Below are 57,671 nucleotides of genomic sequence, written 5' to 3' on the forward strand. Positions count from 1 at the left end.
CATTTTAACTAGATAGTTTAAGTAATTTATTGCCCCTTGTGTTGATGCCATAACATCACGGCGGCCGTCGTACCACCAGGTTTGCTGCATACCAAATCTTGTACCTGTTGACGGGATAAATTGCCACATACCAGCTGCACGGCCATGAGAATAGGCAAATGGGTCAAAGGCGCTTTCAACAATGGGAAGCAATGCCAACTCTAGTGGCATGTTTTGTTGCTCTAGCTGTTCAACTATTAAGTATAGAAAAGGTTTGGCTCGTTTAGCGACCCGCTTCATGTAACTTGGGTGTTTTAAATACCAATTACGTTGTGCTTTTATTCGGCTATTATCTTCATATTCAAAACTTAATTGGTTACGTACTCGTTTCCATACATCCTTAACCTCAACCTCTGTGGCGGCTTCTAATATTTCTTCTGGCACTACAACGGGTACTTCGACTGTCTCAATGGGATGAGTTATAGGGATGGTGCCAGCTTTGGCTGACTCACAATCAAAATGGCCTTCTACATTGTCGTGATCTTGCTCACAAGACTCCACTATTCTTTCGGCAATCTGATGTTCTTCTTCAAGCTGACTATCTTGTGTATTGTTTGTGGTTGTTTGGCAGGCTGTGAGGCCGGTAAACACTATGACAGGAATAATTTTGTATAGACGCAATGTTTTCTCTTTATATTTTTAGTTTGTTGTTTGTCACTTCTAGCCAACTAGTTTGCTATACGTAAACAGACAGCTGGTTATGTTACTAATTAAAAATTGTCTTTCCAATGCCTTAATGAGGCAAATACTGTTTCTTCTGATGTTAATAGTGCCTCTTTATGTTTGCTGACACTTGTTATTACTGTATTCATATCGCAGCGTAAAAATGGGTTTATATTTTGCTCCTTTTCTATGGTTGAGGGTAAGGTTGGCAAATTATTGATACGCTGTTGTACTGCCCAATTTTCATATTCGACAAGTGCTTGGTTATCTGGTTCCACTGCTTTTGCAAACTTAATATTGGCTAACGTGTATTCATGGGTACAAAATACTTTAGTTTCTCTGGGAAGGGCGGTGAATTTTGCTAACGATTGAAACATTTGTAACGGAGTTCCTTCAAAGAGCCTGCCACAACCGGCAGAAAATAGTGTGTCACCACAAAATAAGCTGCCTTCGCCATAGTAAGTTATATGGTCTAATGTGTGTCCGGGCACTTCCATAACAGACAAGTTATGCTTTAAATGAGGAAGTTCGATGTGGTCGCCGTCTTTTAGTCGTTGGGTTATTTGTTGTATTTTAGGATTTTGAGGCCCGTATACAGGGATATCGGGATAGCTTTGTAATAATGTGTCAATCCCTCCAGTGTGGTCGCTGTGGTGGTGTGTGATGAGTATCGCTACTAAGGTTAATTGTTCATCTTTACAATATTCAATGACTGGAGTTGCATCACCAGGATCAACAACTACACAATATTGTTGATTGTGTATGCTCCATATGTAATTGTCTTCAAAGGCTGAAATGGGATGAACATCTAAACTCACGGTGTAACTCCTAAACAAATTAATATTTTTAGAGTACCATAAATTGTATGAAATCGGCGTTAATCACAACTAGCCCTAGTCGCCCAGAATCATGGCGAGACTTGCCAGTGGGTGACGATATAAAAATTTTGATTGAATCTGAGATTGAAGAGATTAGCCGAACATTTTTTGGTTATCACTTGGTGCGGCTTGGTAATTTAAGTAGTGAAATTGAGCTTAAATCTTGCCCTATTAAGCATCAGGTTAATATCACACCAAACAGTCTTAGCCATTCCAGCATTATTGCTAAAGCCTCTTCGTTACCTATTACTGAAAACAGTGTTGATGTTTTTATATTAGCTAACGAGTTGGACTTTTCTCGCGATCCTCATCAAGTATTACGAGAGGTAGACAGGGCTATTATACCTAATGGTTATGTGGTGATAACAGGTTTTAATCCTTTTAGTATAAGCGGCTTATGTAAGTATTTACCCATTAACAAGGGTAATGTTTTGCATGAAGCTCGCTATTTTAGTTGCGCGAGAGTTAAGGATTGGTTGCAACTTTTGGGGTTTGAAATTATTGATGTTAAACATTTATTATTTAATGAATTGTTTTTTAATCGTAACCTCAAGCCTGCATCTAAGTTAAGTTTATGGTGTCAGCAGTATTTATCGGCATTAACTACCATGTATATAATAGTGGCCAGAAAGCGAGAAATCCCGCTATCTATGATTAAGCCAAAATGGAAAACATCTAAATTTCCTTCTGTAAGGGTCAGTGTCAGTCGTGGGGCTATGCAAATCGAGTCACCCTTAAAAAAAGAAAAATAAGAGACGCTTTATAATCCCAAATCACTCAGGCTTGGGTGTTCGTCTGGTCTGCGTCCTAGTGGCCATAAAAATTTTCGTTCAGATTTCTTTATAGCTAAATCATTAATACTGGCATAACGCTTTTGCATTAAACCTTGTGCATCAAATTCCCAGTTTTCATTACCAAATGAGCGATAGTATTGGCCTGAATCATTATGCCATTCGTAAGCGAACCTGACCGCAATGCGATTTGCAGTGTACCCCCATAATTCCTTGATTAGTCTGTAGTCGTGCTCAGTTGCCCACTTTTTAACTAAAAATGCATGGGCTTGCTCTCTTCCTTTTGGAAACTCATTACGGTTGCGCCATACGGTATCCTCACTATAGGCTAGAACTACTTTATCTGGGTTACGGCCATTCCAGCCATCTTCTGCCATGCGAACTTTTTGCTTAGCAGTTTCTTCTGTGAAAGGTGGCAAAGGTGGACGGGCTATTTCAGTCATGATGATTCCAAGTAGTATAAATACATAGTAGACAGGTCTGTCTTGCTGATGTTGATGCTACATATTTGAATTGAGCTTGTCTACTGCCCAGTAAGTAAAATATTAACAAGTCGATAGTTGAGTATGTTACCTAAAATAGTAACTTTTATAAAAGTTCCCAAATAGAGTAACATTGTAAAATGTTACCTTATATAGTAACTTTGTGGCGGGTTTAAATAGATATAGCGTGGCGAAATTGGTATGAGTAACAACTCAATCGGAGTGGTAACAGGTGATATTGTTGGCTCTCAAAAGATTAAATCAGAAAATTATGACAGCATGTTACATACATTAGAGAGTACTTTAGCTATGTTAAAGGCCCATTACAATATGAGCTTTGAAACATATCGTGGTGATGCTTTCCAATGCATATTTGATAACCCTATAGAGGCAATAAAATCAGCCATTATTATTCGGTTAGCCCTTAAAGCTGTCAGCCCTTCTTTTGATGTGAGGCAAAGTATTGGTATTGGCGAGGTGACCTCTAGACGTTTAGATATAAAAACTTCAACTGGTGAAGCTTTTACCTTGTCAGGTAAAGGCTTAGATACAATAAAAGGTAACTTAATTACAGTCGCCACGAATAACTCAAGCTTTCAGGTAAAAGTGGGGTTGTTAACTAAGTTCTTAGATAATCTTTTAAGTGACTTAACTATTATTCAATCCGAAACATTATTACGTTATGTCACTTCTGAAGATAAGTCTCATGCGGCTTTAGCGGCCTCTCTGGGTAAAACTCGTAGTAACATTACTAAACTGCTATTAGCTAGTCGTTATCAGCTTGTAGATGAATATTTAAGCCATATTGCTGCGTGTTATGAAGAGGAGTTTGCCCATGTCTGAGATAAGTATATTAGTGACTTTGATATTAGTTCATATATTGAGTGACTTTTACTTACAGCCCAATACTTGGGTGGCTGAACGTAACCTTACACACCATAAATCTCATGCTTTGTATAAGCATGTTGCCGTTCACGGTTTGCTTTCTTTTGGTGTTTTAGCCTTGTTAGGTAGCTCAGGTTGGTTATTAAATCTTGTATATTGTAGTGTGATTGTTGTTAGTCACTTTATCATTGATCTGACGAAATCATATGCTAGAAAAACCACTATGAACTTTGTTTTAGACCAGCTAGCGCATATGTTCGTCTTAGTTTTATTGTGGACTTGGGCAAGTGGTAAACTCACAGAGTTTTGCGCGTTGTATCAAACGATAAGCTACAAGCATTTAACCCTAGTTGTTGCGTATCTTATTATTTTAAAACCAACATCTATTGTGATGACCATGATTTTAGCCCCGTGGACAAAAGAGTTAAAACGAATAGAGGAGGTAGAAAAAGCTGCGCAACAAGATACAAATAATAGTTCACTAGAATCTGCGGGCATGATGATTGGCTACTTAGAAAGGTTACTTATTTTAACCTTCATTGTGTTAAACCAATTTTCGGCCATTGGCTTTTTGTTAGCGACTAAGTCTGTTTTTAGATTTGGAGATTTAACTAACGCACAAGGCAAAAAGTTAACAGAATATGTGATGTTAGGAACGCTGACTAGTTTTGCTATTACTATTTTTGTGGGATTAATAGCAAGTGCAATTGTAAGCAGTCTACCGATTGGAAAATAGTAGACGCCACAACGTTAACATTACCACAGCCCTTATAGGCTGTGGTAATTAGGCCAAAAGTAAAACTACTTATTTAACTTTCATACCCGGTTGTGCGCCATCTTCTGGATTAAGTATCCATAAGTCTTCACCACCAGGGCCAGCAGCTAACACCATGCCTTCTGACAATCCAAAGCGCATTTTACGAGGGGCTAAATTAGCCACCATAACCGTCAATTTACCTTCTAACTCTTCCGGTTGATAAGCTGATTTGATTCCAGCAAATACTTGTCGCGTTTCGCCGCCTAAATCTAACTCTAAACGTAACAGTTTATCGGCTTTTTCTACATGTTCAGCTTTAGTAATGCGGGCAATACGTAAATCGATTTTAGCGAAATCTTCAAAGCTTATGGTGTCGCCAATAGGATCTTTGGCTAAAGGACTATTTGGGTCAAGGGTTACCGTTGGCGCTAGGTTTTCTTTTGAATCATCAATCATGGCGTTAACCTTATCCATATCTACTCGTTGCATTAAGGCTTTAAATTTATTGATGCTGTGGTCGGTTAACACCGTTTGAGTACTTTCCCAAGCCAATTCATCATTTAAAAATATTTCTGACTGCTGCGCCAATGTAGGGACAACAGGCTTTAAATATGTCACTAGAATACGAAACAAGTTGATGCCCAATGAGCATACATCGTGGGTAAATTGCTGTTTAGTTTCATCTTTAATTGTTACCCAAGGAGCATTGGCATCAATAAATTGATTGGCTTTATCTGCTAAGGCCATTATTTCGCGAATAGCTTTATGATATTGACGTTTCTCAAATGCAGTGGCAATGCTGGCTTCTGCCTGATGAAACTCAGCGACTAGTTCAGGCTCAAGTACATTAGTGGATAACTTGCCATCAAAACGTTTTGTGATAAAGCTAGCACAGCGACTAGCGATATTCACGACTTTACCCACTAAGTCTGAGTTTACCTTTTGTGCAAAATCTTCAAAGTTGAGGTCAATATCGGTGACTGCATCACTTAGTTTTGACGCAAAGTAGTAACGTAAATACTCAGGATTTAGGTGATCTAAATACGTGCGCCCTTTAATAAAGGTGCCTTTAGATTTGGACATTTTAGCACCATTTACAGTGACAAAACCATGAACGTTAACACCTGTTGGTTTTCTAAAGCCTGCACCCTCTAACATGGCAGGCCAAAATAAACAGTGAAAGTAAGTAATGTCTTTTCCAATAAAGTGATAAAGCTCCGCATCCGAGTCTTTACCCCAGTACTCATCAAAATCAAGGCCGTTTTTATCACATAGGTTTTTGAAACTCGCCATGTAACCCACAGGGGCATCTACCCATACATAAAAGAATTTGCCTGGAGCATTTGGTATTTCAAAACCAAAGTAAGGTGCATCACGGCTGATATCCCACTGCTGCATCCCTTCTTCAAACCATTCTTTTAGTTTGTTGGCGATCTCTGGTTGGATGGCATCACTCTGTAACCATTCTTGTAACATGTTTTCAAATTGAGGTAAGTCAAAAAAGTAATGTTCTGAATCACGTAAAATAGGCTCAGCACCTGATACCACTGACTTTGGGTTAATAAGCTCAGTAGGATCGTAGGTTGCACTACATACGTCACAACTGTCGCCATTTTGATCTTCTGCGCCACACTTAGGGCATGTACCTTGCACAAACCGATCAGGTAAAAACATTTCTTTTTCAGGGTCAAACAGCTGACTAATAGTACGTTTACTAATAAAACCCGCATCATTTAAGCGGTTGTATACTAATTCACATAACTCTTTGTTTTCATCCGAATGGGTCACATGGTAGTTATCGTATTTAACACCAAAATCGACTAAGTCTGCATGATGTTCATCACGGGTTTGCGCCACCATTTGTTCTGGTGTAATCCCTAACTGTTGGGCTTTGAGCATAACAGGTGTGCCGTGGGCATCGTCCGCACAAACGCTATAACAGTTGTGACCACGCATTCGTTGAAATCTAGTCCAGATATCGGTTTGAATATGCTCTAAAAGATGACCTAAATGAATAGAGCCGTTAGCATAGGGAAGGGCGCTGGTAACTAGAATTTTGCGAGTTTGTTCAGACATGGTCACTTATGTTTATTGAGTTTTAAAAAAGGTCGCAAATAGTAGCGAAAATACCTGATCATTGCATTACGAAATTGCATTGGTGATGAATAATTTTAATCATTATCTAAAAAGTGGCACAAAATATTACTTAGTGATAAAAATGTCATAAAAATTATTACCTTAAAGCTGGGTAAATGGCGTAAGCTCTCTGCAAAGAGTAAAACGGCATACAGCCTAATTTAACACCACACAATAAAGAATCAGACGCTATGCGCTTATGTGATAAAGATATTTACAAACATTTATTAGATGGAAAAATTAAAGTATCTCCTCAACCCGCTTATGAAGAAATAAGTGGCGTAACAGTTGATATGAGATTGGGGAATAAATTTAGAGTGTTTGAAGACCATCAAGCACCGTATATTGATTTAAGCGGCCCTAAAGCTGAAGTTCAAGCGGCACTAAATAATGTCATGAGTGATGAAATTGAGATTGCTGACGATAAAGCCTTCTTTTTACATCCTGGTGAGTTGGCATTAGCTGTAACCTTTGAGTCTGTTACCTTACCTGCCAATATTGTTGGCTGGCTAGATGGGCGCTCTTCATTAGCGAGGTTAGGGTTAATGGTCCATGTTACTGCCCATAGAATTGACCCAGGCTGGGCTGGTAATATAGTGTTAGAAATATTCAATAGCGGTAAATTACCTCTAGCTTTGAAACCGGGAATGAAAATCGGTGCAATAAGCTTTGAGGTATTATCTGACTTTGCAGAAAAACCTTACAACGCTAGATCTGATGCAAAATATAAAGATCAATCAGGTGCAACCGCCAGTCGTATAAGTGCTGACGACAAGTCTTAGCATTCAAAATCACTCTATGGAGTGAAACATTTGTTTCTTATTGTATATTTAAAAGACTGTAATGCCGAATAATTCACATTTCTACCAACCTAAAGATGGTCATCAATTACTTCATGATCCTTTTAGTGCCATTATTGCTCCAAGGCCAATTGGTTGGATCTCAACAAAGAGCAAAGCGGGGGCTGTAAACCTTGCGCCCTATAGCTTTTTTAATGCTTTTAATTACTCCCCTCACATTATTGGCTTTTCAAGTTTAGGGTTTAAAGACAGTGTCAAAAATGCAGAGGAAAGCGGAGAGTTTTGTTGGAACTTAGTCACAAAACCTTTGGCTGTAGCTATGAATAAAACGAGCATGTCTGTCGCCCCAGACGTTGACGAATTTAAGCTTGCGAAGCTAACGAAAGGTGCCTCAAAGGTTATTGACGTGCCATATGTGGCAGAAAGCCCTGTGGTAATGGAATGCAAAACCTCACAGGTTGTGCAGTTACGATCTGCCAAAGGTGAAAATAGCCAAACATGGTTAGTGCTGGGTGAAGTGGTTGGAGTACATATTGCTCAAACCGCATTAAAAGATGGTGTTTACGATACTGCGGTCATGGAGCCCGTGATGAGAGCTGGTGGTATGGGTGATTACTACACGGTAAGTGAAGAACAAAAGTTTGAACTATTAAGACCTAAATCAAATTAAGTACATTCTTGGCTAAGGATTGTGCAAACAAAACTGATTACAGTGATTTAGCATTGCAAATCTAGCTAATTTGAGTAAACTGCGCAGCTTCGGTCGGTGTGTAGCGCAGCTTGGTAGCGCACTTCGCTGGGGGCGAAGGGGTCGTAGGTTCGAATCCTATCACACCGACCATTTAATAAGTTTTCCCATTTTCATATATCACTTCAAAGCTCAGGCTGAAGGGTAGCGGCAATCATCGACTGGGGTCGAGGGTTCGAATTCTATCCAGCTGATCGATTCTACTTTTTCCAATTTCTTAATTAGTACACTGTAATTAAGAATAAAAAATAAGCTGTTTTTTGTGTCTATTAACTTTTATAGCAGCTGCTTCAATTGATTATTTCCGGCTTTTTTCGAACTTACTCCAGCTTTTTTTATGTGTAACTCATCGCAGATCGGCCATTGTGCGGTGTAATCTAATCTTAGCTGTCATATTCTTACAGATTATAATGAGATTTACTTTTAGTTAATTAGATAATCAGGAGTGTTTAAGCATGTTTGCTGTTCAAAATTTGTCAATTAATGTCCGAGTATTTGGATTTTTCATGTTGTCACTCTATAGTGCTGAGACTTTGGCTGAAACCACTCAAATAAAGGTGAATGAGCAATCTAGCTTAACTTCAGTTGAGAGTTACCCTATAGAGAACGTGAGTCATACGGTACCACAATTTAAGGTTGATGCAGGATGGCCAGACATGCCAGCAACCTTGTTGATGGGGCAAGTGCCCGGGTTAGCATTAGATAAGCATGATAATGTATGGGTGTTACACCGCCCAAACTCTTTGAGCAGAATTGATTTAGGTCTAACGAATAAATCAGGCCTTTGCTGCGAGGCAGCTCCGCACGTGTTGCAGTTTTCACCTGATGGGCAACTATTAAATTCTTGGGGCGGACCAGATAAAGCTCCTGTCATTGATGGTCAAAACCAATGGCCAGCCACTGTCCATGGTTTATATGTGGATGATGAAGATACTGTATGGTTGGGTGGTAATGGTAAAGGCGATCATGTGGTGCTCAATTATACCCAAAAGGGGGAGTTCATACGTCAGTTTGGACGTCGTGGTGAGACTGACGGTAATTTAAGTGAAAGTACTTTAGGCAACCCTGCAGATATTTTTCATGATACTGAATCTAATCGAGTGCTTATTGCAGATGGTTACATAAATAAGCGAGTGACCGCTTTTGACTCTAAAGATGATACTTTTGAGCAACTTTGGGGAGGGTATGCTAGTTTGCCTGGTGGTGGTACCCGCGATGGCGCATTTGATGTATCTCAAGCTGTTTCAAGTGCTGATAAAAATAGTGTCACAGCAGAAAATTTTGGCGACATTGTACACTGTGTGGTGCAGTCAGATGATGGCAGAATTTATGTATGCGATAGAAAAAACAATCGTCTACAAGTATTTAAAATGAATGAGTCAGGCAAAGTGGAATTTTTACAAGAAGTGATTATAGCCGAAGATACCGGCGGAGTTGGCAGTGCTACCGATGTTGATTTTTCGCCGGATAACAAATACATGTATGTGGCTGATATGATGAATGGGCGCATATGGGTACTATGGCATGATACTTACGAAATTTTAGGGAGTTTTGGTAGACCTGGTCGATATCCTGGCCAATTCACTTGGTTACATAGTGTGGTGGTTGACAGTGAAGGTAACTTGTATACATCTGAAGTTAATACGGGTAGAAGAGTGCAAAAGTTTGTACTAACAGGGTTTACTAAATAACCAAAGTACTACATGAACATTAGCTGCAAGACCCATATTTTTCTACTTTGCGGGCAACACTGCGTAGGATTAGAATATCCAGCAACCTTTAATGCACCTAATTAATTGAGTTTACAATTCAAAATGAATTCTTTTATGAGTGATTTCCAGAACTAAGATTAAACAATAATAATAAAAAGGTATCTATGAAAATGAATAAATTTTGTGGCGTTTTGTTAGCGGGATTTAGTCTCAGTATTGTGTTTTTAAGTTGTAGTGCTGCGTCTAAGGTCGTCATGAGTTCAACTTTAAAACCGTCATCAGTTTTCACTAAAGATCTTGTTTTAAGTACTGGCGCCACTGCAACCTTAGAGAAACCAAATTGTAAGGTTAAGTCTGCGGTTTTATTAATCCATGGCTGGGTTGGCCAAAAGAATGAAGTGGGTGATTTATATAAAGACTTGGCTCAACAATTACATAACAACTGTATAGCATCACTGAGGTTCGACGTAAGAGGAGAGTCTGAGAGAGAAAAAAGTAACTTTACACTAACTAGTACATTCAAAAGTAGGATGGAGGATACAGAGGCAGCCTTGAAGTATTTAAAGAGCCAACTTCCTACATTACCATTAGTAGTCGTCGGTTTTAGCCTTGGAGGAGCAACCGCTTTGGAGTTAGTGAGCCGTCATCCTAAAACCTTTGAAGGAGTGGTTTTATGGTCTAGCGCGTTAAATCCTAATGAGATTGTTACACAACCTAATTTTTATGCCGCGGTTAGAGGCGCAATTGATGAGGGGGAAAGTTTACTAAAAGAACCTTGGGCTGATTTAATATTTACCCGCGAGCATGTTTTGGGGATGTTAGGGTATAACCCCATTCGCAACTTAAGCGAGTTCAAAGGCCATCTGTTAGCTGTTCGTGGTACCGACGATTATTTACCAGCCCATGAAAAAACGATTTTTGAAGCGAGTATGGCTGTTACCGAAGATGTATATTATTTAGGCGGAGCGGATCATATTTTTAATGTACTTGAGCCTGAAAAAAGTCAAAAACATAAGGTACTAAAATTAACGTTACAGTGGATAACAAGCTTGTAGTGATTTGACTATACGTATCTAAGGGCAGAGCAAGAAAAAAATAGTGTTGATTTTTTAAAAGTAAATTATATTTTCTTTAAGTATTCTGATAACACATCTTCCGGTATTGGTTTTGACCAAAAGTAGCCTTGTCCGAATTCACAGCCCAGTGCCATTAATTTACTTAGTGTTTCTTCATCCTCTATGCCTTCTGCTACCGTTTTTAAGCCCAAACTACTGGCCATGTTGATGATTGCTTTAACAATTGAGTCGTCTTGTTCATCGTTGTTGAGAGAGCTAATGAAGGATCGGTCTATCTTTAACTTTCTTGCGTTAAATTCTCTCAAATAGCCGAGGTTCGAGTATCCTGTTCCAAAGTCATCAATAGCTATTGATGCACCTAGTTGGCTTAATCCATTGAGTTGCTTATCTATTTGATTCTTATCATCTATGAGGAGTGACTCGGTTAGTTCGAACTCTAAAGCTTCTGGTGGTAAATTAGCCTTTTGTAATGCTGTCTCTATTGTATTTTGTAAATTTCCATCTCTAAATTGAATGACTGAAAGGTTTATTGCCACCCGCAGCTTGTGATGACCTTGTCGTCTTTGTCTTGCACAAAATGCGCAAGCTTCTTGTATTACCCATGCACCTAGCTCATTAATTAGTCCACTACTTTCTGCTAGAGGAATAAACTGCTCTGGGGTAATAATACTGCCATCTAATTGTGGCCACCGTAGTAAAGCTTCAACCGTTATAACCTCACCACTTTTAATATTGACCATAGGTTGATAATAGAGCGTGAATTGTTTCTCAGTAATGGCTGGCCGCAATCTTTGTAACAATTTAAACTTTTCATCACTGGCTTTATCTAGACTGTTATCGTAGAAGTGCAAGGTACTTCTACCTGCTTCTTTAGCTTTATACATAGCAATATCTGCCTTGCGGCAAAGCTGTTTAAAGTTTGCTCCATGAAGTGAGGTGCATGCAATCCCCAAAGAAGCAGAAACGGTAACTTGAGTATGTTGAATGTTGAATACCGCCGAGCATTGGTTTATTAGCTCGTTTGCTAATTTAGTGAGATAGGGTAAACCATTTGAATGCGGGGCTAAAACCAAAAACTCATCTCCGCCAAATCGAATTAAATGCTGATTCGGTTGTAATGTTTCTGTTAGCCGCAGGGCTAGTTCTTTTAATAACTGATCACCTGCGACGTGCCCCAAAACATCATTGACGGGTTTGAAGTTGTCTAAATCAAAAAATAGTAAGGCTAGTTCTTGTTGATTTTTATGACAGTTTTTTAGTGATTGTCTAAATAAGACTTCGCCGTATAAGCGATTAGGTAAATTAGTTAAGGGGTCATGGTGAGCTAAATGTTGAATTTTACGTTGGCTCTCTTGAACTTTAGTATTTTCTCTATGTAATGATAACATTAGACGTTTTATATCTCGGACTAATATGTAAACGCTGAACCCTGTGACGATGAATATAACTAAAGTGAAAATTAAGTGAGACCAGCTCAGAATTGGTACATTTGGCGTTATGATGTTACTGAGTGTTAACCAAGCCAACAAAATACATTGGAGTATTGTAAACACAAGCATCGAAAGAAATAAGCCGCCACCTCCTAAAATTGCTGCAAAAATGAGTAAACTCGGGTATCCAAGAATTGCCAAGTCGAGCAAGCCAGCGCCAGTTAATGCGAGTGAAAATAACATTGCCGTTAAAGAACCGAGTAGTATGTAGGCCGAAGCCATTACTTTTTGTTTATAGGCAAAATAAACTGAGACGAGTAAACAAGTAAGTCCTATCGCCAAAATGACTAACGTGATGTTTATAGCAACCAACATTGAAGCGATTAAACTTAAAGAGCTCACAATGCTTACCTGCATTAGTCTATGGCGGCGAATATCACCAAATACATCTTTATCATTTATGCTGTAACGATTGCTTTTTTTTAAGCCGAAATGCTGAGTCATTGTTCATTAATTGTCATGTTGTTTTACAAAATTACAATACTCGAAGGTCTATCGCAATGGAGATTTGGTGTGGCGTTAATACATTTGTTTAGTTAAATATAACTTAGGTGCTTATAATTTTTATTTAACCTTGTTACTTATAACGTTCATTGTTCGGGTATAATTTAAAAATACACCATCATTAATTTAAAGGAATTCGCAACATGCCAAATTTTGTAATTGAACACAGTGGTTCATTAACTAATCAAATTGATGCTGACACTATTATGGATAAAGTGTTTGCTGGCGCTAAAAACAGCGGTCATTTTCCGCCAGAGGCAATAAAAATTCGTGTAGAGCCTCGCCCTGAGTTTAGATTACATGATACATCAAAGGATTTTTTGCACGTATCCGCTCATATTTTGAGTGGCCGCACGGATGAGCAAAAAAGTGAAATATCCAATTCAGTTCTTAATGAATTAAAAGCGTTAGTATTGACTAGTGTTTTTGTCTCGGTAGAAATTGTGGATATCCACCGAGCTAGTTTTGTTGATCATACCTTTTAAGGTGTGCGGTTTGTGATAATAGGCTACAAGCAAGCAGTACTTTGCCTTTTTTAAAGGTGAATGATTAGGAAGCGTGATACCTCCAGAGCCAACACTAATATGTTTAGTTACCGCCCCAGATGCCATGAACCTCTTATTGAGCTTGCTATCTAACATATACCGTGATGTTCAGTATACTAAACTTTATCATGGTTGGTTTCTTTATCTTAATGGTCAGCTTTTGTGAGTTTTATTAAGCAATATTTATATCGCCACTTTCAGGTATTTGAACAAGGTCAATAATTGAGAAAGGACCATTTAGGAAGGTAGATGTGCCTTGTTGGGTTTCTAACAGAAAAATGCCGCTTAAAAGCGGCGTTATTTAACGTTATTCTTCGTCACAATCTTCATTACATTCACCATATAGATAAAGGCTATGATGTGTTAGCTTCATATTGTGACGTTCGGCAATAGCTTTCTGACGTTCTTCGATTAACTCATCTTCAAATTCGATTACTTTGCCACATTTTAAACAAACGAGGTGATCGTGATGCTCTTTATGGCTAATTTCGAATACTGATTTTCCACCTTCAAAGTGATGACGGTTCAAAATACCAGCATCATCAAATTGGTTAAGTACCCGGTATACGGTTGCTAACCCTATTTCTTCACCTTGTTCAATCAATATTTTGTAAACGTCTTCAGCACTAATATGTTGATTTTGAGGTAGTTGCAGTATTTCGAGTATTTTTAAGCGTGGTAATGTGATTTTCAAACCCGCTTTTTTTAATTCTTTATTTTGATCCATGAGCTTACTTACAGATAGAGTATGTGGACATTATAGGTGACCTATTCTGATTTAAAAGGCATTCCTGAGTATTTGTGTTAAGTATTTAACAAAACATTAAAAAAAGGAGCCGTAGCTCCTCTATTATTTAACTTAATTCAGCTAAGCATAATTCTTCGTTAATTTGCTTACACCAAGCTTTAACACGCTCTTCAGTAAGCTCTGGTTGTCTATCTTCATCTATTCCTAAGCCCACAAAGTGATTTTCGTCAGCCATACCTTTAGAGGCTTCGAAGTCATAACCGTCAGCAGACCATTGACCTACTAGTATTGCGCCTTTAGCTTCAACAATGTCCCTAACCATACCCATGGCATCAAGAAAGTACTCTGCATAGTCTTCTTGATCACCACATCCGAAAATGGCAACAAGTTTGTCTTCAAAATTGATTTGTTCGAGTTCTGGAAAAAAGTCATCCCAATCGCACTGGGCTTCACCATAATACCAAGTGGGTATTCCAAAAAGTAGAAGATCAAACTCAGCAATATCTTCTTTACTACTTTTTGCTATGTCATGAACATCGATAAGGCTTTTGCCTAATTCTTTTTGGATCATTTTCGCAATATGTTCAGTATTGCCTGTGTCACTGCCAAAAAATAGACCTACACTTGCCATCAGTCGTTTTTCCTCTACGTCAATCTTATCTATATGTTAAGTCAGTTGTAAGCGGGATTAACTTTCAATAACCCACTGCATCACACCTTTAAATATGAAGCCTAATGCTCCTAAAAATAACACAAAGTACACTACTAATTTACCAATTGTGGGTACCTTGTTTTTCTTTAATACGTCGTGTACGACATACGCCATAAGCAAAAATAGTCCTATTAGCGTTACGTCTAGCGCGAAGGCTTCTATTTGTTCGTAATATTCGCTTAGCATAAGTCTTACCTACTCTTGCTCAGTATCCGATTTTTCGGGCGCATACTAGCACAGAGTGGTTTTTTATGAAAATGATTCGAGCCTTAAAAAGAAGATAATGGCTTCAGATGTTAAGGCGTTAACTTGTTTTTTACATGATGTTCTAGAGATGCGATGAGACGGCCATCTTTTTGCATGATGGCAATTGTGTCGTCAAGCTGTTTTTTTAATTCGCTCAACTCTGACCTTAAGATTATTTCTGTGTGTGTTTCGTCAGTTGGCATGGGAGAAGTATAGAATGTATAATTTTTAAAGTCGCCTGAGGTCATAATGTTAACGGCATTAAACTCATTCATTATGGCGAACTCACAGCGACCAGCAATCAGCATATTTACTATTGATATTTGTGATCTTGAGTCTACTCTTTCGATAATACCGTTTGCTGACATATTGGTTAAACTAGGGTAGACATAATTCTCACGAGTACAGATTTTACTATTCTCAATACTAAGTAAGTTGAAGTTCTCTTCGAATGGTTGCACTTTATACAAAAACATTCTGTGGCTGAACAAAGGGGTACTCGCGATAACCTTTTCTGGGTGGGATAGCCAAACCTTACTCAACAAAAAAGCATCAATTTTTCCTGCATAAATTAAGGGTTCGTTACGGGCTCTATGTGAGTCTACATACTCAACCGAAATGCCATACATTTTAGAGGCTTCTTGGATAACATCATTGATTAAACCTACATAAGTATTTGTTGTTTCATCAAGATACAGATAAGGAGGTGCGCCAGGGCTATTCACTGCAAATTTATAAGTTTGTGAGGCCTCTAACATTTGAGAGCTAATCGAGGCGAATATTAATATTAAGTAAGACAATAAATAATGAGTCTTCAGCGTAATTCGCCTTATTGAGGATGGTTTAATTTTGGTAACTAAGTCGATATTTAGACAATAACAGTACATTGTTCTCATAGCTTATGGATGCGAATCGATAAATGCTGAAACTATCTCAAAACATAAGTTTGGCTCTTCAGCATGGAGCCAATGCCCGACACCTTTGATCATTTTAGATTGGCTGTTAGGAAATAGTTCTAACGTTGCAGCTTTATGCTCACTTAGTAGATAATCAGACCGCTGGCCTTTAATAAATAAAACAGGACCTGGATAAGGTATATTTGATTCAATTGCAGCTGATAACCTTAGATAATCTCGCTGCAATAAATTTAAATTAAATCGCCAATGCCAACTCTCATCTTGACTATATAAACTCTTTAGTAAAAATTGCCTCACGCCACTTTCTACAATATGTTGACTCAATAATAACTCTGCTTGCTTGCGGCTTTCTAAATGATGTAAATCAATAGCATTTAGCCCTTCGAAAACATTATCGTGCCTTGGTGAGTAACTCACTGGTGCAATATCGAGTATGGCCAAATGTTTAACTAAATCTTGTGACGTTAGGGCTATTTTCATAGCTACCTTTCCACCTAAAGAGTGACCCAATAGAGTGACCTGGCTAATGCCCAATTCAGTAATTTTTTGGCGGATTAACTGAGCATAACTTTCAAAACTGAAAACCTCCGTAAAATCTGATTTGCCATGATCAGGAAGATCTACGCACAAAACTTGAAATTGTCCGGTAAAGAGCCGTCGTAAACCAGATAGGTTATCTAAATTGCCGAATAATCCATGAATTAATACTATCCAAGGTTTACTGGGATCGTTTGAGTGAACTTGGTAATTAACTGAGGGCATAACAATAATTGTAATAACTAAATATTGAGTCTTAGTGTAGAAGGATAATTACGCACTAGATTAAAAGCAACAAAACCAACAAATAAATTGAGTGCAACTCATTTGTTGGCTTTCATCCTTTTGAGCTATGTTACATATTTGGGTAATTGGGGCCACCTCCTCCCTCTGGCACAACCCAGGTTATATTCTGGCTGGGATCTTTTATGTCACATGTTTTACAGTGAATGCAGTTTTGTGAATTTATTTGAAAACGTTTTTCTCCAGCTTCATTTTTAACTATTTCATATACACCTGCGGGGCAATATCTTTGTGAGGGTTCATTAAATTTAGTGAAATTAATAGTAAGAGGAATACTCTTATCTTTTAATTTTAGATGGCAAGGTTGTCCTTCTTCGTGGTTAGTATTGGACAAATATACTGAAGAAAGCTTATCGAAACTCAGCACTCCATCTGGTTTAGGGTAGTCAATTTTGTTTGTTTCACCTGTCAATTTCATATCATGATGGTCTTCAACATTGTCTATGAAGTTAAAAGGTAACCTGCCATTAAGCCAGTTTTGGTCTACTGTATTGTAGGCTCCCCCCATAATTGTGCCTAGTTTATGTAAAACCGGACCAAAGTTGCGGGAATTAAATAATTCATCGTAAAGCCAAGAGTGTTTAAACTTCTCAGTGAACACGGCTAAATCTTGAGATTCAGGAGTCTTACTGTCACTTAGTACTTCCATCAAGGTTTCAGCCGCAATTAAGCCTGACTTCATTGCTGTATGGTTGCCTTTGATTTTTGAAAAATTTAACGTGCCGGCGTCACAACCAACTAATAATCCACCTGGAAAGGTCATTTTGGGTAACGAATTGAATCCTCCTTTGGCAATGGCTCTTGCACCATATGATACTCGCTTGCCGCCTTCGAGATACTGTTTGAAAATGGGGTGATGCTTGAGGCGTTGGAATTCATCAAAAGGACTTAGGTGTGGATTGCTATAATTAAGATCGACTATTAGTCCTACAAAGACTTGATTGTTTTCACTATGGTATAAATAGGAACCGCCTGTCGCATCATTAAGCGGCCAACCTGCTGTGTGAACCACTAAACCTTCTTGGTGTTTTGCAGGTTCAATATCCCAAATTTCTTTGAAACCGATTCCGTAGTGTTGTGGTGATTTCCCTTTGTCTAAATTAAAATTTTTAATTAGCTGCTTGCCAAGGTGGCCTCGGCAACCTTCAGCGAAAACTGTATATCTAGCTTTCAACTCCATGCCAGGCATAAAAGAATCTTTTGGTTCGTCGTTTTCATCAAGCCCCATATCACCTGTAATTACACCGCCCACGCTACCATCTTGATTGTAGAAAACCTCAGAGGCTGCAAAACCCGGGAATATCTCCACTCCGAGTTGCTCGGCTTGATCTGCTAACCAGCGACACATATTGCCCATGCTTGCAATATAATTGCCTTCATTGTGCATGGTCTTTGGTGATAAGAAGCCTGGGATTTTAATGCCCTTTTGCTCGTTATTTAACCAATAGATATCATCTTGAGTCACGGCGGTGTTAAGTGGTGCGCCTTTATCTTTCCAGTCTGGAAACAACTCATCTAGAGCACGGGTTTCGAAAACAGCTCCAGATAAAATATGAGCTCCGACTTCAGAGCCTTTTTCAACAACACAAACCATGAGTTCTTGTTCTTGTGTTTGAGCCAACTGCATCAATCGGCAAGCTGTAGACAAACCTGCAGGGCCAGCACCGACTATAACTACGTCAAATTCCATCGATTCTCGTTCCACTTTTATGTCCTCTTTTATACTTAACTATTCATGAAAAAAATATTTAAACCTATTAACTATAAGTCTTGTTTACTTCTATTTTGTTGTAATTTTCGATTCATCTTCATTAGTACTAATTTAAAGACATAACAGTAAAGTTATTTAAAACCACAATATTAAAAGCCTGCCGATACGGTTTATTTTGTTTTAAATCAATGACTTGATTTTTTGTATTGAGTGTTCTAATTGTTTTAACTTACCGTTTAAAATTACTCTTTAATGTAATGATACCTGCAAATATGTTGCGTAAATACTGTATTTTTGATGATAAAAGGTTAATTTGACGTAAAGATTCGTTCAAAGTAAATTAATTACATCCTAATGTGGGAGGTATGACCACTCACTTAACACTGACATCCTGATATAGAGGTCAACATGAAAATATTAGTGCCGGTAAAGCGAGCTATTGATTACAACGTGAAGGTAAGAGTAAAACCTGATAATAGTGCTGTAGACCTTACAAATGCCAAAATGTCTATTAACCCATTTTGTGAAATTGCCGTCGAAGAAGCTGTAAGGCTTAAGGAAAAAGGTATAGCGACTGAAATCGTGGTGGTATCAATCGGTGATAAGGCTTGCCAAGAACAAATACGTACGTCCCTTGCTCTTGGAGCAGATAGAGGCATACAAATTGATACACCGGACACACTAGGCTCATTGCAGGTAGCAAAACTATTGCAAAAAATTGTTGAAGAGGAAAGTCCAGAGCTAGTGATTTTAGGTAAGCAGTCCATCGACTCTGATAATAACCAAACAGGGCAAATGTTAGCAGCTTTGACTGGTATGCCCCAAGGAACGTTTGCCTCAGATGTCGAAATAACTGAAGGCAAGGTGAAGGTAACAAGAGAAATAGATGGTGGTTTACAAATGGTTGAGTTGACCTTACCCGCAGTCGTCACTACCGATTTGAGGCTAAATGAACCTCGCTATGCCTCCTTACCAAATATCATGAAGGCCAAGCGTAAACCGTTAGTGGTTAAACCCGCAGCTGATTTTGGTATTGCATTGTCATCTGGCGTGAAAATATTGAAAGTAGAAGCACCAGCCCAACGCCAAGGTGGTACTAAAGTCGCAGATGTGGCTGAGTTGATAGAAAAATTAAAGAATGAAGCGAAGGTGATCTAATGACTATTCTAATATTTGCAGAACATGATAACGAGCAGCTAAAAACAGAAACCCATAAGTTAGTCCATGCAGCTGCACAAATTGGTGGAGAAATTCATTTATTGGTTGCCGGAGCAGGGTGTGATGCAGTGGCGGAACAAGCATCAAAATTAGCCGGAGTCACAAGAGTATTAGTTGCTGATAGCTTAGAATATGCTCACCAAATGGCTGAAAATATCGCGGAGTTAGTGATTGAGTTAGGTAAGGATGCGAGTCACATAATGGCTGCAGCCACAACTACAGGTAAGAATTTCATGCCCCGTGTTGCAGCCTTGTTAGATGTATCTCAGATATCTGATGTTATCGAGGTTGAGAGTGCTGATACTTTTGTAAGACCAATATATGCAGGCAATGCTATTGCCACTGTACAGTCTTCTGAGGCGATTAAAGTGGTTACTGTAAGAACTGCAGCTTTTGATGCGGTCTCTGAGGATGGCTCAGCTCCAGTTGAGGCATGTTTGGTAGTGAAGCCTTTAGAAAAATCAGGGTTTGTGTCAGCAGAGCTAACAGAATCAGAAAGACCCGAACTTACTGCGGCAGATGTGATTATTTCCGGTGGGAGAGGGATGCAAAATGGCGAGAACTTTAAGTTATTAGACGGCATTGCAGATAAACTCGGTGCAGCTATGGGGGCTTCTCGTGCGGCAGTTGATGCGGGGTTTGTTCCTAACGATATGCAAGTTGGTCAAACAGGCAAAATAGTTGCGCCTAACCTTTATATTGCAGTCGGTATTTCAGGCGCTATCCAGCATTTAGCGGGTATGAAAGATTCAAAAGTTATTGTTGCTATAAACAAGGATGAAGATGCACCTATCTTTCAAGTTGCTGACTATGGTTTAGTTGGTGATTTGTTTGATGTGTTACCTGAACTTGAAGCTGCTCTTTAGTTTTTAATAATATTAAACGACGATAGGTCAGCTATCGTCGCTTTTTTGGTACTAAATAAATCCCTACCTCATGTCATTAAACTGTAACGACTGAATTATCTTCAAAAGATAAAGGCGAAGGAATGTAAGCATCAGCTTCCCAGTCGTTTTCCCATGCTGAATCATCTAATAAATACCTAAACTCATAATTTGAATCTTTGGGTAAGTTTACCGTTGTAGTGAACCCACCATTTTTGAGTTTTTTCATTGGGGTTGAAGCGCTATCCCAATTGTTGAAGTCTCCCACTAAGCAAACAGTCTCTGCTGCTTTGGCTTCTTCTTTAGATAACTTAAATGTTACCTTGCAAATTGCTTTTGATTTTAAGTACTGTTTTTTAAATGCCATGTCATATCTCCTGAAGTAACAAAATAAAAGTGTAAAATTAAAACAAATTAACGTTATCTTCAGTTGCTTCGTCTTGGTGCGGTTTGTTTTTGTTAGTGCAACTGTATTTTTAGTTTACTGGGCAATAGAATAATACTTAATTTAAACAAACTGTATGAAATTCATGCAGTTAATTGGTCACTTGCCTGATACCTGTAAATATTCCCGTCTCATGTAGTGTAGCCTCTGAGATGTTTATTTACCATAGTGCAAAAAGTATGCAAAGTTAACTCATGTAAGTGCACAGAGTGTTAGCGTTTAAATTTTTTAGCATATTGACTTGGTGATAAACCAGTATGTTTCTTAAAGAGCCTAGTAAATGAACTTAAATCTTCGTATCCCACTTGGTTAATGATCCTTTCAATACTGTCTTGGGTGGTTTCTATAAATCGTTTGGCAGCTTCGATACGTAAAGTTTGAATATAGTTTATCGGTGTTTGGTCTGTTGCTTTTTTAAAGCGTCGATTAAATGTACGGGCACCTATATTCACTAAAGCTGGTAGTTGGTTAATGGATATTCTGTTGTTGAAATTATTTTCTAACCATTCCTGTACGTAAAGTATGTCTGGATCTTGATGATATTTCTTAGATCTCAGAGTTGCGTAGGCTGCTTGTTCACCTCTACCTATATCAATGACATGGGCTTTTGCTGTGGTGGTGGCGACGTCATGGCCGCAATACCTTTCGATTAACAATAATGCTAAATCAAACCATGCCATGCCTCCACCTGAGCAGTGTATATTGCCATCTGAAGTGATCATTTTTTCAGAGCAAAGGTTAATATCAGGGTATCGTTGACTAAATATATCAGCGTAACCCCAATGAGTCGTCGCATCTTTGTTTTTTAAAACTCCTGCTTCTGCTAATAAAAATGCACCGCTGCAGTTACTCGCTATATCGGCATTGTTACTGAAGTGCTTGTTAATATGGGCTAGTAAAGCTCGGTTATTATTAAGGACTGTAATTAACTCACCTCCTATAGTTGGCACCAGTAATAGGTCTGTTTCGTCCACTTCTTCAATGGCGATATGACTCGTCAGTTCAATTTGGTTGATACATTTTACAGGCCGCTTTTTTATCGAAGCAATTTGTACATCAAAGAAAGGCGTTGGTGCTTCCCCAGACATACGTTGCCAAGTTACACCCGCTAAAGCAAACAAGTCTAAGGCGCCAGTTATCGCACTAGCATAAGCTTGATCGAATCCCAGAATAGTTACTTTAAACACTCTTAATAAACCTCTTGATTAGACATAAATAATGATGGCTTATAGCTGTCACTAATGACCATTAATATGTCATATCTGCCAATGATAGCCAACTTATAATTTTGCGATTCTTTAGCAAGTTAAATTTAATCAGTTTGGTGACAAACAAGGTTTTTATATGAGTAATGAGCTGGTAAAACGTAGAGAGTTGTCTTTTCAATTGTTTGAACTATTAGATACGAATGCGCTTTGTGAGCGAGAACGTTTTAGCGAACACAATCGTGAGACTTTTGATGCGGTTATGGATATAGCCGAAAAGATAGCTACCGAAAAATTCGCAACACACAATGCGAAAGCAGATGCTAACGAGCCTACCTTTGATGGTGAAAAGGTAACTATGATCCCTGAAGTTCAAGAGGCGTTTGATGCCTACGTTGAATCGGGCTTAATTGCTGGCAGGTTTGATTTTGATGAGGGGGGAATGCAGCTTCCTGAAACCATCATGACGGCCTGTGCAGGCTACTTTATGGCTGCAAACCCATCAAGCACAGGTTATCCATTTTTAACTGTGGCTGCCGCCAATGTAATACGTAACTTTGCTTCAGTAGATCTCAAAAATGCTTTTATGCCTCGTATGTTAACCGGTGAGTTTACTGGGACTATGGCACTAACTGAGCCCCATGCGGGTTCGTCATTAGCTGATATTCATACATCTGCTAAAAAACATGCAGATGGTAACTACCGTATAAAAGGTAACAAAATCTATATATCCGGCGGTGATCATGAGTTGTCTGACAACATAGTTCACCTAGTTTTAGCGAAAATCCAAGGTGCACCAGCTGGCGTCAAAGGTATTTCACTGTTTGCTGTTCCTAAGTTTCGTTTAGATGATGCTGGAAATCCAGCTGAACGTAATGATGTGTCACTTGCCGGTCTTATTCATAAAATGGGGTATAGAGGAACCACTTCTACCGCTTTAAGTTTTGGTGCAAAAGACGATTGCCACGCTTACTTAATTGGTGAAGAGCATCAAGGATTACGTTATATGTTCTTGATGATGAACGAAGCTAGGTTAGGAGTCGGTTTTGGCGCTGCAATGATTGGCTATAGCGGTTATCAATATTCTTTAGAGTACGCAAAAGAGCGCACTCAAGGTCGAGTCGCTCCTCATAATAAACCCACTGATGCGCCTGCTACCATTATTCAACATGGCGATGTAAAACGTATGTTGTTAGCGCAAAAATCCTATGTGGAAGGGGGCATGGCTTTGTGTTTTTACGCTGCCCGCTTGGTCGATGATGCGCACACTTTGGTTGATGATAGTGCGAAAAAACAAGCATCTGAATTACTCGATCTATTAACTCCTATCGTAAAAGCTTGGCCCTCTGAGTTTGGTCCTAAAGCGAATGACTTAGCAATACAGGTACTAGGTGGCTCAGGTTATACCCGTGAATATCCAGTGGAACAATGTTGGCGAGACAACCGCTTAAATCCGATTCATGAAGGTACTAATGGGATTCAGGCTTTAGACTTACTCACCCGTAAACTATGGCAAGCAAATGGTGCGGGACTGGCATTATTACAAGGACGTATGCAACAGGACTTTGGGGCGGTTACAGGGCAAGTGAGCAAACAATTAATTGCCAAGTTGCAACCATACCTACAACAGATGCAGGGGTTAATACCTAGTTTAGGAGCAAGCTTACAGTCTGAACAACAAGCTATTTTATTAGCCAACGCTACATGTTTTATGAATATATTTGGTCAGATAGTGATGAGCTGGATGTGGATACGTCAAGCGAATATTGCAGAAGTATCGTTGTCCAAATTGGCAGATAGCAAAGAAGAAAATCAACAAGATGTGGATTTCTATAATGGCAAAATTCAGGCTGCAAAATACTTCGTACATTGGGAATTACCCTTAGTACAACGAGACATTACGCTTCTTATTGATATGGATGATAGCTGTAGTGATATGCAAGCTGATTGGTTTTAACAGATTAATAATAAATACAAACAGGACACGTTATGAAAAAAGATATGTTTGATTTAACAGGAAAGGTTGCATTAGTAACAGGTGCAAGTCGTGGTATCGGTGAGTCAATCGCCAGACTTTTAGCGGCCTACGGGGCGCAGGTTATAGTATCCAGTCGTAAAGTCGATGGCTGTGAAGCCGTCGCTGAGAGTATTCGAGAAGAGGGCGGTGACGCTGTTGCTATGGCTTGTCATGTGGGAGAAATGGCGCAAATAGATAATATATTTTCGGAAATTAACGAGCAATTTGGTCGCTTAGATATACTTGTAAATAATGCAGCTGCTAATCCATACTTTGGTCATATTTTAGATACTGACTTGGCAGCATATGATAAAACGGTTGATGTGAATATTCGTGGTTATTTCTTTATGTCTACCGCCGCAGGTAAAATGATGAAGCAGCAGGGGGGAGGCGTGATTTTAAATACGGCTTCTGTAAATGGTATTTCTCCAGGTTTGGGTCAAGGAATTTATTCTATTACCAAAGCTGCGGTTATTAGTATGACTAAAGCCTTTGCAAAGGAGTGTGGTTCACTGAATATCAGAGTAAACGCGTTATTGCCGGGATTAACCGAAACCAAGTTCGCATCCGCTTTAACGGGTAATGATAAAATATTAAAAACAGCATTGATGCAAATACCTTTGGGTCGAACGGCACAGCCTGATGAAATGGCAGGAACTGTTTTGTATTTAGTGTCAGATGCATCAAGTTATACCACTGGCACGACTGTGGTGGTTGATGGTGGTTATCTAAGTTAATTTTACGCTATAGAAATAAAAACAGCGGCTTTTAGCCGCTGTTTTTATTTATGGGTTAGGATAATGAGCCCTGTTTTTTCTAGAGGGGTAGTTTCGGGGCCAATGGCTAGGTAGCTCATTGAACACAGGTTCATCCAAGGTCAACCGACCTCAGCCTTAAGCTCTCACTATTCTTTTGTATAATCTGTAACAAAATATACCTAGGATACATTTTAGCTAAGATTGCTTAGTACATAGTATTTACGGTTTAATAGTAAAAAATAGTATGTCTACATCAAAGGTTTATTGAATGTTCAAACTGTGTCCCCAAGGCCTACTGGTCGCCAGTGTTACGTTATTATTTGTATCTTGTTCTGCCACGCAGACTGTGAATACACCACAAGAGTCTTTGGGAACAAACATTGTTCCAGCATATGAAACCCTTACCACGAGTACCGAAACAGTCTCCACTACTTCAGGAGAAACATTAACCTTAAAGCAGATTATGGCTGATCCTGACTGGATGGGGCGACAACCCCTTAGCCCTTACTGGGCTGATGACAGTGCCGGCGTTTACTATCAACAGAAACGCCTAGGCTCACCATTAATAGATTTATGGGTTAAAGAATTAAATGATACAAGCAACCCAAGTAAGGTGAGTATCAGTAGTAAACACCAAGAGGCCTATCAGCGTAGGGTATTAGATCAGAATGGAGAAATGGCTGCTTGGGTGTTCGAAGGAAACATTTTTTATAAAGATTTAAAGACTGATCAGTTAAAGCAGCTCACTAAAGACAACAAAAAACCATACAATCTAACGTTCCTAAATGATGGTCGTTTGAGTTTTCAAAGTGGTGATAGCTTTTATGGGATTGATCCTAAAACAGGATTTTATGAATTATTAGTGACTTGGCAGTTTGCCGATAAACCCAAAGCGGTTAGTGCGCCAGAAGATTATATTGCAGAGCAACAGCAAGGACTGATCGAGGTTGTGGCTTTAAAACGCTTGCATAAGCAGCAAGGATTTGAACAGCAAATACTATTAGAGAAAAATAATAGCTCCCTTGCTCCTACTAGCTTTTATTTTGCTAAAGGTAATGAAACTGTAGAAGCGAGTTTGTCGCCAAATGGAAAATGGTTAATCATTGCTGAAACTAAACAGTCTCCATGGCGTGATGATGGCGATATCATGCCAAATTATATAAATGAAAATGGCCGGATCTCACCTGATAAAGTACGCCCTCGTGTGGCTGATGTCACTCCAAAGACAGAAAATTTGTGGTTACTCAATATTGAACAACATTCAAAAAAACCATTAAGCTACGGTAATTTACCTGGTTTTAATGATGATGTGCTAGCGTCAGTAAAACGAGAGAATGCTGCAGCAAAAGGCAAAGAATACTCTGTTAATCGTCTTCCTCGAGATATTGTTCTGTTACGTGACTGGTCATGGTCTCAAAGTGCAATCCAATGGCACAGTAACGGTGATAGCGTGGCTGTCATGCTAGAAGCTTGGGATAACAAAGATAGATGGTTAACCACTGTCGATGTATCCGAAGGTAAGTTAGAAAGTCAGCATAGATTGCACGATGATGCTTGGATAAACTACAAATTCAATAGTTTTGGTTGGTTGCAAAATAGCAAAGCGCTTTACTACCTATCGGAAGAGTCGGGTTATGCTAATTTATATTTAAAACCTATTGCAGGCGCGGCTACTGCCCTTGTTTCAGGGGCATTCGAGGTTGATAGTCTTACTCTAAGCCAAGACGATAGCTTTATATATTTTAAAGCTAATATTAAGCACCCTGGTATATATGAAATTTACAGAGTAGGTGTACAAAGTGGCAATATTGAAACCTTAACCGATTTAAATGGTATGACAGACTATCAACTAAGTCCAAATGAGCAGTCTTTGTTATTAACCCATTCTAAACTGACTCGCCCACCTGAGCTTTATGTCAAAGCGATAAATGATAGCGCCGCTAAACAGATTACCCATACCACAAGCCAAGCCTTTTTAGATATAGATTGGATCGCTCCTGATATTGTTCCTATTAAATCTAGTTATACAGATAAGCCTATTTTTTCTAGAGTGTACGCACCTAAAATCGCAAACTTTGAGTTTGATGAAAAAAGAAAAGCCGTGGTGTTTAGTCATGGTGCGGGATATCTACAAAACTCCCATTTAGGGTGGTCTGGGTATTTCAGAGAGTATATGTTCCACAATATGTTGGTGCAGCAAGGTTATGTTGTGTTAGATATGGATTACCGCGCGTCTGCTGGTTATGGCCGAGATTGGCGTACCGCGATTTACCGTCAAATGGGCACACCTGAAATTCAAGACTTACAGGACGGAGTGAATTGGTTAGCAGAAAACCAACATGTTGATGCCAGTAGAGTAGGGACATACGGTGGCTCATACGGTGGTTTTATGACGTTTATGGCTATGTTTAAATCACCTGATTTGTTTAAAGCTGGCGCAGCACTTAGGCCCGTATCTGATTGGGCTCATTACAACCATGGTTATACATCTAATATTTTGAATACCCCTGACATTGATCCTATTGCCTATGAAAGAAGCTCGCCAATATACTATGCAGAAGGGTTACAAAAGCCACTTCTTATCAATGCACCTATGGTAGACAGTAATGTATTCTTTGTTGATGTGGTTAGATTAGTTCAACGTTTTATTGAGCTTGAAAAGCAAAACTTTGAAACGGCTATTTACCCCGTTGAATCCCATGGGTTTGTACAACCTAGCTCTTGGTTAGATGAATACCGCCGGATTTATAAGTTATTTGAAACCAATTTATAACTTTTATATTTTGAGAAGGAGGCGCACTTGCCTCCTCTTTAGTGTGAAAAATAGTTTAGTTTTACTGTGATACTTTTTATGAGAGGTTGATATGAACTTTTACGGCGCTGCTATGCTAGGTCTAGTTTTACTGATTTCAAATTGCAAGTCATTCGCGGGGCCCTTAATTTTGCTTGACCAAACGAACTTGAATCAAGTGAAAACTGCTTTACAACAAAATAAAGCATCTATAGATACACAAAAGGCATATGCGCAGCTGATCAAGCAAGCGGATACTGCTTTATCTTTAGATGGATTTTCTGTGATTGATAAAACCATTCTAGCCCCTTCAAAAGACGCCCATGATTATTTAAGTCTTAGCCGTTACTGGTGGCCCGGTCCCAGTAAGCCAAATGGTATACCTTGGGTTAGACGAGATGGTGTAACTAATCCTGATACTCAAACTGATAGTGTTGATAGAAAGCGTTTGGGAGCTATGACTAAATACGTACATATCCTCGCCCTGGCATACTTTTTCTCTGGCGAGCATAAATATGCGCAAAAAGGGACAGACTTCATCAAGCGCTGGTTTTTAGATCGCGATACTAAAATGAATCCTCATCTTGAGTTTGCACAAAGTGTCCCAGGTATTGATATCAGGCGACGTTCAGGAATTTTAGACGGAAGGTTAATACCAGAAAAAGTATTAGACGCTGTAACACTTTTCAGTACATCGTCATGGTGGAGCAAACAAGACAATGCAGAAATGAATCAATGGTTAGATACTTACCTCAAATGGTTAACAACCAGTGAATTAGGTCTACAAGGAGCTAAACAAACTAACAACCATGGCTCTTGGTATTATTTTCAAGTGGCGGCATTATCATGGTATTTGGGATATGAAGCTGAATTATATAAGGCAGTGCAGAATACTAAACGTCATATGTTGCAGCAATTTGACGAAAAAGGTGCACAACATCATGAATTAGCACGAAGTCGCCCCTATTTTTATAGTTGCTTTAATCTTGAGGCTCTAACAAGTATTGCCGTGATTGCTAATAAGATAAACATCAAATTGTGGCAGTACCAACCTGCTGACAGTCGCCTCTTAACTGCTGCTGTTAAGTATCTTATCCCTGCGGCAAAAGGTGATACTTGGCAACATGGAAGCAACGAAATTAAGCCTACAGACTTGATTAAAGTGTTAGATAAATATAATGAATACAGCGGTGAACCCTTGCAAAGAGATTTACTGATGCATCTGCTGCAAAGATCTAAATTAGAGGACACTAATAAGACTATGTATTACCATTTTTCTTTATTAAATCCTGAAGTGCTAACTGAATGAGTGATGCCTATGCTTAAGTAATGTTAGCTGTGATTAATTTATGTTTAAGGAATAGAGCCAGTATAATGATTAACCCAGCAAGAGAGCCAAATAAGTGAGCATCTATGGCGACATTGGCATCAATCAGTTTAGCCACTTCACCACTAGCCCCATACAATTGTTCATTGAGGACTTTTGCGGTTATACCTGCCAACATTACCCAGCCTGTTTTAAAGTGGTGTTTAATATCTAAATAAGCGCCAACTACAAATAGCCCATGCAATACCCCAGAAAAACCTACGTACCATTTAAGTTGAGGAGCATAAAGGTATATGCCGATTGAGGTACTAATACAGAGAAATAGTATGATGCCTAAGTACCCAGCAGTTCTGTAATAGTGACCATGCAAGGCCCATAAAAGCACTGCACCTAATATATTTAGCAATAGATGGTAAGTATTGGTATGTAAAAAGTGGCCGCTCAGTAACCGCCACCATTGCCCATCAGCAATATCATCAAACTTATAAGCAAACCAATCGCTACTAAAAGGCTCTACTAAAGCCATCAGAATTGAAAGGGCAATGACAGTTAATGGCCCCGTAAGATGTTGTTTTTGAAATGGTAAATTTAACATTTTTATGCTGGAACTAGACACTTAAGCGCTCTCAATTATGCCTAAATCATTCCTATACGTTATTTAAAAAGTAACATTAAATTCGAAGCACTAATCCAGACTCACAGAGTCAACCTTCCACTTGTTATCGATTCTCAGTAACTCGATGACTCTCATATCTTTAAAAATATCACCATTTAGTTCTCCTTCAAAAAATAGTGATATTTTAGCTTCTTTAGCAAACTCATTACGTCCCGCACTGCGAGTACTAGGCTGAATTTTTACTGTATCAAAACGCATATTCAGTATGTGCTTTTGAACGCTTTTATTGGTGTGATACGAACGTAATAGTCGTTGCATCTTGGGAGAGCTAAGCTTAAACGAACCATCTAAGGTTTTATCGTGATAAATGTGTTCAAAAAATTGAATGGCAGTATATTCAGGTATATCAGTATCTAGCATTCCAAACTTACCGCCACCTTTTTTAGGTTCGCCAGAGTTACATGCACTAATTGCTACTAGTACTAATGTAAACAAATATACACTTTTAAACATTTTCTTAAACATGACTATTAAATATTAGGTCTAATGATTGCTGACCATATTATCCTTTTTTCTAGTATACCAAAAGAAAAGGGAAGCAAAAGCTTCCCTTAATTACTTGTGGAATATACAAGATGTTGATTATTGGACGTTTTCTGCATCACTAAACTCACCAGCAAACATTGGGCTACTTAGGTAACGCTCAGAAGCACTGGCAAGAATGACAACAATGTTTTTGTCAGCGTTTTCAGGCTTTTCTGCCCAACGTTTAGCCGCTACTACTGCTGCACCAGAGGAAATCCCAACTAAAATGCCTTCTTCTTTCATTAACCTATGGGCCATTTCAATAGACTCTTCATTGGTTACTTGCTCTACTGCGTCAACTAAGTCTAAGTCTAGGTTGCCGGGGATAAACCCTGCGCCAATGCCTTGAATTTTATGTGGGCCTGGTGTTAAGTCTTCACCTGCTTTAGCTTGGGTAATGACTGGTGAGTCAGTTGGTTCAACTGCAACCGTCGTAATCGCTTTACCTTGTGTTTGTTTGATATAACGGCTAGTACCTGAAATAGTTCCACCTGTACCTACACCTGCAACAAAGATATCAATCTTACCATCTGTATCATTCCAGATTTCTGGACCTGTGGTTTTTTCATGAATTTCAGGGTTTGCTGGGTTTTCGAATTGGTGCATTGGAATGTATTTAGTAGGGTCTGAAGCAACAATTTCGTCAGCGGCGTTAATAGCCCCTTTCATACCTTTAGGGGCTTCAGTTAACACTAGGTTTGCCCCCATAGCTTTTAACAGTTTACGACGCTCTAAACTCATAGAACTAGGCATAGTTAACGTGATCTTATAACCACGAGAAGCGGCAACAAACGCAAGGGCAATGCCGGTATTACCACTTGTTGCTTCTACTATTTCACAACCGGGCTTAAGAATACCTTTTTTCTCAGCATCCCAAATCATATTTGCGCCAATACGACATTTAACACTAAAACTTGGGTTTCTTGATTCAATTTTTGCGAAAACGTTACCACCGGTTACACGGTTGAGCTTCACTAATGGGGTTTTGCCTATTGCCAATGAATTGTCGTCATAAATTTGCATAAAATTTCCTTGCCTTTTATTTGATTTGCAAACGGCTTACCAAAATGGATAACCGTCAATAAGTTATTTGTTATTTTAGGAGTAAATGCTCTTCTTTAGTAGACCGTAGCACCGGCCATTAATTTCATACTTTTAAAAAAGTTTTAATCATATAAAAAAGAGTTAGTTCACCAATAAATATTATTGATGCATAAAGCGAATAAATCTGTTTTATCATAATGATATTACTTCCATAGGTATGGTGAAGTCGCTAAATTCAAAGTGCTTTTTCGCTATATCTTATGGTTAAACTTTTGTTAATACAGTTTGAGGTCTCAATGTCGTTTAGTGGAACAGATAAATATATAGTTGGTCGAGAGCTACAATTAGCTGTGAATGCAGCTATAACCTTAGAAAAGCCTCTACTTATAAAAGGGGAGCCCGGTACCGGAAAAACCATGTTGGCTGAGGAGTTGGCTAACAGCTTAGATGCAGAATTAATCCAGTGGCATATTAAATCTACCACTAAAGCGCAACAGGGATTATATGAGTATGATGCGGTTTCTAGGCTCAGAGATTCACAACTAGGGGATGAAAAAGTTCATGACATTGCTAATTACATAGTGAAGGGTAAGTTATGGCAAGCTTTTGAATCAGATAAGCGCAGCATATTGTTAATCGATGAAATCGATAAAGCTGACATCGAGTTTCCAAATGACTTGCTGTTAGAAATTGACAAAATGGAGTTTTTTGTATACGAAACTCAGCAAGTTGTAAAAGCTAAGCAAAGGCCAATTGTGATCATCACATCTAATAATGAGAAAGAGCTTCCTGATGCCTTTTTGCGTCGTTGTTTTTTCCATTATATTCAATTTCCAGAAGTAGAAGAAATGCGTAAAATTGTAGATGTGCATTTTCCAAACAATAAAAAGGAACTGCTTAATCAAGCATTACAGTCATTTTTTGATTTGCGAGATGTACCTGGTCTACGTAAAAAGCCCTCTACTTCAGAGTTAATTGACTGGCTGAAACTGCTGGTTGCTGAAGATATTCCTATTGAAGCCTTACAAAATAAAGACGGAAAGCAAAGTATCCCACCTTTGTACGGAGCCTTGCTTAAAAATGAGCAGGATATTCATCTATTTGAAAAATTGGTCTTTATGGCGCGCCGTTAATGTTAGTTGATTTCTTTTTTAAACTTAGAGAATACCAATTAAAGGTAAGCTTAAGGGAGTTACTTGATTTGATTCAAGCGCTCGAAAAAGGAGTGGTCTTTGGAAGTATTGATGACTTCTATTTTTTATCAAAAATGATCATGGTTAAAGATGAAAGCCAATTTGATAAATTTGACAGAGCCTTCGCAGATTATTTTGAAGGAGTTCAAAGCATTGACATATTTGGAAAAGGTATTCCTGAAGAATGGTTAAAAGATGCACTAAGCCGCCATTTTAGTGATGCCGAAAAAGAAAAAATTAAAGCATTAGGGGGCCTTGATGAGCTAATGAAAACCTTAAAAGAACGTTTGGCTGAACAAGAAAAACGGCATCAAGGAGGTAACAAATGGATAGGTACAGGGGGCACCTCACCTTTTGGGGCGAATGGCTATAACCCTGAAGGAGTGCGAATAGGACAGCAGGGTAATCGTAACTTTTCTGCTGCGAAAGTATGGGACAAACGAGAATTTAAGAATCTTTCTGGTGATGTAGAACTTGGTACCCGAAATATCAAAGTTGCCCTCCGTAAATTGAGACAGTTTGCTCGAACCGGCGCTTCAGAAGAATTAGATATGCCCACAACTATTGGTAGCACCGCAAAAAATGCTGGCATGCTTGATATCCATATGGTGCAAGAAAGGCACAATGCCGTAAAGGTTCTAATGTTTTTTGATGTAGGTGGCTCAATGGATGCTCACATTAAAGAATGTGAGGAGTTGTTTTCTGCAGTACACACAGAGTTCAAATATTTAGAATATTTCTATTTTCATAATTGTGTCTACGAAGGTGTGTGGAAAGACAACAAGCGCCGCGGGAGCGATGTGATCCCCATTGCCAATGTAATACATAAATACGGTGCTGACTATAAACTCATTTTTGTAGGTGATGCCACTATGGGTCCTTATGAAATAACTTATCCGGGCGGAAGTGTTGAGCATTGGAACGAAGAACCTGGAAGTGTGTGGATGCAACGTTTACTAAATCATTTTGAACATGCAATATGGCTTAATCCTCAGTTAAGTCAGTATTGGAATTATTATGCTTCTATCAGCATAATAAAAGACCTGATGAAAAACAGGATGTTTCCCTTAACACTTGATGGCATAGGGGAGGGTATAAAGCATTTAACCAAAAAAATATAAACTAGCGGGATAAGCTAATGGAAAATAATAAAAACACCTTGGGTTCAAAGCCGTTACAATCCGCTGATAGCAATAATCAGTCTCCGCCTCCTATTACAGCCAAAGAAACCCGCCAAATCGTCACTCCTTACGCTTTTTTCGTTGCTGACAGTTTGTTGGGAACTAGGCTAGCGGGGCCCTATAAACGAGGTATGGCGTTAACTATCGATTTAATCTTTGTCGCTTTATTAACAAAAGTGAGCAGTTTAATACTGGCTACGGTTGCCGCAGCGACGTTTTTCAGAGCGGGTAATCGTTTAAAAACCAAAAAGCGTTACAATGCTGGACGCTTGTTTTTACGTCTTATCGTTGCGTTTTTACTCTTTGTTATTGCAGTTGGAATTGTGGATGAAATTAATAAACCAGAATCTAAATCTAATGACGCAAAGGTAAGCGCGCAGCAAATAGAGAAGCTTGCGGTAGTTGGTATTACAGCTCAATATTTAATTCAATCGAGCGCGCTACTAAAAGAATTAGAACAAGGTGAATGTACGCCTAAATACGATTGTATTAAAACGTTAGGTGAGCAGTTAATAGATGACACAGTTGGTGCCCGTATTGGGAATGAGGGCGTGGCAGAAGCTATCGAGACTTATATTGAAGTCATGTCAGGGCATCTTACGGTTGAGGAGCAAACTCAACTATTAGAATCACTAAAAGCATTATCTGAAGTCAAAGCGATAACAGAGACAGATCCCGATATACCTAATGATCTTGAAAAAGTAATATCAGACTATGTAGAAGATGAAACTGATAAAGAGTCGCTAAATACCTCTCCTAAAGGAATTGTTGATTGGTTAAAAGATTTAATTGAAGAGCTAGGTCTAGGGTTTGGCTGGGCAGCATTTTATTTTAGTGTATTTACTGCTTGGTGGAGAGGTCAAACTCCAGGCAAAAAAATAATGGGTATTCAAGTGGTTAAGCTTGACAACCAAGCCTTAAATTTGTGGGAAAGTTTTGGACGCTATGGTGGCTATGGTGCTGGGCTTGCCACAGGTTTATTAGGGTTTTTACAGATATTTTGGGATCCTAATCGTCAGGCCATTCAAGATAAAATTTCTGAGACGTTAGTCATCGATTTACGTTACCCCAAAGTCACTCTAGGCACTTCTGAAAACGAACAAGAATAAATTACTATTTATGGCAAACAGAATTAACCAGTTGTTAAGTTATTGGTCAGCTAAGCGTGACAGCCAAGCTTGGGTCTTAGCGACGATTATTGAAACGGATGGCTCCTCTTACCGCAAAGCAGGGGCTATGATGATGATAAATGATTTAGGGCAATATTTTGGTTTGCTCAGCGGTGGTTGTTTAGAGTCTGATATTATGCGTCAAGCTAGGCGCTGTTGGGATAACCTTCAAAACCGTATTGTTGAATATGATATGCGTGAAGAAGAAGACTTAGCGTGGCAATTAGGTATTGGATGTGGTGGCATGGTCAAAATATTATTGCAGCCAGTAAATGCCAGTAATCTTTACTTAAGGCTCGACGAACTTCATAACAATATTGCTAAACGTAAACGAGTCGAGTATCAACAACAAGTTGATGAACTGGTCCCTCAAAACTCTTTAGTGCCGGTGAGTTCAATAAAGGCCACGAGTAAAGTTGGTATTAAAACTCATGGTGGTGTCAATGTGTTTTCGCAAGTTCTTGGCCCTGCGCCGCTAATCGCTGTATTTGGTGCAGGTGTTGACGCTATGCCTGTAGTGGCGATAGCTGCTGAGTTAGGGTGGGATGTGTTATTGCTAGACCCTAGAATGGGGTATGCCAAACCAGAGCATTTCCCAAAGGCGAATCAGATTATTCGCGAACCATTTAATTATTTGCCAAATGCGAGTTGGCTATCTGAAATTGATGCTGCCTTGATATTGACCCACAATATAAAGTTAGATGCTACTGCATTAAAACTGTTACAAGTAAGTCATGCTAAATATATAGGTTTACTAGGGCCAATACATAGAACCGACCGAGTATTAGCGCATGTTGCTATGGATCGAGATGATTTATGTAAACCATTAGCTAACCCAGTTGGCTTAAGGTTGGGGGGCGAATTACCAGAATCCATCGCTTTATCTATGCTCTCAGAAGTGCATGCCGCATTAGAGCAAACCGATGGGCTGTCCATCAGTAATGTGTTAACACCAATTATTCCAAATACACAAAATGAAAACTGAGTTGCTGCTGTTAGCCGCAGGAAAAAGTCGCAGGTTTGCTGGAATTAAACAGCTCGCTGATATAAATGGCCAAGCCATGGTTTGTCACTGCCTTTCGGCTTATCAGCAAGATGGTAAGTGGCTTGAAGGTATGACTAATGGCACTGTGGTTATAGGGGCTAACGCAAGCGTCGTTTCTGAGGTACTTCCTAGTACTGTTCATAGCTATTTTGCTCAATCATGGGAGCAGGGCATGGGGCATTCTTTAGCTGAATCTATAGGCGTGTTATCTAGATCTACAACTCATGTTTTAGTTGGGTTAGCTGATCAAATAGCCATAAGCAGCCAAGCTATCAAAGCTCTTTTAGAAGCGTCTAAACGGCACCCTCAAAAAATAATTGCTGCGGAATATCAAGACAAAGCCGGTGTGCCGGCTATTTTTCCTAAAGTTTTTTTTTCTCAGCTGAGTAAGCTTCATGGTGACAAAGGGGCAAGGGATATTCTGCAAAATAACAATGGTAATGTGATTAAAGTCACTATGTCTGAGGCAGCCATTGATATTGATACCCAAGACGATTTGTTAAGATTGGCTCGGTAAAAACTCACGAGCCAACTTGTATTGCATTTTGCCTGTTAGTGAAAAGAGTATTGGCTAGGGGAATAATAGCGGAGCTCTTCTATGCATGGTGGCTTGCTCATAGGCGTAGGCATATTGAAATAATTTATCTTCAGTAAAGGGTCTACCTAATATCTGTAAACCAACCGGCAAGCCATCTTTTACATAACCCATTGGCACTGTAATCGCTGGTTGTCCAGTATGTGGGGCTATTTTGCCACTGTTATTGCCACTAGGGCTCTGCGAATCGCCTATTTTTCTGGGTGGGTTACTCCAAGTGGGGTAGACAATGGCATCTAACTTTAAGTCATCCATGGTGTTTACCACTGCGTTTAACAATGCTTTTCTTCTTGGGTCACCTTGTACGTCTACACAAGGTGGTGTTTGTTCTGCAGGCGTTATATTGGCAGGCACTTTCATTGCCCAGTTCATAGAACCGGCGTTTTCAGCACGATGTTTCTTTTGTGTCACTACATCTTCGAGTGTTTGAATCCCATTACTACTGTTGAGGGTGGCTAAATAGTTATTTAAATCATATCGAAAACGGCTACAAAAACCTGTCGCTTTAGTGAGCTTTTCAAACTCTGGAATAGTGATAGGGTCTACAATCACCGCCCCTTGGGCAGCAAGGTCTTGTAAAGCTTGGGCATAGACCTTTAAGGTTTCTTTGTCTGCAGTGGTTTCATCGACAATTGCCCGTAAAACGCCCAACCTCACACCTTGTAATCCGTTTAGGCTTAATTTAGCTGTGTAATCAGCCACTTGATGGTCTAAATATGCTTTGGTTGTTGGGTCTGCTTCGTCGAAGCCAGCAATAGCGTTGAAAACTCGAGCAGTGTCTTTGACAGTCCTGAGCATAGGGCCGCCTACATCACGGTTGAGTAATAATGGAATTATTCCGTCTCGGCTAGTGGCTCCTATGGTTGAACGCATACCCACCAATGCTAGATGTGATGATGGCCCTCGTATTGAGTTGCCCGTATCTGACCCAATTCCAATAACGCCAAAATTGGCAGCAATAGCAGACGCAGTGCCGCCACTGGAGCCTGCGGGGACACGGCTTAGGTCGTAAGCATTATGGGTTTCGCCATGGGTGGAGCTAATCGTATTATTTGGACTGAACGCCCATTCTCCCATGTTTGACTTTGCAATAATTATAGCGCCAGCGTCTCTTAATTTTTTAACGATAAAAGCGTCGTCTGGAGGTATTGAGCCTTTTAATGCAATGGATCCCGCTTCGGTTGGCATGTCTGCAGTATCAAAGTTATCTTTTAAAATAACAGGGATGCATTGCAGAGGCTTGAGTTTTGAGTCCTCAATAAATTGCAAGTCCATTTGTTTGGCTTTGCTTATGGCGTTAGGGTTTAAATAAATGATGGCGTTTAGATTACTTATTTCATCATATTTGGTAATGCGGTCAATAAACCCTTGAGTGATGGCTTGGCAACTCATCGCTTTTGTTTTTATTGCTGAATGGATATTCTCTATTGTTGTTTCTGTGAAAGGAAACTCAGTCAAACCTTTTGCTGGCATTGGTGCTGAGCTCATAAAAAGTAAGCTAGCTGTTATAGACGTCAGTAACCATATTGAAGTGTTTTTTAAGTGTTTTGTATTGCAAGGCTTAGTATGCACGCACTACTTCCTGTTATTTAATTATTGTTTTTAGGATGTATAAATCTAGATATCATGAGTAGTTAAGCATTTATGTTTTGTAACTTCAATTACTAGTATTTAAATCCTAAAGATAGCTGCGAGATCTTGCTGTTTAACGAATATTGATTTTCTGTTTTACTTCGCACCTTTAAATCACGCTAGCTTACCCAACATATATTTGATGGAACAAAATAAACGTTTACCTCAAAGTATTATCTATTCGGTTTGTGCTGTTGCATTATTGTGGTGTATTAAGTCTGCTGAAATCTTATTTGGATGGGATTTATCTTTTATGGGATTAGTGCCACTGCACGCTAATGGGTTGTTGGGGATTGTTACCGCGCCTTTAGTTCATAGCTCTTTAGAGCACCTTTTCAATAATAGTTTGGCCATTCTTCTCCTTGGTACCATGGTGTTTTATGGGTATCCAAAATCTTGGTTGAAGGTTGTAGGATTAGTCTGGTTGCTTTCAGGCATTGGCGTGTGGTTATTTGCAAGAGAAGCCAATCATATTGGTGCAAGTGGTTTAACCCATGGCTTGTTCTTTTATCTATTCATCGTGAGTATCTTTAGACGAGATAGAATGTCTGTGGCTATTATGATGATTGCCTTTTTAATGTACGGCGGGATGACCATGAGTATCTTCCCAAGAGAAGACTACATATCCTATGAGTATCATTTTTTTGGCGCAGTTGCAGGGCTTATTGCTGCTTTGATATGGAAAAATACCGACCCTAAACCCGAAGTGAAAAAATACGATTGGGAGGGCAGTGATGATAGTAAAGACAATAAAGTTTGGGATGGAGAATGGCAAAATTCTGAGACAGAGAACTCAGAATTTGAGAACAATCGTTTGCATTGAAGTATTAATGTCCTCCTAACGCAAAAAGTCTTATGTTCAACTTTGATACTGGTATAATATCAATCTTCGTTTTTTTCCATATTTTTTAATAGAGGGTACATTAATGGCCGAGACTGATAGTCGTCCGACCAACTTTATTCGTCAAATAATCGATAAAGATCTACAAGAAGGTTTACACACTAAAGTTCAAACCCGTTTTCCACCAGAGCCAAATGGTTATTTACATATCGGCCACGCAAAATCCATTTGTTTAAATTTTGGTATTGCCCAAGATTATCAAGGTGCCTGTAATTTAAGATTTGATGATACTAACCCTGAAAAAGAAGATATTGATTATGTAAATTCAATTCAAGAAGATGTGTCTTGGTTAGGCTTTCAATGGAATGGCGACGTTAGATACTCTTCTAATTATTTTGATCAGCTTTATGGGTTTGCTGTTGAGCTAATCAATAAAGGTTTGGCTTATGTTGATTTTTCTAGCCAAGAGAAAATGCGTGAGCTTCGAGGCACTTTAAAAGAAGCGGGTACTAATAGTCCATATCGTGAGACATCAGTTGAAGAAAACTTAGCTCTTTTTGAAAAAATGCGTAATGGTGATTTTAAAGAAGGTGAATGTTTGCTCAGAGCAAAAATTGACATGAGCTCGCCTTTTATGTGCCTGCGAGACCCAGCTTTATATCGTGTTAGGTTTGCTCATCATCACCAAACCGGTGATAAATGGTGCATATACCCCATGTACGACTTTACCCATTGCATTTCTGATGCAATAGAAGGGATAACTCATTCTTTATGTACCCTTGAGTTTCAAGATAACCGCCGTTTATACGACTGGGTACTTGAAAACATTACTATTGAAGTAACGCCACATCAGTACGAGTTCTCGCGCTTGAATCTTGAATATACTGTGCTCAGTAAACGTAAACTAATAGAGCTTGTTGAAGAGCGTCATGTTGCTGGTTGGGATGACCCACGTATGCCTACTATCGCAGGCTTACGCCGCCGCGGTTACACCCCAGCGTCTGTTCGTGAGTTTTGTAAACGTATCGGTGTAACTAAAATGGATAACATAGTCGAAATGTCTATGTTAGAAGCTTGTCTTCGTGAAGAACTTAACGCTGATGCTCCAAGAGCTATGGCAGTATTACAGCCTCTTAAGCTAGTCATTGAAAATTATGAAGAGCAAGATGAGGTTTTGTCTGCACCTAATCATCCATCTGATGAATCTATGGGGAGCCGTAGCCTACCTTTTAGCAAAGAAGTATTTATTGAGGCTGAAGACTTTAAAGAAGAAGCCAATAAAAAATTTAAACGTTTAGTCTTGGGCAAAGAAGTTCGTTTAAGAAATGCTTATGTTATTAAAGCAGAGCGAGTGGAAAAAGACGAGCAGGGTAATATCACTACTGTTTATTGCAGTTATGATAAAGATACCCTAGGTAAAGCGCCTGCTGATGGACGTAAAGTGAAAGGTGTTATTCACTGGGTGTCTGCTACTCATGGTATACCTGCTGAAATACGTTTGTACGATCCTTTATTTACAGTGCCTAATCCTGCTGCAGAAGAGGAGTTATTAGCAACCATTAATGCTGAATCACTTGTTGTAAAACAAGGCATGGTTGAACCTAGTTTGTTAGATGCAGAACTGAGTGCTCCCATTCAATTTGAACGCACAGGTTATTTTTGTAAAGATAAAGACAGTACGGCTGAGAAAGTCGTATTTAATCGAACCGTTGGCTTGAGAGATACATGGGCAAAAATATCTGCTTAAAAGCTACAGTCTAGTTAAAAGAATAACTACAAAAAAACCGGATTTTATATCCGGTTTTTTTATGCAATTTTGAATGTTATTTTACTAAAGCTGTTTGCATTACTTTGGTTGTGCATGAAAGGTTTGGCCGTTCTCTTCGCTTGATTCATTACCCATTAGGTATAGGTACAAAGGCATTATCTCTGCTGGTGTTTTAAGGCTCTCTGGGTTTTCAGCGGGATAGGCTTTAGATCGCATTAAGGTGCGTGTTGCCCCTGGGTTTAAACTATTAAAACGAATACTGCTGTTATCATATTCATCTGCTAAGACTTGCATCATACCTTGGGTTGCAAACTTTGATATGGCGTAAGGTCCCCAATAAGCTCTACCAGTTATGCCAACGCTAGAAGTGGTAAATATCACAGAGGCATTTGGTGCTTTTTTAAGAATAGGTATTAAAGCCTGTGTCATTAAAAATTGGCTAGTTAGGTTTACTTGAAACACATTCTGCCAATCGTTTTCACTAATTTGAGTAAAAGGGCCTAAATGCCCAAGAAGACTAGCGTTATGTAATAAACCATCTAAACAGCCAAATTGATCACCTATTGTATTTGCCATATCCCTATAGTGCTGAGATGTTGCTCCTTTCAAATCTAGTGGCACTATTGCAGGTTCTGGTCCGCCTAAAGCGATGATTTCATCATACACAGATTCAAGCTTGGCTACGGTTTTACCAAGTAAAATAACGGTCGCGCCATATTTTCCGTATTGAAGTGCCGCTTCTTTACCAATGCCGTCGCCGGCGCCAGTTACTAGTATGGTTTTGTTTTTTAAATAATTGTCTGTAGCTTGGTAGGTATGCATAGTGATTGATTAAGTCTAGTAGTCTCAAAATGTTACCATTTAATGGTCGATGTTCGATAGTTATAAGCGTTAAAAATACTAGTTATTGTTTCACAAGTTGTGCGCAGGGGTTATCAAGTTATAGAGTGGCTTTTAATTTAGGTATTTATCCCCATAATAAGTACAACTAAAGAAAAAGGAGTATATCGGTTGGAATTTTTATACGAATACGGGTTGTTTATCGCTAAAGCCGTGACAATAGTTGTCGCAATATTACTTGCTTTAGGGGGCATAGTCGGCATTGTGAGTAAACAAAAACAAGGTAAGGGGCAGTTAGAAATAGATTCATTGTCAGATAAACTTAATGCGATTACTGAGCTAGCTGAAAGTGAACTCTTGACTAAGGATGAGCTTAAAAAGCACCGAAAAGATGAAAAGAAAAAATTAAAAGCTCAGAAAAAGCAAAAAAATAAATCTGATATCAATGAAGCTAACAAAGGCCGCCTATTTGTCATTGATTTTTCAGGCTCAATGGATGCCCATGAAGTGGAGTATTTAAGAGAGGAAGTCACAGCAATTTTGTGCGTTGTTAAACCTGATGATGAAGTGTTAGTAAGGTTAGAAAGTGGTGGTGGTGTGGTACATGGTTATGGCCTTGCTGCTTCTCAATTACAGCGACTAAAAGATAGTAATGTAAAACTTACCATTGCAGTGGATAAAGTCGCAGCAAGTGGCGGGTATATGATGACCTGTGTTGCGGATCATGTCATTGCTGCAAAATTTGCGATTATTGGTTCTATTGGCGTTATCGCACAGTTGCCAAACTTCAATAAATTGCTAAAGAAAAGCAATATAGAGTTTGAACAACATACTGCGGGAGCCTTTAAACGTACCTTGACAATGTTTGGTGAAAACAATGATGAAGGTCGCGAGAAGTTTAAAGAAGAGCTTGAAGATGTTCATCATATGTTCAAAGACTTTGTCCAAGAGCAACGTCCAAGTTTAGACATCGCGAAAGTAGCAACTGGTGAATATTGGTATGGGATTAGAGCGTTAGACCTAGGTCTAATCGATGAAATCAATACCTCAGATGATTACATCTTAAATGCCAATAAAGAGAAGGACATATTTACTGTTAAATACAGTATGAAGAAAGCACTTCCTGAACGCTTAGGTTTAGCTGCAAGTTTAGGTCTTGAGTCTTTAATGATGAGATTGTGGAGTAAAGGGACAAACACTTTTCGTTAGGGCTGTTTGTTTTGTTTCATATAAAAGCCAGCATCAGCTGGCTTTTTTGTATCTCTTAGAACAAGGCAGACCTTAGTGCTTTAATTCGGTTTTGTCGCTCTAGGTTTTCTCTTAGGTTTTGGTTTTTCAAAGCTGTGCACAAGTTCAGCTGGAGCAAAGTCATCGACGTTGATTGTCCGTAAACGGCCTTTTTCCGTTTCTCTTAAGTGCTCGGCTTGTTCTTCTGTAATCACTCCTAGCGCTAAGCCTTTTTCAGCGACTAAGTCTAACTCAGTGAAAGGCAGGTATTCGCCTGCTGCTTTGCACACTGCATTATAAATTGGTTCTGCTGCTAATACATTTTGAAGAGTTTGCTCTAGGTCGCCTAAGATACATCCTGGCTCTCGAGATAAAAATTGGCCTTTTCCTAAGCGATCACGTGCTTCACATGGCGTTTGTAAAATGCCGGCAATCTTATGTTCAAGTTTATCCGAAGGGCGTTTGTAGGCTTTTCCAAAAGGCATAATGATTAACTTCAAGGCCTTACCCATAATTTTCGATGGAAAGTTATTTAGAAGCTCTTCAAGTGCCCCTTCAAGTTTAAATAAGCTGTCTTGCATTGCCCAATGAACTAAAGGTAAGTCATCGGCTTTACGCCCCTCATCATCAAAACGTTTTAGTACACATGAGCTCAAATATAGATAGCTTAAAATATCGCCTAAACGGGCTGAAAGTCTTTCGCGGCGTTTTAACTCGCCTCCAAGTACTGCCATAGAAACGTCAGATAAGAAAGCTAAGTTAGTACTATAGCGCTGCATAGTGCGGTAGTACCTAGCGGTTTCGTCTTTAAATGGGGATCCTGCCAGGTTTGCCCCTGATAATGAAAACCAAACACTACGGAAGAAATTACTGAAGGCAAAACCAATATGACCAAATACAGCACGGTCAAACTCTTCTAATGCTTCATCGTCATTTTTGTTATTGGCAGCTAATAACTCGTCTAAAACATATGGATGACAACGCATAGCTCCCTGACCATAGATCATCATGTTACGAGTAAGAATATTGGCACCTTCAACAGTGATAGCAATTGGTGCACCTTGATAAGCCCGCCCTAGATAGTTATTTGGGCCAAGCATGACGCCTTTTCCGCCATGTATATCCATAGATTCGGTAACTGTTTGTCGCATTTTTTCAGTTAGGTGATATTTACAAATTGCGCCAATAACAGAGGGTTTTTCGCCTACATCAACGCCTTTAGTTGAGAAAGACGTTACTGCCTCCATAAGATATGCATTTCCACCAATACTACCTAATTTTTCTTCGATACCTTCCATTTTACCAACCGGTAATTTGAACTGGCGACGAATTCTGGCATAAGCACCTGTCGCTAGAGCAATACTTTTCGCTCCACCTGCTGATGAAGAAGGAAGGGTAATAACTCGACCGACAGATAAGCATTCAACTAACATCCGCCAACCTTGACCAGCCATTTCAGCACCGCCAATAATGTAATCTAAAGGTACAAAAATCTTTTTTCCTCGGATAGGACCGTTATGAAAGGGCACGTTTAATGGAAAATGACGGTTGCCAATTTCCAAACCCGCGGTATCTCTAGGTAACAAAGCACATGTAATTCCTAATTCTTTTTGTTCACCCAGTAAGCCATCGGGATCAAACATTTTAAATGCTAAACCTACCACAGTTGCAACTGGCGCTAGAGTTATGTAGCGCTTATTAAAGGTTAGGTTTAAACCGGTAACTTCTTCGCCTTGCCACTGACCTTTACAAACAATACCTGTATCAGGGAGAGAGCCTGCATCAGAACCCGCTTCGGGCCCGGTCAAAGCAAAGCAAGGTATTTCTTCACCAGTTGCCAGTTTAGGTAAATAATGATCTTGTTGTTCTTTAGTGCCGTAATGTTGCAACAACTCACCAGGGCCTAAAGAGTTGGGAACCCCAACCGTAGTTGATAAAACTGCACTGATACTTGATAGTTTTTGTAATACCCTAGACTGTGCATAGGCCGAAAATGCGAGGCCGCCATATTCTTTCTTAATTATCATAGCGAAAAACTTGTGCTTTCTTAAAAACTGCCATACCTCTGGAGAGAGGTCCGCTTTTTTATGAGTAACTTCCCAGTCATTACACATCTTGCATACTTCTTCTACCGGGCCGTCAAGGAAAGCTTGTTCGTCAGCGGTTAAGCGCGCTTGTGGAATGTTATGTAACGTTTGCCAATTAGGATTGCCACTAAAAAGCTCTCCATCCCACCATACTGTGCCAGCGTCGATTGCATCTTTCTCAGTATCAGACATTTCGGGCATAATTTTGCGAAAGCTTTTTAATATTGAGGTGGTGATATATTGCTTTCGAATAGACTCAGTATTTAATGGAATAGCTAAAATTAGAAATAATAACCAACTGAATTCACCAATAATGCCAAGAATGCTACCAATTACAAATAGACAGAAAACTGCCACTGTACCGTTGAATAGTTTCATTCGAAAATAACTAGCAATAGCTAGAGACGCTAAAATGTATATAAACCAAATTAATAGTTGCATTTAGTATTTCCTTTCAGAGGTCTGACCACAATAGTTACGTTATATTTTTGTTAATATAAAATCAAGCATTAGCAGAAGCAATTAGGAATTAATGAGAGTTGAACGCCAGTTTTTTATTAGCGCCTTTGTCATGCAGCATTTTAGCGGACTTAAAGCGAGGTAAACTAGGTTAGTCTATTCATTTGGAGACGTTGTGTAGGACTTGAAACTTTTTAAGCGAATATCACCTTGCTCTTTATCGTCTTTAAACTGCTGTAACTTCACAAGTTGGTAATTAAGTTCTGGCGAAAACCAAGCGATGGTTTCCCGAGTCGAATTTTCTCGTTGAAATAAGACTTTTATGGTCTCTAGTTTGCCAAAAGGTAGTGCTAGTTGTTCAGTATCAACCACCATTAGATCATAGTGCCTTAATTGCCCACGGCTGTTAATTATATCGTACGAAAACTCTGTTTCGCCTGCGGCCAATTTTAACTGTACATCAAGACGATATAATTGGTTATCTAATTCATTCTGCCAATTAATAGGCTCACCTTGATTAATGATTATGCTCATATCTTTTGCATCAAAGTCTATTTTGGTGCTTTTATTCCTGCCTGTACCACTGCGACTGTAAGCGTAAGAAATAGGATGTAAACTACTGTCTTTTTTGAGTGAAAACAGGCTGGTTTCAGAGCGAATATCAGATAAAAAGAAAGCTGATACTTTTGAATAATAATTGAGTCGGTAGTTTTCATCCTCTGGGGTAAGACTCAACTTTGCTATGCCTAAATTTCTACCATATCTATTGACTGTATATTCAGCTTCAAACCCAACGAGTTTAGCTGTTTCGGCTAAGGTGGTCGGGCTGACTAAGGTAGAACTCAATGCAACAACCGACCATAAAATTAATTTAACCAACTGCATATCCCATTTCATCCAATAATTGACCATCTAATTCTGCGTGGTTATTGACCATTTTTAACCTGTCAGCACAAAACCAAGAAATAACTAAAGGGTACATTTGCCGCTCTTGTTGTTGCACTCTATCAGCTAATTCTTCAGCGTCTTGTGAAGCGAAGATGGGTACTTTGGATTGTAAGACAACAGGACCTCCATCAAGTTCTGCTGTAACAAAATGAACCGAGGCGCCATGCTCATTATCGTCAGCGTCAATTGCCCGTTGATGAGTGTCTAGTCCTTTATATTTAGGCAACAGAGACGGGTGGATATTCAACATTTTACCTTGATAATGGTCAACAAAATTTGGTGTTAGAATACGCATAAACCCCGCTAACACAATTAAATCAGGCGAGTATTGGTCGATGCGTTCCATCATTTCATTGTCGTATTCTTCACGACTGGCGAACTCTTTATGATTAATAAACACACCAGGGATATCGGAGTTTTTAGCTCGGGTCAAACCGTATGCATTTTGCTTGTTAGCAAAAACGGCAACGACATTGCCGTTTATTTTTTGTTGTGAGATGTTGTCGATAATAGCTTGTAAGTTGGAGCCATTGCCCGAAACTAACACTACTATCGACTTTTTAGGTATTGAATTTGTCACCTAGTTAATCTCTACCTGTTGTTCAGTATCGCTTTTTTCAATGTGGCCAATTTTCCAGACGTTCTCACCTAAATCAGCAAGAATTTTTATAGCTTGCTCAGCCTTTTCTTCTGGAAGGGCAATTATTAGTCCTACACCACAGTTAAAAGTTCGGTACATCTCATGGGTAGTGACATTACCCTTTTCTTGCAGCCAATTAAAAATCCCAGGCCATTGCCAGCTATTGCCGTCGATGACGGCTTTGGTTCCTTCGGGTAATACTCTTGGGATATTTTCCCAAAAACCGCCACCGGTTATATGTGATATTGCGTTAACTTGGACTTGTTCTAATAACGTTAAAACGTTTTTCACATAAATACGGGTAGGTTCAAGTAAATGGTCTGCTAAAGGTTTGCCTTCAAGCAGTTCGGTTGTGTCACTATTTGATACTTCAATAATTTTACGAACGAGCGAGTAACCATTTGAATGAGGGCCAGATGAACCCAATGCGAGTAGTGCATTACCTTCAGCAACTTGGCTACCGTCTATCACATCATCTGCTTCAACTACGCCAACACAAAAACCTGCCACATCATAGTCTTCTCCGTGGTACATGCCTGGCATTTCTGCGGTTTCACCACCAATAAGAGCGCAACCTGATAGCTCACAACCTTTACCTATGCCTGTTACTACTTCGGTGGCAGTGTCTACATTAAGTTTTCCTGTGGCATAATAATCCAAAAAGAATAATGGCTCAGCACCTTGTACTATTAAATCATTCACACACATGGCAACTAGGTCTATGCCAATACCTGAATGCTGCTCTAAGTCCATGGCAAGCCTAAGCTTAGTCCCCACACCGTCGGTACCAGAAACTAACAATGGCTTTTTATATTTTTCGGGAAGCGAGCATAGTGCTCCAAATCCACCTAAACCGCCCATTACTTCGGGTCTGTGAGTTTTCTTTGTGACCGATTTTATTCTTTCAACAAGCTGGTTTCCTGCATCAATATCTACTCCAGCGTCTTTGTAACTTAATGATGAATTCTTATCGCTCACGGGTGCTCCTCGATTGGCCCTAAAAAAGAGCGCAGATTTTAACAGCTTGCTTAACTAATACCAATCACAGATCATTCTTTTATATAGAACAGATAATTTACTAAACAATAGGTGAATTTTGTTTCTAAATAAAAGACAATACTTTTTGATTAGTACATATTTGCTTTGAGGAGTGTTGGCCCTGATGCCAATAAAGATTAAATCAGCGTTTTTGGTCGTATTGTTTTGGTGTTTCAGTGTATGGCAACCATTACAAGCTGCTGTCATTGAAGATTTGTTTGATGCCAGGATTGCAGTTTCTGATCAATCGAATAGAGCGCAAAGTGCTGCTTTTGCTGTGGCGTTCAAACAGGTGTTACTAAAAGTACGGGGTAATAGAGATATTTTGGCTAATGGCCAAGTTAAGCAGGCCATATCTAAACCAACCCGGTTTATTCGTTCGTATAGTTATGAAAATCAAGAGTCTCAGCTATATATTGTCGTTAATTTTGAGCCCCAGCGTATAGAAACGCTTGTTCGTAATGCGGGCTTTCCTATCTGGGATAAAAGACGCCCAGATACCTTAGTATGGTTAGTGATTGAGTCTATTAATGGAGACAAAGAAATTGTTAACTCCGAGAAATTTCCAGAGTCATTTGAATGGTTACATCAACAAGGGCAACTTAGAGGGGTGCGCCTTATTGAGCCTTTGTGGGATCTAGATGACCGACAAGCACTGAATATTTACGATATTTGGGGAGGTTTTACTCTTAACTTGAATCGAGCGAGTGAAAGGTATGGTGTTAACTCAGTATTGTCTGCCAGAATTTACCAACAAAAAGATCCCGATAATAATATACAAGCTAGTAATACTTGGATAGCAGATTGGACAATGCTGGGTGGTGGGAAATTGTTATCAGGCCAGGTTTCAGGGGCGGATGAAAATGTTATCGTTCGAAAATTAGTTGATGATTTGGCTGATAATTTGGCATTAAAATACGCAGTTGATTTAACTTCAATTAACCCAAATGAAAATAAAATTGAGTTAACATTTAAAAACCTTAAATCGATGACTGATTATGCACACGTTTTAGAATTTTTGGAAAGTTTAAGCGTTGTTAGTCATGGTAGCCTCGTTCGTCAGGTAGGTGAGCAGGCCACCTTTGAGCTTGCTTTGCTGGGAACTGAAGATGATTTAAAAGCTGTTTTACGACTAGATAAACATGTTCAAGCTGTTTTAGATGAATTTGGGCAACCAATCGGTGAGTTGGAGTTCTTTTGGGTCAAGTAACTGGTCAATTGTTGTTACCTGTTGGAATTAAAGATACTGAATCTTTTGAGAGTTTTATCCCAGGGAAAAACCAGCAAGTCTGCCATCATTTATTAAATCTATTTGAAGAGCATACTAATAAAAATATTGAACATTGGTTGACGTATTTATTTGCTGATACTGGCGTGGGTAAAAGTCACTTATTGTATGCTTCATGTCTTAAAGCAGAACATGTAAATGCTACTTGTGTTTATTTTAGTTTTAAAGAAAAGCAGCAGATGTCTCCCGATGTTTTACAAAGCCTTGAGCATTATCAATTAATTTGCTTGGATGATATAGAATATTTAGATGACGAACAGGATTGGCAAGAGGCAATCTTTAATTTAATCAACCGCGTTAAAGAAAAAGCGGATAGTTGTCTCGTAATTACTGGCAACCAACCTCCGCAAAAACTTACATTACAACTTCCTGATTTAATTTCTCGACTATCTTGGGGGACTAGCTTTCAAATACATTCATTGACTGATGAGCAACGCCAAGAAGCCTTAATAGTAAAGGCGAGCCACCGTGGACTGAATATGTCTCGGGATGTGGCCAGGTATTTGGTAAACCACTGGCAAAGAGATATGCCAGCGCTTATTCAATCTTTAGATATATTGGATGAAAAGTCTCTACAACAACAACGAAAGCTTACCATCCCTTTTGTGAAAGATACCCTCACTTTCTAAGCTTTCTATTAATGGTTTACAGAGCTAAAGCTTACTTAGGCTTTTGGCCCTCAAAAGCTTGTTTTTCTTCTGCTAGTTCTTCTTTTAACTTTCGGATACCTAAACCTAATTCACGACCTCTTAAGCGGGCATAGGCGCTACAACCAGTGAATAACAGGCAACATAAAAGAATTTCAATAAAAGCATAAAGCCTTTCTCCATCAACAGCATAAATTGCAGTTAACCCATGAAGCAAATAATACATTACGATAAAGTTGGTCCAAGCATGGGTATAAGGTTTTGCTTTTATTAAGCCAATTGCTGGCAGCAATATAGGTACAATCCAAAACAATATTGTGAAGGTAGTCGAGGTTGTTTTATCTGGCGTTAGATAAAAGTGCCATACCGGCAACCAAATCACCAAAGGAAAATAACTAAAAAGTGTCAGCTTTCGAAAAAATGCGCTATCAAATGTCATCTTAGCTCTCTAATTTACTGGCAAATAGTGCAAGCCTTTTGCCTTGTTGGATACACAGAACTTGTTCATCTTCACTCAGTTTACTACCTGTTTTACCTTGTGATAAATGAGTTACTCCATAAGGGCTACCGCCAGTTTGAGTAGTATGAAGCTGTGGGTTTGAATAAGGTAAACCACACAACAACATCCCATGGTGTAAAAGTGGTATCATCATTGTAATTAAGGTGGTTTCCTGACCTCCGTGCATACTGGATGTTGACGTAAATACACAGGCAGGCTTATTTTCCATTGTTCCAGCTAACCAATTGGCGCTGGTTTCATCTAAAAAGTATTTAAGAGGGGCTGCCATGTTTCCGAATCGGGTGGGGCTACCTAGCGCTAACGCGCAACATTCCTGCAAATCTTCTTGAGTGACAAAAGGATCCCCTGAAAAGGGCACTGCTGCTTGCTGACTATCTATATTGGTGCTGACCTCAGGTACTGTGCGAAGCCGAGCTTCATGGCCTTGTTGCTCAATACCTTGAGCAATCTTTTTTGCCATAGCAAGAGTAGAGCCATGACGACTATAATACAGCACCAAAACCGGACGAGTCATAGTATATCCAAAACAGACTCAGGGGGACGTCCAATAGCAGCTTTACCATTCACTAAAACTATCGGTCTTTCTATGAGTTTGGGGGTATCCACCATAGCTTGAATTAAAACCGTTTCGCTTTCTTCTTTTGCCAGCTTTTGTTCTTTGTATGCATCTTCACCTTTTCGCATAAGTTGCCTGGCGCTAGAGAATCCTAATAACTCGATGATAATTGCAATTTGTCCTTTATCTATAGGTGTTTTTAGATATTCTATCACCTCTGGTGCATGGCCATTTTCTTGTAGTAATTGCAAAGTCTGTCGGCTTTTTGAACATCTTGGATTGTGTAAAATCTTTAGTTCTGACATAAATTAAATTTTCAGCTTAAGTTAAAAGTCGTATTCTACCGTTAATTTGGCTGTTTTTGTTAAGGAATATCTAACCTTGAAGAAGCTTTTAGTTGTGCTTTTATCGTTGCTAGCGTTGGCGCTAGGTTTTGGATTGAATCAATACCTAGCACCTGACTTTGAAGTACTTAACGGTAAGGCATATAAATGGCGCAGTTCTGAGGGAAAGTGGACTGTCGTAAATTATTTTGCTGAGTGGTGCACACCATGTTTGCGTGAACTCCCAGAGTTAAATGATTTTCATCATCAGTATGGAGATTCTATAAGGCTATTTGCTGTGAGTTACGATACTCTTTCTGTTGATGAGTTGTCTGCGTTGCAGCAAAAGTACGATATTCAATTCACAGTGATTAGTATTCTACATACACTACCATGGCAACAAGCACCTAGTAGCTTACCCACCACTTTTATATTAGACCCTAAAGGTGCAGTTGTGACTCAATTAAAAGGTGAGCAAAGTGCACTAAAGCTCAAACAAATAATAGAAAAGTTACAGCGTTTGTAGCCTCTCTTGCGCCGTTCTTAACTGATCAATCCTGGCTCTAATCCTTTGTTTTTCGATTCTCCTATCACCTGCAAAGTTATAAGCGGTATGCAATTCATCTATTGCTCTTGGGTATGAAGCAACTAGCGAATATAGCTCAGCTTTAGCTTGGTGCATTTCTAAACTTTTATCACCCATTCTGTAAGATTCAGAGATCAGTTCATAGGCAAGCATGCTTTCTGGATTAATTAGTAAATAGTCTTTCAGTATTGCGACGGCTTTATCTGGTTGTTGAGACTGCATCAATATGTTGGCTAAATTCAGGGTTACTACTTGGTTATAAGGTGTTAATACGCTTTGTTCTGTTAATTTATGGATAGCTTGATCAAACTGCTTAGTTGCAGCCGCAATATCAGAGAATGTATCTAAGTAAAACAAGTTATTTGCATCTCTATCTAGCAACTCTTCAATTAAAGTTAAAGCCTTTCTAGGTTGCTCATTTGCTAAGTAAGCTAGCGCCAGGCCGTATTGTGGAGCCTGTTTAAATACATAATTTTTCTTTTTTATTAAATCTGAAAAATAAGCAATATTATTTTTAGGGTTGCCATAATACCTAGCTAAGATCCTTGATTTTGCTAAATGAAAATTTAAACTTGGGGGAACGTTTCTAGGTCGGTATGACGCCGCACGGGACCTAGCATCAGCTATTCGTGACTCAGGTAATGGATGAGTTTGTAAAAAAGCTAAACGAGTCGATTTTGAGCGGCTTTTTTCAGTCAATATTCCAAAAAAACTACTTGCACCATTCGGATCAAACCCTGCTTGCGCTAGTATGCCAATACCGACCCTATCAGCCTCTTTTTCATTTTGCCTGGTGTAGTTTATTGATGATTGCGCAGAGGCTGCGTTAGTGGTAGATAGTGCCGCAATTCCAGCTTCAGGGTTAACTGCAGCCAGTAAGATAGATCCTAACATTGACGCTATTTGTAGCGGTGATGATTTTTGTTTGGCTTCAATGCTACGGGCAATATGCCTTTGGGTAACATGGCTTACTTCATGGGCTAATACCGACGCCAGTTCTGATTCATTCCTTGCGTTATAAATGAGACCAGTATGGATACCAATATGGCCCCCAAAAAAAGCAAAAGCATTTATGTCAGGACTGTTTAATATAAAGAAGGTGTAAGGAAATTTAACGTTTTCTGCTTGTGTAACCAAGCGGTTCCCAATATCTTGAATATATTCATCAAGCAAAGGATCATTGATTACAGGGCCCTGTCCACGTAATTGGCGCATCAGTGCATCGCCAATCAGTACCTCTTTATCTAATGTGATCGCGCTTGAAGCCACAACGCCAATTTCTGGTAGCGTATTCTTTTTATTGGCAGCATCAACTGAAGCGCTGTTTATCAACACTGTCAAAAGTGCAGACAATATTGTGGTCACAATTGGTTTTAGCATAAATTCATTCTAGTTTTGTTTTCTTCCGTGAACAATCACGGGGCAATATTATAGGTTTTGGTTAGTGTTTAAGAATCATTTTCGTATTATTAGTTCAATTATATCGGTTTTCATTAGTATGTTCATTGAGTTGTGCCACTGATTCGGTGTAGATATCTTTAATTGATGTCCCTGTATCGTCAATAACTAAAATATTTTGTTTCAGTAGAGTTACAAGTTGTTCTACTAACATATGAATATATTTCAATAGTTCTAAGTCTGCCTCATCACCAAAGCGCGTTGTAATATGTATAAACTCTTGTAAATTTGGAATCCGTAACAAGGGACCGATAACAGCTGGATTAAATTCTTTAAAAGGAGACAAGGGGCTGTAAGGTTCAACAAGAATTTGTGGTTCACCATTAATAATGGGGAAACAATGCAAATCAAATGAGTAATCGCTTAAATGTTTGAGTAGTTTAACTTGAGGCTTTCCATTCACTAAATTGACTGGCTGCCAGTTATCTTTTTTTAATAAATACTTAATATTATTATCAAAGCCATCAGTAAAAGTGCCTTCTAATTCTGAAAGCGTGTTGGCAATCAATCTATAATAATCAGGGATTTCTCCCATATTAATAGTCTTTTTTAACTGGGTTATGTTTTTTATACTGCCAAACCGACAGTTCCAATTTTGTAGCAAAAATTGCCTCTTCTTGAGTTATTTGATTATTTTATCAGGATGACTTTGTGCAATAATGTCATTCTCACATACATTAACCATTAATGAGAAGTATCAAAGGTGTTAGCTGTTGTTTTTCTCGAAAAAAGAAGGGATCTAAATGTTAAACATTTTTGAACGTTGGTATAAGCGTAAGTTTTCCGATCCAGATTCAGTCATGTTACTTATGCTGCTACTAATAACATCTTTGTTGTTAGCAGTGTGGGGTGGAATCCTAATGCCTGTAATTGTGGCTGCCGTCATTGCCTACTTATTGGATTGGCCTGTGACTCAATTGGAAAAGCTAGGGCTGTCTAGAAGTTACGTCACTCTACTCGTTTTGTTTACTTTTTTAAGCGTTTCGATTCTTGCATTTGTCGGTATTGTGCCTGTTGTCACTCAACAGAGTATTAATTTAATAACAGAAATGCCACAGATATGGGAAGAGGGGCAAACTTGGTTACTAGAATTGCCAGAAACATACCCTGATTTTGTAGAAACTTCTCATATTCAAAATATGCTAGTGGGGGTGAACGAAAAAATAGTGTCTTTAGGTGAGCAGCTTCTTTCAGCTTCATTCAGCTCCCTAGGGGGATTAGGCGCATTATTAATCTATGTGATTTTAGTTCCATTAATGGTGTTCTTTATGCTTAAAGATAAAGTCATTTTATTAGGTAATGTTTCCTCGTTATTGCCAGCAGAGCGCCGTTTGATAAAACAAGTTGGAACTGAAATGAATTCACAAATCGCTAACTATATTCGAGGTAAAGTTATTGAGATTGTCATTGTTGGTACAGTATCAGCGGTAACCTTCGCATTTATGGATTTGCGTTATGCCCTGTTATTAGGAGTCTTGGTAGGGTTTTCTGTATTAATTCCCTATATCGGAGCTGCTGTGGTAACTATACCTGTAGCGATAGTGGCACTGTTTCAATGGGGGGTGACTCCAGACTTTTGGTATTTGATGATTGCATACAGCATTATTCAAGCGTTAGACGGCAATGCACTAGTACCTATTTTGTTTTCTGAAGCAGTAAGTTTGCACCCTGTATATATTATTATAGCGGTACTATTTTTTGGAGGTTTGTGGGGATTCTGGGGAGTGTTTTTTGCTATACCATTAGCAACATTAGTTAAAGCGGTTAGCACTGCTTGGTCTAGCCCTAAAATACATAACAAAAAGACGGAAGCCAATTAAGTTGGCTTCCGAGTAGTCCTACTAACTATTCAAATAATCAAGTACTACCTGATGGTGATCTTTGGTTTTAAATTTATCGAAAATATATTCGATATTGCCATTTTCATCAATCAGAAAAGATGTTCTGACTACTCCCATGTTTTCTTTTCCCATGAACTTTTTCAACTGCCAAACATTGTAATCTTCGCAGATAGCATGGTCTTCATCGGCTAACAAGGTGAAGTTTAGCTCTTGTTTGGTTATAAAGTTTGTCAGTTTTTTGGGAGTATCAGGGCTGATACCTAAAACAACAACGTTTAAAGTATCTAACTCAGATTTTGTATCTCGTAGGGCGCAAGCTTGGATAGTGCAACCTGGGGTTGAAGCTCTGGGATAAAAATATACCAGTACTTTTTTGCCGTTAAAATCTGATAGAGAAACAGTTTTGTTGTCTTGATCTGACAGTGAAAACTGAGGTGCTAAATCGCCAACTTTAAGTGTTTGCATGATATATATGCCTTATAAAAATACTATTGTTTAAAATATAAAATTAGTGGTTTAAGGTAATTGTACCTTGTAAATTATGCTCTGATAACAAGGCTTTAAAAGATTGCTCGATCATATTTACGTCTAAATCATGTGGAATTGAGATAACCATTTTACATTTCATTTGTTTATTTGAAGCACTAGGTTCGTTTTCGTCATTGATGAACTTTAGCCTGAATGCACTTACCGAAATATTATGTTGGTCGAAAAATTGTGTAGCTTGATCAATTAACCCACGTGTCCTCAGACCTGTTACAACTACATCAGCGATGTGTTCTAAATTTTGTTTAGAATGCTCAGTAGTTCGCTTCATAATGGATAGTAAATTATATTTTTGACAGGTTTGTAGTAATAAACACTCGGCTTGAGTTACAGCACTCTGGCTTCCTTCTACAATCATAGTAAGAGAAAAGTCTTTGCCATATACCGCTTGTCGACTGTCTAAAATATTGCATCCTATACTAAACACCGTATCGACTAAGTCGCTTAATACGCCTAGCTGATTAGCGCCTAAGATGGTGATTATCAATTGTTGACTCATTTTTAAGCAAACCCTACTGTTTAAATTGCGTATAACATACATGATTTAGGGACAGTTGATCCAGTTTCCGTTCTAATGTGTGAGTTTAGTTATTCAAAGCTTGTTTTTAATGGGTTAGGTCTTTACCATTAGGCGCTAATTTTTTACGGAGAGACCATGTTTACTGGTAGTTTTGTGGCGCTGATCACGCCTATGTTTGATAGTGGTGAAATAGATTACCCTTCATTAAAACATCTTGTTGAGTTTCATATCGAAAATGGGTCACACGGTATAGTCGCCGTTGGTACCACTGGTGAATCTGCAACGTTACCTTTTTCTGAACACATTGAAGTTGTGCGTAAAACGGTAGAATATGCCCAAGGTAAAATTCCTGTTATTGCGGGTAGTGGTGCAAATTCAACTGAAGAAGCTATCTTTTTAAGTACACAAATGGCGGAAACAGGTATTCAAGGTTTTTTAAGTGTCGTGCCTTATTATAATAAGCCGCAGCAGAAAGGTATGGTGGCTCACTTTAAAGCCGTTGCTGATGCTACTGATTTACCGGTTTTATTGTATAACGTTCCAAGCAGAACAGTAGCTGACATGTTACCTGAAACGGTTGCTGAGCTCGCTTCACACCCAAAAATTGTTGGTTTAAAAGATGCAACCGGTGACATTAGTCGCTTAAAAGAAACCCAGGCTTTAGTGCCGGAGGGGTTTGTGTTGTTAAGCGGTGATGATTCAACGGGGTGTGAATTTCTTGAAAATGGTGGGCATGGTGTTATTTCCGTTACCGCTAATATTGCACCAAAACAAATGTCAGAGATGTGTAACGCTGCTAAAAATAAAGACATTGCTTTGGCGAAAAAGATTGATAAACAGATAGAAGGTCTTCATACCGCCTTATTTATCGAACCTAATCCAGTGCTTCCAAAGTGGGCCTTATTTAAAATGGGCAAAACAAATTCAGCTTTTTTGCGTTTACCTATGGTTGAGTCGGAACTTGAGAGCCAAAAACATATCGAAGATGTCATGCGCAGTTCTGGCGTACTTTCTTAAGGAGAATGCATGACCTATAAGTATCAAGTAACAGGTATATTAGTTGTAAGCCTTTTGGCTGCCTGTAGTTCAATTGAAGAACGAGAATTAGCTAGTGGAAGCTTTGAATATACCAAAGAAACACCTGGGCAACGTA

At 39.0% G+C, this 57,671-nt stretch carries 57 protein-coding genes and 1 tRNA gene (2 of these 58 cut by a window edge); 29 read left to right on the top strand and 29 right to left on the bottom strand.

Going from position 1 to position 57,671, the window contains the following annotated elements; genetic code table 11:
* Both ABJD71_RS15125 and gloB read right to left on the bottom strand, forming a co-directional pair.
* Positions 1-660: the 5' portion of a LysM peptidoglycan-binding domain-containing protein gene (locus ABJD71_RS15125; RefSeq protein WP_348171172.1), read on the bottom strand. Its footprint begins 1,008 nt before the window's first position; the window shows 660 of its 1,668 coding nt (coding positions 1-660); the start codon lies at positions 658-660; its stop codon lies off the left edge, out of view.
* Positions 661-749: 89 nt separating this feature from the next.
* Positions 750-1,520, bottom strand: a complete 771-nt coding sequence (gene gloB, locus ABJD71_RS15130) for a hydroxyacylglutathione hydrolase (protein WP_348171175.1) — start codon at positions 1,518-1,520, stop codon at positions 750-752.
* 47 nt (positions 1,521-1,567) lie between these two features.
* On the opposite strand from gloB, the gene ABJD71_RS15135 reads away from it, so the two are divergent.
* A complete protein-coding gene (locus tag ABJD71_RS15135; protein WP_348171179.1) occupies positions 1,568-2,332 on the top strand; it encodes a methyltransferase domain-containing protein in 765 nt (254 codons plus the stop codon).
* A gap of 8 nt (positions 2,333-2,340) precedes the next feature.
* Here ABJD71_RS15135 and ABJD71_RS15140 read toward each other — a convergent pair whose 3' ends face one another.
* Entirely contained in the window at positions 2,341-2,814 is a 474-nt protein-coding gene (locus ABJD71_RS15140) for a nuclear transport factor 2 family protein (protein WP_348171182.1), read from the bottom strand.
* A gap of 240 nt (positions 2,815-3,054) precedes the next feature.
* On the opposite strand from ABJD71_RS15140, the gene ABJD71_RS15145 reads away from it, so the two are divergent.
* Positions 3,055-3,696 carry a hypothetical protein gene (locus tag ABJD71_RS15145; RefSeq protein ID WP_348171186.1) on the top strand — a complete coding sequence of 214 codons (642 nt, stop codon included), beginning with the start codon at positions 3,055-3,057 and terminating at the stop codon, positions 3,694-3,696.
* Entirely contained in the window at positions 3,689-4,474 is a 786-nt protein-coding gene (locus ABJD71_RS15150; protein WP_348171189.1) for a DUF3307 domain-containing protein, read from the top strand. Before ABJD71_RS15145 ends, ABJD71_RS15150 begins: the two co-directional genes overlap by 8 nt.
* A gap of 69 nt (positions 4,475-4,543) precedes the next feature.
* Here ABJD71_RS15150 and metG read toward each other — a convergent pair whose 3' ends face one another.
* Positions 4,544-6,571, bottom strand: coding sequence for a methionine--tRNA ligase (metG, locus tag ABJD71_RS15155; protein WP_348171192.1), 2,028 nt, complete (start codon positions 6,569-6,571; stop codon positions 4,544-4,546).
* A gap of 251 nt (positions 6,572-6,822) precedes the next feature.
* Between metG and dcd the strand changes: the two genes are divergently transcribed.
* The 5 genes from dcd (at position 6,823) to ABJD71_RS15180 (ending at position 10,946) form a co-directional block, all read left to right on the top strand.
* On the top strand, positions 6,823-7,413 hold the full coding sequence (gene dcd, locus ABJD71_RS15160; protein ID WP_348171195.1) for a dCTP deaminase: 591 nt from the start codon (positions 6,823-6,825) through the stop codon (positions 7,411-7,413).
* A 61-nt stretch (positions 7,414-7,474) separates the two neighbouring features.
* Positions 7,475-8,101, top strand: a complete 627-nt coding sequence (locus ABJD71_RS15165; RefSeq protein ID WP_348171198.1) for a flavin reductase family protein — start codon at positions 7,475-7,477, stop codon at positions 8,099-8,101.
* A gap of 94 nt (positions 8,102-8,195) precedes the next feature.
* Positions 8,196-8,272, top strand: a tRNA-Pro gene (locus ABJD71_RS15170).
* A 362-nt stretch (positions 8,273-8,634) separates the two neighbouring features.
* Positions 8,635-9,870 carry a hypothetical protein gene (locus tag ABJD71_RS15175; RefSeq protein ID WP_348171201.1) on the top strand — a complete coding sequence of 412 codons (1,236 nt, stop codon included), beginning with the start codon at positions 8,635-8,637 and terminating at the stop codon, positions 9,868-9,870.
* A gap of 191 nt (positions 9,871-10,061) precedes the next feature.
* Positions 10,062-10,946 carry an alpha/beta fold hydrolase gene (locus ABJD71_RS15180; protein ID WP_348171204.1) on the top strand — a complete coding sequence of 295 codons (885 nt, stop codon included), beginning with the start codon at positions 10,062-10,064 and terminating at the stop codon, positions 10,944-10,946.
* 65 nt (positions 10,947-11,011) lie between these two features.
* Here ABJD71_RS15180 and ABJD71_RS15185 read toward each other — a convergent pair whose 3' ends face one another.
* Positions 11,012-12,901 (bottom strand): EAL domain-containing protein, encoded by a 1,890-nt coding sequence (locus ABJD71_RS15185; RefSeq protein ID WP_348171207.1) that lies wholly within the window; start codon positions 12,899-12,901, stop codon positions 11,012-11,014.
* 203 nt (positions 12,902-13,104) lie between these two features.
* Between ABJD71_RS15185 and ABJD71_RS15190 the strand changes: the two genes are divergently transcribed.
* Positions 13,105-13,446, top strand: a complete 342-nt coding sequence (locus ABJD71_RS15190; RefSeq protein ID WP_348171210.1) for a 5-carboxymethyl-2-hydroxymuconate Delta-isomerase — start codon at positions 13,105-13,107, stop codon at positions 13,444-13,446.
* 367 nt (positions 13,447-13,813) lie between these two features.
* Here the strand turns inward: ABJD71_RS15190 and fur are convergent, their stop codons facing one another.
* From fur to ABJD71_RS15220, 6 genes are all read right to left on the bottom strand, one after another.
* A complete protein-coding gene (gene fur / locus ABJD71_RS15195; RefSeq protein ID WP_348171212.1) occupies positions 13,814-14,233 on the bottom strand; it encodes a ferric iron uptake transcriptional regulator in 420 nt (139 codons plus the stop codon).
* A gap of 127 nt (positions 14,234-14,360) precedes the next feature.
* On the bottom strand, positions 14,361-14,885 hold the full coding sequence (gene fldA, locus ABJD71_RS15200) for a flavodoxin FldA (protein WP_348171215.1): 525 nt from the start codon (positions 14,883-14,885) through the stop codon (positions 14,361-14,363).
* A gap of 57 nt (positions 14,886-14,942) precedes the next feature.
* The gene (locus tag ABJD71_RS15205) at positions 14,943-15,152 is read right to left on the bottom strand and encodes a DUF2788 domain-containing protein (protein ID WP_348171218.1); all 210 of its coding nucleotides are present in this window, start codon (positions 15,150-15,152) and stop codon (positions 14,943-14,945) included.
* A 110-nt stretch (positions 15,153-15,262) separates the two neighbouring features.
* Complete coding sequence (locus ABJD71_RS15210) at positions 15,263-15,970, bottom strand: transporter substrate-binding domain-containing protein (protein ID WP_348171220.1); 708 nt, start codon at positions 15,968-15,970, stop codon at positions 15,263-15,265.
* 141 nt (positions 15,971-16,111) lie between these two features.
* On the bottom strand, positions 16,112-16,891 hold the full coding sequence (locus ABJD71_RS15215; RefSeq protein ID WP_348171223.1) for an alpha/beta fold hydrolase: 780 nt from the start codon (positions 16,889-16,891) through the stop codon (positions 16,112-16,114).
* 130 nt (positions 16,892-17,021) lie between these two features.
* A complete protein-coding gene (locus tag ABJD71_RS15220; protein ID WP_348171947.1) occupies positions 17,022-18,659 on the bottom strand; it encodes an electron transfer flavoprotein-ubiquinone oxidoreductase in 1,638 nt (545 codons plus the stop codon).
* A gap of 429 nt (positions 18,660-19,088) precedes the next feature.
* Here ABJD71_RS15220 and ABJD71_RS15225 point away from each other — a divergent pair, with 429 nt between their 5' ends.
* Positions 19,089-19,838, top strand: a complete 750-nt coding sequence (locus ABJD71_RS15225; protein ID WP_348171226.1) for an electron transfer flavoprotein subunit beta/FixA family protein — start codon at positions 19,089-19,091, stop codon at positions 19,836-19,838.
* A complete protein-coding gene (locus tag ABJD71_RS15230; protein WP_348171229.1) occupies positions 19,838-20,764 on the top strand; it encodes an FAD-binding protein in 927 nt (308 codons plus the stop codon). The genes ABJD71_RS15225 and ABJD71_RS15230 overlap by 1 nt, the downstream gene beginning before the upstream one ends.
* Positions 20,765-20,840: 76 nt before the next feature.
* Here the strand turns inward: ABJD71_RS15230 and ABJD71_RS15235 are convergent, their stop codons facing one another.
* The gene (locus tag ABJD71_RS15235) at positions 20,841-21,149 is read right to left on the bottom strand and encodes an isoamylase early set domain-containing protein (RefSeq protein WP_348171232.1); all 309 of its coding nucleotides are present in this window, start codon (positions 21,147-21,149) and stop codon (positions 20,841-20,843) included.
* 290 nt (positions 21,150-21,439) lie between these two features.
* The gene (locus ABJD71_RS15240; protein WP_348171235.1) at positions 21,440-22,414 is read right to left on the bottom strand and encodes a helix-turn-helix domain-containing protein; all 975 of its coding nucleotides are present in this window, start codon (positions 22,412-22,414) and stop codon (positions 21,440-21,442) included.
* A gap of 157 nt (positions 22,415-22,571) precedes the next feature.
* Here ABJD71_RS15240 and ABJD71_RS15245 point away from each other — a divergent pair, with 157 nt between their 5' ends.
* The 4 genes from ABJD71_RS15245 to ABJD71_RS15260 all read left to right on the top strand — a co-directional run bounded on the left by ABJD71_RS15245 (position 22,572) and on the right by ABJD71_RS15260 (position 29,307).
* Positions 22,572-24,389, top strand: a complete 1,818-nt coding sequence (locus ABJD71_RS15245; protein WP_348171238.1) for an acyl-CoA dehydrogenase — start codon at positions 22,572-22,574, stop codon at positions 24,387-24,389.
* A gap of 32 nt (positions 24,390-24,421) precedes the next feature.
* Positions 24,422-25,186, top strand: coding sequence for an SDR family oxidoreductase (locus ABJD71_RS15250; RefSeq protein WP_348171241.1), 765 nt, complete (start codon positions 24,422-24,424; stop codon positions 25,184-25,186).
* 289 nt (positions 25,187-25,475) lie between these two features.
* Positions 25,476-27,980 (top strand): prolyl oligopeptidase family serine peptidase, encoded by a 2,505-nt coding sequence (locus ABJD71_RS15255; RefSeq protein ID WP_348171244.1) that lies wholly within the window; start codon positions 25,476-25,478, stop codon positions 27,978-27,980.
* A 91-nt stretch (positions 27,981-28,071) separates the two neighbouring features.
* Complete coding sequence (locus ABJD71_RS15260; protein WP_348171247.1) at positions 28,072-29,307, top strand: alginate lyase family protein; 1,236 nt, start codon at positions 28,072-28,074, stop codon at positions 29,305-29,307.
* A gap of 13 nt (positions 29,308-29,320) precedes the next feature.
* On the opposite strand, the gene rrtA is transcribed toward ABJD71_RS15260, so the two are convergent.
* From rrtA to cysK, 3 genes are all read right to left on the bottom strand, one after another.
* A complete protein-coding gene (gene rrtA / locus ABJD71_RS15265) occupies positions 29,321-29,941 on the bottom strand; it encodes a rhombosortase (RefSeq protein ID WP_348171250.1) in 621 nt (206 codons plus the stop codon).
* 69 nt (positions 29,942-30,010) lie between these two features.
* Entirely contained in the window at positions 30,011-30,436 is a 426-nt protein-coding gene (locus ABJD71_RS15270) for a hypothetical protein (RefSeq protein WP_348171253.1), read from the bottom strand.
* Positions 30,437-30,583: 147 nt separating this feature from the next.
* Positions 30,584-31,549 carry a cysteine synthase A gene (gene cysK, locus ABJD71_RS15275; protein ID WP_348171256.1) on the bottom strand — a complete coding sequence of 322 codons (966 nt, stop codon included), beginning with the start codon at positions 31,547-31,549 and terminating at the stop codon, positions 30,584-30,586.
* A 317-nt stretch (positions 31,550-31,866) separates the two neighbouring features.
* On the opposite strand from cysK, the gene ABJD71_RS15280 reads away from it, so the two are divergent.
* The 5 genes from ABJD71_RS15280 to ABJD71_RS15300 are packed head-to-tail and all read left to right on the top strand — an operon-like array spanning position 31,867 to position 36,675.
* Entirely contained in the window at positions 31,867-32,703 is an 837-nt protein-coding gene (locus ABJD71_RS15280) for a MoxR family ATPase (RefSeq protein ID WP_348171260.1), read from the top strand.
* Positions 32,703-33,884, top strand: a complete 1,182-nt coding sequence (locus ABJD71_RS15285; protein ID WP_348171263.1) for a hypothetical protein — start codon at positions 32,703-32,705, stop codon at positions 33,882-33,884. The genes ABJD71_RS15280 and ABJD71_RS15285 overlap by 1 nt, the downstream gene beginning before the upstream one ends.
* 17 nt (positions 33,885-33,901) lie before the next feature.
* Positions 33,902-35,053, top strand: a complete 1,152-nt coding sequence (locus ABJD71_RS15290) for an RDD family protein (protein ID WP_348171266.1) — start codon at positions 33,902-33,904, stop codon at positions 35,051-35,053.
* Positions 35,054-35,063: 10 nt separating this feature from the next.
* Complete coding sequence (locus ABJD71_RS15295) at positions 35,064-36,098, top strand: XdhC family protein (protein WP_348171269.1); 1,035 nt, start codon at positions 35,064-35,066, stop codon at positions 36,096-36,098.
* Positions 36,088-36,675, top strand: a complete 588-nt coding sequence (locus tag ABJD71_RS15300) for a nucleotidyltransferase family protein (RefSeq protein WP_348171272.1) — start codon at positions 36,088-36,090, stop codon at positions 36,673-36,675. Before ABJD71_RS15295 ends, ABJD71_RS15300 begins: the two co-directional genes overlap by 11 nt.
* Before the next feature lie 54 nt (positions 36,676-36,729).
* Here the strand turns inward: ABJD71_RS15300 and ABJD71_RS15305 are convergent, their stop codons facing one another.
* Positions 36,730-38,241 (bottom strand): amidase family protein, encoded by a 1,512-nt coding sequence (locus ABJD71_RS15305; RefSeq protein ID WP_348171275.1) that lies wholly within the window; start codon positions 38,239-38,241, stop codon positions 36,730-36,732.
* 286 nt (positions 38,242-38,527) lie between these two features.
* On the opposite strand from ABJD71_RS15305, the gene ABJD71_RS15310 reads away from it, so the two are divergent.
* Positions 38,528-39,208, top strand: coding sequence for a rhomboid family intramembrane serine protease (locus ABJD71_RS15310; protein WP_348171277.1), 681 nt, complete (start codon positions 38,528-38,530; stop codon positions 39,206-39,208).
* 103 nt (positions 39,209-39,311) lie between these two features.
* Entirely contained in the window at positions 39,312-40,973 is a 1,662-nt protein-coding gene (gene glnS, locus ABJD71_RS15315) for a glutamine--tRNA ligase (protein WP_348171280.1), read from the top strand.
* Positions 40,974-41,072: 99 nt separating this feature from the next.
* Here glnS and ABJD71_RS15320 read toward each other — a convergent pair whose 3' ends face one another.
* On the bottom strand, positions 41,073-41,816 hold the full coding sequence (locus ABJD71_RS15320) for a YciK family oxidoreductase (protein WP_348171283.1): 744 nt from the start codon (positions 41,814-41,816) through the stop codon (positions 41,073-41,075).
* 189 nt (positions 41,817-42,005) lie between these two features.
* Here ABJD71_RS15320 and sohB point away from each other — a divergent pair, with 189 nt between their 5' ends.
* The gene (gene sohB / locus ABJD71_RS15325) at positions 42,006-43,043 is read left to right on the top strand and encodes a protease SohB (RefSeq protein ID WP_348171286.1); all 1,038 of its coding nucleotides are present in this window, start codon (positions 42,006-42,008) and stop codon (positions 43,041-43,043) included.
* 80 nt (positions 43,044-43,123) lie between these two features.
* Here the strand turns inward: sohB and fadE are convergent, their stop codons facing one another.
* From fadE to purM, 4 genes are all read right to left on the bottom strand, one after another.
* Entirely contained in the window at positions 43,124-45,589 is a 2,466-nt protein-coding gene (gene fadE / locus ABJD71_RS15330; RefSeq protein ID WP_348171289.1) for an acyl-CoA dehydrogenase FadE, read from the bottom strand.
* Between the two features lie 174 nt (positions 45,590-45,763).
* Positions 45,764-46,492, bottom strand: coding sequence for a DUF3108 domain-containing protein (locus tag ABJD71_RS15335; protein WP_348171292.1), 729 nt, complete (start codon positions 46,490-46,492; stop codon positions 45,764-45,766).
* Positions 46,479-47,135, bottom strand: a complete 657-nt coding sequence (gene purN, locus ABJD71_RS15340; protein ID WP_348171295.1) for a phosphoribosylglycinamide formyltransferase — start codon at positions 47,133-47,135, stop codon at positions 46,479-46,481. The genes ABJD71_RS15335 and purN overlap by 14 nt, the downstream gene beginning before the upstream one ends.
* Entirely contained in the window at positions 47,136-48,173 is a 1,038-nt protein-coding gene (gene purM, locus ABJD71_RS15345) for a phosphoribosylformylglycinamidine cyclo-ligase (RefSeq protein ID WP_348171298.1), read from the bottom strand.
* Between the two features lie 184 nt (positions 48,174-48,357).
* Between purM and ABJD71_RS15350 the strand changes: the two genes are divergently transcribed.
* Positions 48,358-49,443, top strand: a complete 1,086-nt coding sequence (locus tag ABJD71_RS15350) for a DUF2066 domain-containing protein (RefSeq protein ID WP_348171301.1) — start codon at positions 48,358-48,360, stop codon at positions 49,441-49,443.
* Complete coding sequence (hda, locus tag ABJD71_RS15355; RefSeq protein ID WP_348171304.1) at positions 49,431-50,150, top strand: DnaA regulatory inactivator Hda; 720 nt, start codon at positions 49,431-49,433, stop codon at positions 50,148-50,150. The genes ABJD71_RS15350 and hda overlap by 13 nt, the downstream gene beginning before the upstream one ends.
* A 31-nt stretch (positions 50,151-50,181) precedes the next feature.
* Here the strand turns inward: hda and ABJD71_RS15360 are convergent, their stop codons facing one another.
* From ABJD71_RS15360 to arsC, 3 genes are read right to left on the bottom strand one after another with little or no spacing between them, the layout of a single operon-like run.
* Positions 50,182-50,607, bottom strand: coding sequence for a DUF2069 domain-containing protein (locus tag ABJD71_RS15360; protein ID WP_348171307.1), 426 nt, complete (start codon positions 50,605-50,607; stop codon positions 50,182-50,184).
* A 1-nt stretch (position 50,608) separates the two neighbouring features.
* Positions 50,609-51,202 (bottom strand): NAD(P)H:quinone oxidoreductase, encoded by a 594-nt coding sequence (gene wrbA, locus ABJD71_RS15365; protein WP_348171310.1) that lies wholly within the window; start codon positions 51,200-51,202, stop codon positions 50,609-50,611.
* A complete protein-coding gene (gene arsC, locus ABJD71_RS15370; protein WP_348171313.1) occupies positions 51,199-51,549 on the bottom strand; it encodes an arsenate reductase (glutaredoxin) in 351 nt (116 codons plus the stop codon). The genes wrbA and arsC overlap by 4 nt, the downstream gene beginning before the upstream one ends.
* A gap of 76 nt (positions 51,550-51,625) precedes the next feature.
* Here arsC and ABJD71_RS15375 point away from each other — a divergent pair, with 76 nt between their 5' ends.
* A complete protein-coding gene (locus tag ABJD71_RS15375) occupies positions 51,626-52,093 on the top strand; it encodes a TlpA disulfide reductase family protein (protein ID WP_348171316.1) in 468 nt (155 codons plus the stop codon).
* On the opposite strand, the gene ABJD71_RS15380 is transcribed toward ABJD71_RS15375, so the two are convergent.
* Together ABJD71_RS15380 and ABJD71_RS15385 are read right to left on the bottom strand one after the other, a co-directional pair.
* Positions 52,079-53,533 (bottom strand): M48 family metalloprotease, encoded by a 1,455-nt coding sequence (locus tag ABJD71_RS15380; RefSeq protein WP_348171319.1) that lies wholly within the window; start codon positions 53,531-53,533, stop codon positions 52,079-52,081. The two genes, ABJD71_RS15375 and ABJD71_RS15380, sit on opposite strands and share 15 nt — an antisense overlap.
* Positions 53,534-53,627: 94 nt before the next feature.
* On the bottom strand, positions 53,628-54,146 hold the full coding sequence (locus tag ABJD71_RS15385; protein WP_348171322.1) for a hypothetical protein: 519 nt from the start codon (positions 54,144-54,146) through the stop codon (positions 53,628-53,630).
* 208 nt (positions 54,147-54,354) lie between these two features.
* Here ABJD71_RS15385 and ABJD71_RS15390 point away from each other — a divergent pair, with 208 nt between their 5' ends.
* On the top strand, positions 54,355-55,431 hold the full coding sequence (locus tag ABJD71_RS15390; protein ID WP_348171325.1) for an AI-2E family transporter: 1,077 nt from the start codon (positions 54,355-54,357) through the stop codon (positions 55,429-55,431).
* Between the two features lie 21 nt (positions 55,432-55,452).
* Here ABJD71_RS15390 and bcp read toward each other — a convergent pair whose 3' ends face one another.
* Both bcp and ABJD71_RS15400 read right to left on the bottom strand, forming a co-directional pair.
* Positions 55,453-55,917, bottom strand: coding sequence for a thioredoxin-dependent thiol peroxidase (bcp, locus tag ABJD71_RS15395; RefSeq protein WP_348171328.1), 465 nt, complete (start codon positions 55,915-55,917; stop codon positions 55,453-55,455).
* 43 nt (positions 55,918-55,960) lie between these two features.
* Positions 55,961-56,497, bottom strand: a complete 537-nt coding sequence (locus ABJD71_RS15400; RefSeq protein WP_348171330.1) for an ACT domain-containing protein — start codon at positions 56,495-56,497, stop codon at positions 55,961-55,963.
* 156 nt (positions 56,498-56,653) lie between these two features.
* Between ABJD71_RS15400 and dapA the strand changes: the two genes are divergently transcribed.
* Both dapA and bamC read left to right on the top strand, forming a co-directional pair.
* Positions 56,654-57,535, top strand: coding sequence for a 4-hydroxy-tetrahydrodipicolinate synthase (gene dapA / locus ABJD71_RS15405; RefSeq protein WP_348171333.1), 882 nt, complete (start codon positions 56,654-56,656; stop codon positions 57,533-57,535).
* Between the two features lie 9 nt (positions 57,536-57,544).
* Positions 57,545-57,671: the 5' end (the start) of an outer membrane protein assembly factor BamC gene (bamC, locus tag ABJD71_RS15410; RefSeq protein WP_348171336.1), read on the top strand. The gene runs 980 nt beyond the window's last position; only the first 127 of its 1,107 coding nucleotides appear in the window; its start codon is at positions 57,545-57,547; the stop codon falls past the right edge of the window.

This window comes from Paraglaciecola sp. (assembly GCF_039943935.1).
GTDB lineage: Bacteria > Pseudomonadota > Gammaproteobacteria > Enterobacterales > Alteromonadaceae > Paraglaciecola.

Bases quoted from the DNA above. Each gene is read 5' to 3' on its own strand.
- ABJD71_RS15135 (WP_348171179.1), top strand. From the start codon at position 1,568: ATGAAATCGGCGTTAATCACAACTAGCCCTAGTCGCCCAGAATCATGG.
- ABJD71_RS15140 (WP_348171182.1), bottom strand. From the start codon at position 2,814: ATGACTGAAATAGCCCGTCCACCTTTGCCACCTTTCACAGAAGAAACT.
- ABJD71_RS15145 (WP_348171186.1), top strand. From the start codon at position 3,055: ATGAGTAACAACTCAATCGGAGTGGTAACAGGTGATATTGTTGGCTCT.
- ABJD71_RS15150 (WP_348171189.1), top strand. From the start codon at position 3,689: ATGTCTGAGATAAGTATATTAGTGACTTTGATATTAGTTCATATATTG.
- metG (WP_348171192.1), bottom strand. From the start codon at position 6,571: ATGTCTGAACAAACTCGCAAAATTCTAGTTACCAGCGCCCTTCCCTAT.
- dcd (WP_348171195.1), top strand. From the start codon at position 6,823: ATGCGCTTATGTGATAAAGATATTTACAAACATTTATTAGATGGAAAA.
- ABJD71_RS15165 (WP_348171198.1), top strand. From the start codon at position 7,475: ATGCCGAATAATTCACATTTCTACCAACCTAAAGATGGTCATCAATTA.
- ABJD71_RS15175 (WP_348171201.1), top strand. From the start codon at position 8,635: ATGTTTGCTGTTCAAAATTTGTCAATTAATGTCCGAGTATTTGGATTT.
- ABJD71_RS15180 (WP_348171204.1), top strand. From the start codon at position 10,062: ATGAATAAATTTTGTGGCGTTTTGTTAGCGGGATTTAGTCTCAGTATT.
- ABJD71_RS15185 (WP_348171207.1), bottom strand. From the start codon at position 12,901: ATGACTCAGCATTTCGGCTTAAAAAAAAGCAATCGTTACAGCATAAAT.
- ABJD71_RS15190 (WP_348171210.1), top strand. From the start codon at position 13,105: ATGCCAAATTTTGTAATTGAACACAGTGGTTCATTAACTAATCAAATT.
- fur (WP_348171212.1), bottom strand. From the start codon at position 14,233: ATGGATCAAAATAAAGAATTAAAAAAAGCGGGTTTGAAAATCACATTA.
- fldA (WP_348171215.1), bottom strand. From the start codon at position 14,885: ATGGCAAGTGTAGGTCTATTTTTTGGCAGTGACACAGGCAATACTGAA.
- ABJD71_RS15205 (WP_348171218.1), bottom strand. From the start codon at position 15,152: ATGCTAAGCGAATATTACGAACAAATAGAAGCCTTCGCGCTAGACGTA.
- ABJD71_RS15210 (WP_348171220.1), bottom strand. From the start codon at position 15,970: ATGTTAGAGGCCTCACAAACTTATAAATTTGCAGTGAATAGCCCTGGC.
- ABJD71_RS15215 (WP_348171223.1), bottom strand. From the start codon at position 16,891: ATGCCCTCAGTTAATTACCAAGTTCACTCAAACGATCCCAGTAAACCT.
- ABJD71_RS15220 (WP_348171947.1), bottom strand. From the start codon at position 18,659: ATGGAATTTGACGTAGTTATAGTCGGTGCTGGCCCTGCAGGTTTGTCT.
- ABJD71_RS15225 (WP_348171226.1), top strand. From the start codon at position 19,089: ATGAAAATATTAGTGCCGGTAAAGCGAGCTATTGATTACAACGTGAAG.
- ABJD71_RS15230 (WP_348171229.1), top strand. From the start codon at position 19,838: ATGACTATTCTAATATTTGCAGAACATGATAACGAGCAGCTAAAAACA.
- ABJD71_RS15235 (WP_348171232.1), bottom strand. From the start codon at position 21,149: ATGGCATTTAAAAAACAGTACTTAAAATCAAAAGCAATTTGCAAGGTA.
- ABJD71_RS15245 (WP_348171238.1), top strand. From the start codon at position 22,572: ATGAGTAATGAGCTGGTAAAACGTAGAGAGTTGTCTTTTCAATTGTTT.
- ABJD71_RS15250 (WP_348171241.1), top strand. From the start codon at position 24,422: ATGAAAAAAGATATGTTTGATTTAACAGGAAAGGTTGCATTAGTAACA.
- ABJD71_RS15255 (WP_348171244.1), top strand. From the start codon at position 25,476: ATGTTCAAACTGTGTCCCCAAGGCCTACTGGTCGCCAGTGTTACGTTA.
- ABJD71_RS15260 (WP_348171247.1), top strand. From the start codon at position 28,072: ATGAACTTTTACGGCGCTGCTATGCTAGGTCTAGTTTTACTGATTTCA.
- cysK (WP_348171256.1), bottom strand. From the start codon at position 31,549: ATGCAAATTTATGACGACAATTCATTGGCAATAGGCAAAACCCCATTA.
- ABJD71_RS15280 (WP_348171260.1), top strand. From the start codon at position 31,867: ATGTCGTTTAGTGGAACAGATAAATATATAGTTGGTCGAGAGCTACAA.
- ABJD71_RS15285 (WP_348171263.1), top strand. From the start codon at position 32,703: ATGTTAGTTGATTTCTTTTTTAAACTTAGAGAATACCAATTAAAGGTA.
- ABJD71_RS15290 (WP_348171266.1), top strand. From the start codon at position 33,902: ATGGAAAATAATAAAAACACCTTGGGTTCAAAGCCGTTACAATCCGCT.
- ABJD71_RS15295 (WP_348171269.1), top strand. From the start codon at position 35,064: ATGGCAAACAGAATTAACCAGTTGTTAAGTTATTGGTCAGCTAAGCGT.
- ABJD71_RS15300 (WP_348171272.1), top strand. From the start codon at position 36,088: ATGAAAACTGAGTTGCTGCTGTTAGCCGCAGGAAAAAGTCGCAGGTTT.
- ABJD71_RS15305 (WP_348171275.1), bottom strand. From the start codon at position 38,241: ATGAGCTCAGCACCAATGCCAGCAAAAGGTTTGACTGAGTTTCCTTTC.
- ABJD71_RS15310 (WP_348171277.1), top strand. From the start codon at position 38,528: ATGGAACAAAATAAACGTTTACCTCAAAGTATTATCTATTCGGTTTGT.
- glnS (WP_348171280.1), top strand. From the start codon at position 39,312: ATGGCCGAGACTGATAGTCGTCCGACCAACTTTATTCGTCAAATAATC.
- ABJD71_RS15320 (WP_348171283.1), bottom strand. From the start codon at position 41,816: ATGCATACCTACCAAGCTACAGACAATTATTTAAAAAACAAAACCATA.
- fadE (WP_348171289.1), bottom strand. From the start codon at position 45,589: ATGCAACTATTAATTTGGTTTATATACATTTTAGCGTCTCTAGCTATT.
- ABJD71_RS15335 (WP_348171292.1), bottom strand. From the start codon at position 46,492: ATGCAGTTGGTTAAATTAATTTTATGGTCGGTTGTTGCATTGAGTTCT.
- ABJD71_RS15350 (WP_348171301.1), top strand. From the start codon at position 48,358: ATGCCAATAAAGATTAAATCAGCGTTTTTGGTCGTATTGTTTTGGTGT.
- ABJD71_RS15360 (WP_348171307.1), bottom strand. From the start codon at position 50,607: ATGACATTTGATAGCGCATTTTTTCGAAAGCTGACACTTTTTAGTTAT.
- wrbA (WP_348171310.1), bottom strand. From the start codon at position 51,202: ATGACTCGTCCGGTTTTGGTGCTGTATTATAGTCGTCATGGCTCTACT.
- arsC (WP_348171313.1), bottom strand. From the start codon at position 51,549: ATGTCAGAACTAAAGATTTTACACAATCCAAGATGTTCAAAAAGCCGA.
- ABJD71_RS15380 (WP_348171319.1), bottom strand. From the start codon at position 53,533: ATGCTAAAACCAATTGTGACCACAATATTGTCTGCACTTTTGACAGTG.
- ABJD71_RS15385 (WP_348171322.1), bottom strand. From the start codon at position 54,146: ATGGGAGAAATCCCTGATTATTATAGATTGATTGCCAACACGCTTTCA.
- ABJD71_RS15390 (WP_348171325.1), top strand. From the start codon at position 54,355: ATGTTAAACATTTTTGAACGTTGGTATAAGCGTAAGTTTTCCGATCCA.
- bcp (WP_348171328.1), bottom strand. From the start codon at position 55,917: ATGCAAACACTTAAAGTTGGCGATTTAGCACCTCAGTTTTCACTGTCA.
- ABJD71_RS15400 (WP_348171330.1), bottom strand. From the start codon at position 56,497: ATGAGTCAACAATTGATAATCACCATCTTAGGCGCTAATCAGCTAGGC.
- dapA (WP_348171333.1), top strand. From the start codon at position 56,654: ATGTTTACTGGTAGTTTTGTGGCGCTGATCACGCCTATGTTTGATAGT.